This window comes from Streptomyces sp. NPDC051452 (genome assembly GCF_044454765.1).
Taxonomy (GTDB): Bacteria; Actinomycetota; Actinomycetes; order Streptomycetales; family Streptomycetaceae; genus Streptomyces.
The window spans coordinates 1-57,671 of the sequence record NZ_JBITEB010000027.1; the positions used below are offsets into that span (position 1 = coordinate 1).

The window sequence follows — 57,671 nt, forward strand, 5'->3', positions numbered from 1 at the left end:
GACTCTATCAGATCTTTTCTCGATCCGATTTCCTCGGTGCTTTCCAGGTTCCCGCTTTCGCGTTTCCCTTTCCGGCGGTTCCGACTTTATCAGAAGTTCTGAGTCGGATTTCCCGCCCCCTCCAGGAACCATGTCCAGCGCGTGACGCGCTCGGGTTCCCGGTTGGGCGGAGCCGTAAACGTACTGGAGCGGGGCGCCCCGATGCAAATCGAGGGGCCCCGCTCCGGGTTCACGCGAGCGAGCGGCCGTCGGACCGTCAGACCTCGACGACCACCGGCAGGATCATCGGTCTGCGGCGGTAGGTGTCCGAGACCCACTTGCCGAGGGTGCGGCGGATGAGCTGCTGGAGCTGGTGAGGCTCCACGACGCCGTCCTGGGCAGACCGCTCCAGGACTTCCGTGACCTTGGGGAGGACCGCGGCGAAGGCCGAGTCCTCGATGCCGGAGCCACGGGCCTGGACGTGCGGACCACCGGTGATCTTGCCCGTCGAGGAGTCCACGACCACGAAGACCGAGATGATGCCCTCGTCGCCGAGGATCTTGCGGTCCTTCAGGGCCGGCTCGCCGACGTCGCCGACGGAGAGGCCGTCGACGTAGACGTAACCGGCCTGGACCTTGCCGGAGATCTTGGCCTTGCCCCCGATCAGGTCCACCGCCACGCCGTCCTCGGCGATGACGATCCGGTCGTGCGGCACGCCCGTCAGTGCGCCGAGTTCGGCGTTGGCACGCAGGTGGCGCCATTCGCCGTGCACCGGCATCAGGTTTCTGGGGCGGCAGATGTTGTAGAAGTACAGCAGCTCGCCCGCGGACGCGTGGCCGGAGACGTGCACCTTGGCGTTGCCCTTGTGGACGACGTTGGCGCCCCAGCGGGTCAGGCCGTTGATCACTCGGTAGACCGCGTTCTCGTTACCGGGGATCAGCGAGGACGCCAGGATGACCGTGTCGCCGTCGACGATGCGGATCTGGTGGTCGCGGTTGGCCATGCGGGACAGGGCGGCCATCGGCTCGCCCTGGCTGCCCGTGCAGACCAGGACCACCTCGTGGTCGGGCAGGTCGTCGAGCGTCTTGACGTCGACCACCAGGCCCGGCGGCACCTTCAGATAGCCGAGGTCCCGCGCGATGCCCATGTTGCGGACCATGGAGCGGCCGACGAACGCGACCCGGCGGCGGTACTCGTGCGCGGCGTCCAGGATCTGCTGGATGCGGTGGACGTGGCTGGCGAAGCTGGCCACGATGATCCGCTTGTTGGCGTTGGCGAAGACCGTGCGGAGCACGTTGGAGATGTCGCGCTCGGGCGGGACGAAGCCCGGAACCTCCGCGTTTGTGGAGTCGGCGAGGAGGAGGTCGATGCCCTCCTCGCTCAGCCGCGCGAACGCGTGTAGGTCGGTGAGCCGGTTGTCCAGCGGCAGCTGGTCCATCTTGAAGTCGCCGGTGTGCACGACCATGCCGGCGGGGGTGCGGATCGCGACCGCGAGGGCGTCCGGGATGGAGTGGTTGACCGCGATGAACTCGCAGTCGAAGGGGCCGACGCGCTCCCGGTTCCCTTCCGCCACCTCCAGGGTGTACGGGCGGATCCGGTGTTCCTGGAGCTTGGCCTCGATCAGGGCGAGGGTCAGCTTGGAGCCGATCAGCGGGATGTCCGGCTTCTCGCGGAGGAGGAAGGGAACACCACCGATGTGGTCCTCGTGGCCGTGTGTGAGGACGATGCCCTCGATGTCGTCGAGGCGGTCCCTGATGGACGAGAAGTCCGGCAGGATCAGATCGATTCCAGGCTGCTCCTCCTCGGGGAAGAGCACTCCGCAGTCGACGATCAGCAGACGGCCTCCGTATTCGAAGACCGTCATGTTCCGGCCGATCTCGCCGAGACCGCCGAGCGGGGTGACCCGGAGGCCGCCCTCGGGGAGCGGCGGGGGCGTACGGAGTTCAGGATGCGGATGACTCAAAAGACTCTCCTCAACCATGCGCGCCACGTACCGGTCGGGCACGTGGCGCGTATGACGTTCGTGCGTAAGCAGTTGTCGTTGTGGGATGCGGGCACCGGTGGCCCGCGTATGCGGTTGTGTGTTCAGTTGTGAAGTTCGGGTGGTGCAAAGTCTGTTGTCAGAGCTGTACCCCGCCGGCAGCAAGATCGATCTTGAGCTGGGCGATCTCCTCCGGCGAGCACTCGACCATGGGGGCGCGCAGCGGCCCGGCGGGCAGGCCCTGAAGGGCGAGCGCGGCCTTGGCGGTCATCACTCCCTGTGTCCGGAACATACCGGTGTAGACAGGGAGCAGCTTCTGGTGGATCTCGGTGGCCTTGACGACGTCGCCCGAGGCGTAGGCGTCGACGAGGGCGCGCAGGTCGGGGGTGACGAGGTGGCCGACGACGGAGACGAAGCCGACCGCGCCGACCGAGAGGAGGGGCAGGTTCAGCATGTCGTCGCCGGAGTACCAGGCGAGGCCGGACTGGGCGATGGCCCAGCTGGCGCGGCCGAGGTCGCCCTTGGCGTCCTTGTTGGCGACGATCCGGGGGTGCTCGGCGAGCCGGACGAGCGTCTCCGTGTTGATCGGGACGCCGCTGCGGCCGGGGATGTCGTAGAGCATGACCGGCAGGCCGGCGGCGTCGGCGACGGTGGTGAAGTGCCGGTACAGACCCTCCTGCGGGGGCTTGTTGTAGTACGGCGTGACGACCAGGAGGCCGTGGGCGCCGACGCGCTCCGCCTCGCGGGCCAGCTCGATGCTGTGGCGGGTGTCGTTGGTGCCGACGCCGGCCACCACATGGGCGCGGTCGCCGACCGCTTCCACCACGGCTCGTACGAGATCCGATTTCTCCGCGTCACTGGTGGTCGGGGACTCGCCGGTGGTGCCGTTGACGATCAGGCCGTCGTTGCCTGCGTCCACCAGGTGGGCGGCGAGCCGCTGCGCGCCGTCGAGGTCGAGTGCGCCGTCCGCCGCGAAGGGCGTGACCATGGCGGTGAGGACCCGCCCGAAGGGGGTCTGCGGAGTGGAGGTCGGAGCCATGGACAACACGCTACTCGGTGCTTAATGCGGGGTCTGCCCTAGGGGGCTGGGCAAGTCAGGGCAAATAAGGAGCCCGGCACTGCCTGCTCGGGGGTTCAAGCAGTGCCGGGTCCGTTTGATCAGGCTAGATGAACTTCTCTAAATGCCGCAATACGGACACTTCGCGAGGCTGACCCGTACATCCGTTCCGAGAGGGGGAACAAGGCTTCGCTACGGGGCCACACGTCCGTTCGCATTGAAGGCGGCGTAGGTCAGCGGCATGAGCTTCGCCCACTCCGCCTCCATCTTCTCGCCGACCATCTCGATCTCCCGCTGCGGGAACGACGGCACCTTGGCCAGCTCGTGCTGGGTGCGCAGGCCGAGGAAGTGCATCAGCGAGCGGGCGTTGCAGGTGGCGTACATCGAGGAGTACAGGCCGACCGGGAGGACCGAACGGGCGACCTCGCGGGCGATGCCGCGCGCGAGCAGCTCCTGGTACGTCCGGTAGGCCTGGCGGTAGGACTCCTCCATGGCGCCGCCGAGCACCTCGTGCTGCTCCTCGGTGCCCTCGACGAAGACGTACTTGCCCGGGCGGCCCTGCTGGACGAGCTTGCGAGATGTGTCCGGGACGTAGAAGACCGGCTGGAGCTCCCGGTAGCGGCCCGACTCCTCGTTGTACGACCAGCCCACCCGGTGCCGCATGAACTCGCGGAAGACGAAGATCGGGGCGCTGATGAAGAAGGTCATCGAGTTGTGCTCGAACGGGCTTCCGTGCCGGTCGCGCATCAGGTAGTTGATCAGGCCCCTGGAGCGCTCCGGGTCCTTGTCCAGCTCGTCCAGGGACTGCTCCCCGAGGGTCGAGACACGGGCCGCGAAAAGCACGTCGGAGTCGGCCGCGCTGTGCTTGACCAGTTCGACGGTGACATCACCGCGCAGATCGATCTTGAACTCGTCGTCCGGGGTGCGGGTCACGAGGGTCCTTCCATCACTTCTGGGTTCGTGCCCACTGTATCGGGGCACCCGCCGCCCACCGGACCAGTGACCTCACCGTGCGACGGGACGAGTTTTCCCGACATGGGCACCTTTTGTGCCACTGGAGCGTCTGTATCGGTGAGGACCACACATTCGATCCACACGTCCGATCCCGAGAGGAGAGGTGCTCCCCCCATGTTCCGTCGCCGCGAGCCCGTGCCCTTCGCCTTCCTGGCCGAGGCCGACCGGTTCCGCAGCAATGTCACTCCCCCGCCCCCCGCGCGGGCGTCCTTCGGCGAGATGGCCGGGCGCTGGCTGCTGGGCCTGACCCTCGTGGCCGGGCTGACCGGCGCGCTGGTCGTCGGTACACCGGCGCTGTCCACACCGTCCAGTACACCGGCGCAGCAGTCGCAGGCGTCCCAGTCCCAGGGGCACTGACCCTTCGGCGCTGCCCCTTCCGGACTGACCCTTCCGGACGCTCACGGCTGGTGGGCGTCGATCCGGCCGGATAATCTCACCGCACAGCCCACGCGTGGAGCGAGTGAGGACCAGCCGTGCCCCTGCCCTTTCTGACGGCCGACCGTACCTTCGAAGCGGCATCCGAGAGCGCGCTGCCCTATGACGACCGGGAGCGCTGGCGCCGCCCCTACCGCCCGGGACCCTGGCGGGTGGGCGCGGCGGCCCTCGGGCTGCTGCTCGCCTCGTTCGTACTGTTCGCCTCGGTGCTCATCGCCCTGACCGGCTCGGTGTTCTACTCCGAGGGCTCCTCCCCCGCGTGGTCGGTGATCCTCGGCGTGGGCCTGCTCCTCATCGCCGGCGCGCTGCGTCTGCTGCGCTCGGGGGTGTGGGTGAGCCGGCACGGCCTGCGCCGGGTCGGTCTTCTCACGACGCGGACGGTGCCGTGGGCTCGGGTCGTCTCCGTGCGGACGGTGCAGCAGCCGGTGCGCTGGCTGGGACTGCCGCGGACGGTGCAGGGACAGGCGCTGGCGCTCGTGCGCGAGGACCGGCGCCCCGAGGACACGGCTCCGCTGCTGACCACGCACGGCCTGGACTTCCTGGGCCGCCCGGTGGGCTTCGACCGGGCGGCGGACACGGTGGAGGCGTGGGCCGCGGAGTACCGACGCGCCTGACCGCGCCGCCCGCGCCTCTCCCCCACGACCGCGAGCCGGATGCCGTGACGGATCCGCGCCGGCCGCGTGTGGCGGGTCCGCGTCGGCCGCGTGTGGCGGTCCCGTGGGCCGGGTCGCCCGGCCGTGCGCCATGGCCTGTCGTCACCTTCACGTCGTCGCCCGAAGGGCAGACGGGAACGTGACGACAGGTTCTAAGCCTCGATACCTTCACGTCGTCGCCCGAAGGCAGACGGGAACCTGACGGCAGGCCCTAGGCCTCGATCGTTGTGCCGTCGTGCAGGGCGATGGCGCGCTGCATCGCCTTGCGGGCACGCGGGGTGTCGCGGGCGTCGTGGTAGGCCACGGCGAGCCGGAACCAGCAGCGCCAGTCGTCGGGGGACTCCTCGGTCTCGGCCTTGCGCCTGGCGAAGACCTCGTCGGCCGAGTCACGGTCGACGCGGCCGCCCGCGGTGCGCTTCAGCTCGTCGACGGGCAGCCCGCCCTCGGCGTCGAGTGCGGCGGCGAGCTGGTTGGCCCGGCGGACGAACTGGGTGTTCTTCCACAGGAACCACACGCCGATGACCGGCAGGATGAGCACCGCGATCCCGAAGGTGACGGTGAGGACCGTGCCGGACTGGATGAGCATGACGCCCCGGCTGCCGACCAGGACGAAGTAGAAGACCAGGACGGCGGCCGTGACGAGATAGGTGATCTTGGCGCGCATGACTCTTCGGCTCAGCTCAGGTCCAGGAAGTGCTCCAGGCCGAATGTCAGGCCCGGAGTGGTCACCACGCGGCGGACACCGAGCAGGATGCCCGGCATGAAGCTGCTGTGGTGCAGGGAGTCGTGGCGGATGGTGAGGGTCTCGCCCTCGCCGCCGAGCAGTACCTCCTGGTGGGCCAGGAGACCGCGCAGCCGGACCGCGTGCACCGGGACCCCGTCGACGCTGGCGCCCCGGGCGCCGTCCAGGGCCGTGACCGTGGCGTCCGGCGCGGGAGCAGTACCGGCCGCCCGGCGCGCGTCGGCGATGAGCTGGGCGGTGCGGGTGGCGGTACCGCTCGGGGCGTCCACCTTGTTCGGGTGGTGCAGTTCGACCACCTCGACCGACTCGAAGTAGGGCGCCGCGATCTGCGCGAACCTCATCGTCAGGACGGCGCCGATGGAGAAGTTCGGCGCGATGAGCACACCGGTGTCCGGGGACTGCTCCAGCAGTCCGGTCAGCTGCGCGAGGCGTTCCTCGGTCCAGCCCGTCGTGCCGACGACCGCGTGGATGCCGTGGCGTACGCAGAAGTCGAGGTTGCCCATGACGGAGGCGGGGGTGGTCAGTTCGACGGCGACCTGGGCGCCGGTCTCCGCCAGCGTCTCCAGTTTGTCGCCCCGGCCGAGGGCGGCGACCAGCTCCATGTCCTCGGCGGCCTCGACCGCCTTGACCGCCTCGGAGCCGATCCGGCCCTTGGCGCCGAGGACCGCCACGCGCAGCTTGCTCATCTTTGCTTCCTTACCGACTTGGCGAATTGCGACGACGGAGGGGTTCAGGCGACGGCGTCGTGCAGCCGCGCGGCCTGTTTGTCCTTCAGCGGGCCGATGACCGACAGCGAGGGGCGCTGCCCCAGGACGTCCCGGGCGACCGCGCGGACCTCGTCCGGGGTGACCGCCGCGATCCGGGCCAGCATGTCGTCCACGGACATCTGCTCGCCCCAGCACAGCTCACTCTTGCCGATACGGTTCATCAGCGCGCCGGTGTCCTCCAGACCGAGGACGGTGGAGCCCCGGAGCTGGCCGACGGCTCGGCTTATCTCGTCGTCGGAGAGACCGTTGGCGGCGACCTGGTCGAGTTCGTCCCGGCAGATCCGCAGCACGTCGTGCACCTGGGCCGGGCGGCAGCCGGCGTACACGCCGAACAGGCCGCAGTCGGCGAAGCCGGAGGAGTACGAGTACACGCTGTACGCCAGGCCGCGCTTCTCCCGGACCTCCTGGAAGAGGCGCGAGGACATGCCTCCGCCGAGGGCCGTGTTGAGCACGCCCATGGCCCAGCGCCGGTCGTCCGTGCGGGCGAGGCCGGGCATGCCGAGGACGATGTGCGCCTGCTCGGTCTTGCGGCCGAGCAGCTCGACCTGGCCGGCCGTGCGGATCGTACGGCGTCCGTCGCGCGGGGCGACGGGCTGGGCGTCCGGGCTGTCGAGGGCGCCGGCCTTCTCGAAGGCGGCGCGGACCTGTCGTACGACCTTGTTGTGGTCGATGTTGCCGGCGCAGGCCACCACGAGGTGCGTGGGGTCGTAGTGCTTCTTGTAGAAGCGGCGGATCCGGTCGGCGGTCAGGGCGTTGACCGTGTCGACCGTGCCGAGGACCGGGCGTCCGAGGGCGTTGTTCTTGAACATGGTGTGCGCGAACAGGTCGTGCACACAGTCGCCCGGGTCGTCCTCGGTCATGGCGATCTCTTCGAGGATCGCGCCGCGCTCGACGTTGACGTCCTCTTCGAGGATGAGCGAGTCGGTCAGCATGTCGCAGACGACGTCGATGGCGAGCGGCAGGTCGGTGTCGAGCACGCGCGCGTAGTAGCACGTGTACTCCTTCGCCGTGAACGCGTTCATCTCGCCGCCGACCGCGTCGATGGCCGCGGAGATGTCCAGGGCGCTGCGCTGGGAGGTGCCCTTGAAGAGCAGGTGCTCCAGATAGTGGGTGGCGCCGTTCAGGGCGGGCGTCTCGTCGCGTGAACCGACGTGCGCCCAGATGCCGAAGGTCGCCGAGCGGACCGAGGGCAGGGTTTCGGTGACGATACGCAGGCCGCCGGGGAGGGTGGTCTTGCGAACCGTGCCGATGCCGGCTGTGCCCTTGATGAGGGTTTGGGTACGGGCGACGGCCCGCGCCTCCGAAGAGGTGCGGGCCGTCGCCTTGGAGCTACGGGACGTCACTGGTCGGCGTCGTCCTTCTTGGTCTCGTCGGCGGAGTCTTCCTCGCCCTCGATCACGGGGATCAGGGAGAGCTTGCCGCGGGAGTCGATCTCGGCGATCTCGACCTGGACCTTGTGGCCCACACCGAGAACGTCCTCGACGTTCTCCACGCGCTTGCCGCCGGCCAGCTTGCGGATCTGCGAGATGTGCAGCAGACCGTCCTTGCCGGGCAGCAGCGAGACGAACGCGCCGAAGGTGGTCGTCTTCACGACCGTGCCCAGGTAGCGCTCGCCGACCTCGGGCATCGTCGGGTTGGCGATGCCGTTGATCGTGGCACGGGCGGCCTCGGCGGCCGGGCCGTCGGCGGCACCGATGTAGATGGTGCCGTCGTCCTCGATCGTGATCTCGGCGCCGGTGTCCTCCTGGATCTGGTTGATCATCTTGCCCTTCGGGCCGATGACCTCACCGATCTTGTCGACCGGGATCTTGACGGTGATGATCCGCGGAGCGTTCGGGGACATCTCGTCGGGCCGGTCGATGGCCTCCATCATCACGTCGAGGATGTGGAGACGGGCGTCGCGGGCCTGCTTGAGGGCCGCGGCCAGGACTGAGGCCGGGATGCCGTCCAGCTTGGTGTCGAGCTGGAGGGCGGTCACGAACTCCTTGGTGCCGGCGACCTTGAAGTCCATGTCGCCGAAGGCGTCCTCCGCACCGAGGATGTCGGTGAGGGCGACGTAGTGCGTCTCGCCGTTGATCTCCTGGGAGATCAGGCCCATGGCGATACCGGCGACCGGGGCCTTCAGGGGCACACCGGCGTTCAGCAGCGACATGGTGGAGGCGCAGACGGAGCCCATGGACGTCGAGCCGTTGGAGCCGAGGGCCTCGGACACCTGGCGGATCGCGTAGGGGAACTCCTCGCGCGTCGGCAGCACCGGCACCAAGGCGCGCTCGGCGAGGGCGCCGTGGCCGATCTCGCGGCGCTTGGGGGAGCCGACGCGGCCGGTCTCGCCGACGGAGTACGGCGGGAAGTTGTAGTTGTGCATGTAGCGCTTGCGGGTCACCGGGGAGAGGGTGTCCAGCTGCTGCTCCATGCGGAGCATGTTGAGGGTGGTGACGCCCAGGATCTGGGTCTCGCCACGCTCGAACAGCGCGGAACCGTGGACCCGCGGGATGGCCTCGACCTCGGCGGCCAGCGTGCGGATGTCGGTGACACCGCGGCCGTCGATGCGCTTCTTCTCCTTGATCACGCGCTCGCGGACCAGCTGCTTGGTGAGCGAGCGGTACGCGGCGGAGATCTCCTTCTCACGGCCTTCGAACTCCGGCAGGAGCTTCTCGGCGGCGAGCGCCTTGACGCGGTCCAGCTCGGCCTCGCGCTCCTGCTTGCCGGCGATGGTGAGCGCCTGGGCCAGCTCGGGGCGGACGGCGGCCGTCAGGGCCTCGAAGACGTCGTCCTGGTAGTCCAGGAAGACCGGGAACTCACCGGTCGGCTTGGCGGCCTTCGCGGCGAGGTCGGCCTGCGCGCGGCACAGGACCTTGATGAAGGGCTTCGCGGCGTCCAGACCGGCGGCGACGACCTCCTCGGTGGGCGCCTCGGCGCCACCCTCGACCAGCTTGATGGTCTTGTCGGTGGCCTCGGCCTCGACCATCATGATCGCGACGTCACCGTCCTCCAGGACGCGGCCGGCGACCACCATGTCGAAGACGGCGTCCTCGAGCTCGGTGTGCGTCGGGAAGGCGACCCACTGGCCGCGGATCAGCGCGACGCGGACGCCGCCGATCGGGCCGGAGAAGGGCAGGCCGGCCAGCTGCGTGGACGCGGAGGCGGCGTTGATCGCCACGACGTCGTACAGATGGTCGGGGTTGAGCGCCATGATCGTGGCGACGACCTGGATCTCGTTGCGCAGGCCCTTCTTGAAGGACGGGCGCAGCGGGCGGTCGATGAGGCGACAGGTGAGGATCGCGTCCTCGCTCGGCCGGCCCTCACGGCGGAAGAAGCTGCCGGGGATCTTGCCGGCCGCGTACATCCGCTCCTCGACGTCCACCGTGAGGGGGAAGAAGTCGAGCTGGTCCTTGGGGTTCTTGGAGGCGGTGGTGGCCGACAGCACCATGGTGTCGTCGTCCAGGTACGCCACGGCGGAGCCGGCGGCCTGCTTGGCCAGGCGGCCCGTCTCGAAGCGGATGGTGCGGGTGCCGAAGGCGCCGTTGTCGATGACGGCCTCGGCGTAGTGGGTCTCGTTCTCCACTAGTTCTTTCTCCTCGTCTTCGTCCCTCGGCTGCCCGTGTGGCAGGGGGACGGTTGCGGAGAGGCGCGCCGTGCTGTGCGGGCCGGTCTTCGATCGAAGCACCCGGGGCTCGCTTTCCCCCGGGGGCCACTACCGAGGACCGGCGGCGGCTACGTGCGCTTCTCCTCGTTCTGGGGCGTACGTGCGGTACGTGGTCCGTGTCGTACGCGTTCTGTTCCGTGCGGTGTTCTGTGCCGCACGTTGTCCTGCGTCCTGCGTGGTGCTTGTCGTGCGTGGTGCTTGTCGTGCGTCTTGCCGTGTCGTGCGTATTTCGTTCTGCTACCACACTACAAAGCGTGTATGACACTTCGCACGTTTCCGCACGTACGGCAAAGGGAGCGGTCCCCGATCTGCTCGGGACCGCTCCCTTCACGCGTCTTACTTGGCGCCCGCCGCACCGCGGCGGATGCCGAGGCGCTCGACCAGGGCACGGAAGCGCTGGATGTCCTTCTTCGCCAGGTACTGCAGCAGGCGACGGCGCTGACCGACCAGGATCAGCAGGCCACGGCGGGAGTGGTGGTCGTGCTTGTGGGTCTTGAGGTGCTCCGTCAGGTCGGAGATCCGACGGGAGAGCAGAGCGACCTGGACCTCGGGGGAGCCGGTGTCACCATCCTTGGTACCGAACTCGCCGATGATCTGCTTCTTCGTAGCGGCGTCGAGCGACACGCGTACTCCTCATAGTCTGTGACTGGCCGACCGAGCGCCCCCGGTCTTCATCTCGGGGAAGCTTCCATGACTCGGAAGGCGGCATCCGCTGGGCGCGGCCTCAGGGACCTCGACGGTCCCGGGGGTGCGTACACAAGCGGCCGTCACTCAGGGTACCAGGGCCGCCGGACGCCCCTGCCCGGGCCCCTCCCGACCCCGCCGCGCGGCCACCGCCCGCCCATGTCGGCAAACCGCTGACCAGGGGGAACCGGGGCCAGTAGGGTGACCGCACAGCCCGCCCGTACTCAGGGGAAGGACCACAGCCGCGATGGCCGACGTCGACGACAGGGAACTCAAGGCACGCAAGGAGCGGGAGAGGGACGAACTGTACGCACTCGACATCTCCGGCGTCGAGTGGCACAGCGCGCCGGGCACCGAGGAGCACGAGGAGCGGGTCGAGATCGCCTACCTGCCCGACGGCGCCGTGGCGATGCGTTCCTCCCTCGACCACGGCACGGTCCTGCGCTACACGGAGGCGGAGTGGCGCGCGTTCGTCCTGGGCGCCCGGGACGGGGAGTTCGATCTGGAACCGATGCCCGAGGGTGGGGCGGGCGGGCGGCGAGCGCCGCGTGAGACGTGAGATGAGGGCGGCACGCCTGCGTGCCGCCCTCTTTGCGCACCCGTTGTGCGTACGGACGCCCCTCTGACCCGTGTGGTGCTTCTAGCTGGTCATCGCCCGCGCCTGCGCGTACACGTCGAACACCGCCAGTGCCAGTGGGATCAGCGTGAGCAGGACGAAGCTCTCGGCGATCTCCAGGAAGCGCCCCCAGAACGGGGTGACGCCGCGTCGCGGAGTGATCAGACCGATCGCGGTGACCAGGACAGTGGCCGCGCCGACGGCCGCAGCGAGCCAGACGCTGCGGATGTCGAGGGCGGTGGTGTCGCCCCGCAGGGCGTCGATCAGATAGCCCTGGGGCGGGTTCAGGGCGAGCCCGAGGCCGAGGAAGACGATCGCGGCGAGGCCCGCGGCCAAGGTGGCTCCGACCTGGGCGGTGTAGCGGAAGAGGTGTGCCCGCATGAGCATGGCCACGCCCGTGGCCAGGGCGAGGAGCTGGGCCCAGGTGTTGCTGGAGAAACCGAGGACGATCGACGCGCCGACGGCGACGAGCGCGCAGCCGCCGACCAGGCCGACGAGGAGTTCGTGGCCTCGCCGGGCCTGGGCCGCCACGCGCTCGGCGTCCACGGGCTCCTGCGGGGCGGGCTCGCCCGTCTCGTAGCCGGCGCGAGAGGGGTTGGGCGGTTCGAAGCCGATGGGCAGTCGAGCGAACCGCATGGACAAGCCCGGCAGGAAGGCCAGCGCCACGACGGACAGGGGGGCGCAGACGGCGGCTGTCTCGATGGGCCTCAGCTCGGTGAGGATCGCCACGAAGGTGGTGACCAGACCGATGGCGGACGCGAACACGAACGCCACGAAGGGTCCGTCACCGCCCGGCGAGACCAGGGTGAGCACCAGGGAGGCGATGAGAAGCGCCGTGCAGGCGAGCAGGAACTGGAGCCGCCCGATGCCCTGGCCGTCCGCGAGGGAGAGCAGCCCCGAACCGGCCACGCCGACGTTCGGCAGGGCGCCGAGTCCGAGCGCGACCGCGGAGCCCCGATCGTCGTACACACGCGCGCGTACGCATGCGATGGTGATCAGGAGGACGCCGGCGACTGCCGCGATGATGCCCTGCAGGCTGTGCATGTCGTGGCGGACCTGGGAACTCCAGGCGACGAAGGCGAGCAGCGCGGGCAGGATGCCGCCCGCGACGAGACCCGCGGCACGCGTGAGGTCGCCGCTCCACAGGGCGCGGTCGCGGGTGACGGCGGCGGCCACCGCCTCGGAGACGTCGTCGAGGACGGCGGGCGGCAGCGACTCGGCGAACGGGCGCAGGGTGAGCAACTCGCCGTCGAGGATGCGCTGCGCCGTGAAGGACCGGGCGCCGTCGAGGACGGTGCCGTCCCGCCGGACGAGGTGGTAGCCCACCGGTGCGCCCTCGGCGGGGCTCTGCTGCGACAGGCGCAGGATCTCCGGATACAGGTCGGCGACCGGCACGTCGTCGGGCAACGCGACGTCGATCCGACTGTCGGGCGCCACGATGGTGACCCGGCAGAAGCCGAATCCCATGCCCGCCCCGGAAGGGGCTCCGGTGCCCGGTCCGCCGGTCGCGCCGGCCGGCGCGGAGGCCGTCATGCTCACCTGCTGTTCCCCCTCGTCGATGGCGGGGCGGCCCACGGTGCCGCCGCGCACCCTTTCGCCCGTAAAGATCCTGTGTAGGTTGTGCGGCGCCGCACGCTCCGCCGGTCGACCGAGCGGCCGCGTCCGGGAACTGCGGGGCGGCGCCTGCTTCGAACCGTTGCGGATTGCCCGGGTTTTCCCAGAACGATTCGCAACTGCTCACGCGTATCACCGGCACCCTACCGCCCGTCGTTGCCGGTAAGTGTCAGTAGGATCGCGCTGCGCGGTCGACGTCCGCCTGACACGGGGCGGCGGACGAAACATCTCGGTCCGGCAAGGGAATTGGTGCGTAGTGAGCCACATCGTCGTCAAGCGCCCGCCGCGGGCACTGCCGAAGGAAGTGCCCACGGACGAGGTCGTACTGCAAGCTCCGCCGGAACTCCCGCGCGGACAGCAGGAAGGCGCCCTGATGCAGCTCCTGCCCATGCTCGGCATGGGCGGTTCCGTGGTGTTCCTCTTCAACCCGCAGGCCCAGCCCTTCATGAAGATCATGGGCATGGTGATGGTGGCGTCGACGATCGGCATGGGCATCTCGATGCTCATCCGCTACCGCCGTGGCAACCAGGGGCAGATGGCCGACCTGCGCCGTGACTACCTCCGTTATCTGTCGCAGACGCGGCGTTCCGCCCTGAACGTCGCGAGGGCCCAACGCGACGCCCAGTACTACCTGCACCCTTCACCGGAGCAACTGTGGGCGCTGGTCGCCGAGGGCAGCCGGGTGTGGGAACGACGCCCCGGCGACGAGGACTTCGGGCAGGTGCGGGTGGGTCTCGGCCCGCAGGCGCTGGCGACTCCCCTGATCCCACCGCAGACCGCCCCGGTCGATGAGCTGGAGCCGTTGACCGCGGGAGCCATGCAGCGGTTCATGGCGACGCACAGCACTCTCGACGACCTGCCGATGGCCGTCTCGTTGCGCGCCTTCTACCACGTCACCGTCAGCGGCGAGCCGACCACCGTGCGCGGTGCCGCCCGTGCCGTCACCGCCTCCCTCGCTTCCCTGCACTCCCCCGAGGACCTGGTCATCGCGGTCGTCACCGGTCGCGAGTCGGCGCCCGCCTGGGAGTGGGCCAAGTGGCTGCCGCACGTACAGGCTTCGGGCCTCGCGGACGGCGCCGGCAGCGTTCGTCTGATCACCACCGACCCGGTGGAGTTGGAGGACCGCCTCTCCTCCCTCCTTCAGGGCCGCCCGCGCTTCCACCCCGACGCGTCGCCGGTCGCCGAGCAGCCGCACCTGGTGGTCGTGCTCGAGGGCATCTCCCTGCCGTCCACATCACTGCTGGCCAACCCCGAGGGCCTGCAGGGCGTGACGGTCCTGGAAGTCGTGCCCGGCGACCTCACGATCGGCCGCGGTGATCTCTCCGTCGTCGTGCAGCCCACGGAGCTGCGCCTGGAGTCGGCGCACGGCATGGTCTACGAGGGGACGCCGGACGTCCTGTCGTACGAGGCTGCGGAAGCCCTTGCCCGGCAACTGGCTCCGCTTCGGGTGGTGTCGGGCGGTGACGATGACGAACCGCTGCTGGCCAACCTGGAGTTCACGGATCTGCTGAACCTGGGGGACGCGGCGTCGGTCGACCCCAAGCGGACCTGGCGACCGCGCTCGCAGTCGGAACGCCTGCGCGTGCCCATCGGTCTGGGCGAGGACGGCCGCCCGGTCATGCTCGACCTGAAGGAGGCGGCCCAGGAGGGTATGGGCCCGCACGGCCTGTGCGTCGGCGCGACCGGTTCCGGCAAGTCGGAGCTGCTGCGCACCCTGGTGCTGGGTCTGGCCGTCACACACTCCTCGGAAACGCTGAACTTCGTCCTCGCGGACTTCAAGGGCGGCGCGACCTTCGCCGGGATGGCGCAGATGCCACACGTGGCGGCCGTCATCACCAACCTCGCCGACGACCTCACCCTGGTCGACCGCATGGGCGACTCGATCCGCGGTGAGCTCAACCGCCGCCAGGAGATGCTCCGGGACGCGGGCAACTACGCCAACATCCACGACTACGAGAAGGCGCGGGCGGCCGGCGCCCCGCTCCAGCCGATCCCGTCCCTGGTCCTGGTGATCGACGAGTTCAGCGAGCTGCTGACCGCGAAGCCGGATTTCATCGAGATGTTCGTGCAGATCGGCCGCATCGGCCGCTCGCTGGGCGTCCACCTGCTGCTGGCCTCCCAGCGCCTGGAGGAAGGCCGGCTGCGGGGCCTGGAGACCTATCTGTCGTATCGCATCGGTCTGCGGACGTTCTCGGCGGCGGAGTCGCGCGCCGCGCTCGGCGTCCCGGACGCCTACGAGCTGCCGAACGTCCCCGGCTCCGGCTTCCTGAAGTTCGGCACGGACGAGATGGTCCGGTTCAAGGCGGCGTACGTCTCGGGGGTGTACCGCACGGGCTCGCAGCAGGCGGCGGCGTTGGGTGGCCCACTGCCCGTCGACCGCCGGCCGGTCATCTTCACGGCGGCCGACGTCCCCCTGCAGTACGTGCCGATTCCGCGGCAGCGCCGGGAGGCGCCCGAAGAGCGGCAGGACGACGCGCTGGCCGACACCGTGCTCGATGTGATCGTGCGACGCCTCGAGGCACAGGGTCCGGCGGCCCACCAGGTGTGGCTGCCCCCGTTGGACAGTCCGCCCTCGCTCGACGCACTGCTGCCCGGGCTCGCGCCGGTGCCGGGCCGCGGCATGACCCAGCCCGGCTACGAGGGCGCGGGCCGGCTCGTCATTCCGGTCGGCCTCGTCGACAAGCCGTACGAGCAGCGGCGCGACCCGCTGTGGGCCGACTTCGGCGGCGCGGCCGGTCACATGCAGATCATCGGTGGTCCGCAGTCCGGCAAGTCCACCCTGGTGCGTTCGCTCATCGCGTCCTTCGCGCTCACCCACACCCCCCACGAGGTGCAGTTCTACGGACTGGACTTCGGTGGTGGCGGCATGGCCGCGGTGGCCGGCCTGCCGCACGTCGGCGGCGTCGCCTCCCGCCTGGACCCGGAGAAGGTGCGGCGCACGGCGGCCGAGGTGTACGGCGTCATGACCCGTCGCGAGGAGTACTTCCGGTCCGCGCGCATCTCCTCCATCGCGGAGTTCCGCTCCCGCCGTGCCCGCGGCGACATCTCGCTGACCGACCAGCCCTGGGGTGACGTCTTCCTGGTCATCGACGGCTGGGGCAACTTCCGCACGGACTACGAGGCCTTGGAGCCGCTGGTCCTGGACATCGCCGCGCGCGGTCTGGGCTACGGCATCCACCTGGTCCTCACCGCCTCGCGTTCCATGGAGGTCCGGGCGAACCTCAAGGACCACCTGATGAACCGCCTCGAGCTGCGGCTGGGCGATCCCATGGACTCCGAGATCGACCGGAAGGTCGCGGCCAACGTTCCCACCGGCGTGCCGGGACGCGGCCAGACCCCACAGAAGCAGCACTTCATGGCAGCGGTTCCGCGCATCGACGGCCTCTCCTCGGACACGGACCTCGCGGAGGCTACGACCGCCCTCGCCGCCGAGGTGACCCGCCACTGGCAGGAGCCGGGCGCGCCGGAGGTGCGTCTGCTGCCGCGCGAGTTCCCGGCGACCCAGCTTCCTCCGGGTGACCGTTTCCCGAACCGGGGTATCTCCTTCGCCCTGGACGAGGACAACCTCGAGCCGGTGTACGTCGACTTCGAACAGGACCCCTTCTTCCTGGTGTTCGGTGAGAGCGAGTCCGGCAAGTCGAATCTGCTCAAGCTGATCATCAAGCGGCTCACCGAGCGCTATGACGGCAACGCCTGCAAGTTGTTCGTCGTGGACAACCGCCGCTCCCTGCTGGGCGTGACCCCGCCGTCCCACCTGGCGGAGTACATCCCGATGTCGAACCAGATGCAGCACCACATGGACGCGCTGGCGGACCTGATGCAGCGGCGCACCCCGACGGCGGACGTGACCCCGGAACAACTGCGCAACCGCAGCTGGTGGCGGGGCCCGTCGGTGTTCGTCGTCATCGACGACTACGACCTCGTGTCCACGTCGAGCGGCAACCCGCTGGCCGGCCTGACGGAACTTCTGCCGTTCGCGCGGGACGTCGGTGTCCGCTTCGTCATCGCGCGCTCCACGGCGGGCGCGAGCCGGGCCGGTTACGAGGCCTTCATGCAGCGCATCAAGGAACTCGGCGCCCAAGGCGTGGTCCTTGCCGGAGATCCGGCCGAGGGCGAGGTGCTCGGTGGGGTGCGTCCGCGGCCGATGCCGGCGGGGCGGGGTGTGTTCGTGTCACGGAAGCGGGGGAAGCCGATGGTCCAGATCGGCATGGTCCCGGAGGAGACGGGCTGACGACCGTCCGAGCCGGGCGCCCGACCGCGCCCACCGTTCCGGCCGGCGGGGTGGCCAGCTCGGACCGCGTCGGCCTGTTGCCGTCGTCAGCCGCTTCAGAAGGTCGTCAGGGCGTCCACCGCGTCGTCGTGCATCAGGAACAAGCGGTTGCCCGCCGTGGCAAAACGGCCGGTGGTGAACTTGGGGATCTCGTATAGCCATGCCTGATCCCCGTCGGCCGCCCGAGCGGTCTTGAGCACCATCCCTGCCGTCTCCGTCAGGCCGTAGTCGATCGCCCACACACCCTGGTGAGCCAGCACGATGCGGCTCTTGTCGGCGGCGGTCATCGGCCGGACGGCGACACCCGTGCGTTCGGGCGTCCACATGCGACTACCGTCGCGCTTGTCCACGCGCTGGGGGTAGCTGCCCTCGGTCGCGTACACCGCGTCGCTGTACACCACGGGTGAGCCCCAGCCGTCGCGGTCGTCGCCGCCGCCCGACCTCGCGCTCCAGATCGTCTGTCCGTCGCTGAGCCGACGGGCCTCCAGCGACTTGCCGTTGAAGTACACGGTGTCACCGTAGGCCGCCGCGCGGACCACAATGCCGTCGTCCGTGAAGTGCGCGGTCCGCGTCCACACCGTGCGGCCGTCGCTCGTCCGGACGGCGAGAACACTGCCGTCGGCAGCCGCTACGACCAGCCTGCCGTGTCCGACGGCGCCGGGAGTGATCAGATCCTTGCGGAAGTCCGCGGGGACGGTCGCGGTCCAGCGGACTCTCGCGTCCGCGCGGCCGACACTGCTCAGCCTGCCCCGCTTCGTGAGGACGTAGACCGCCTCGGCGTCGGCACCGAGCAGGGTCGCGGCCTCGGCCGCCGGGCAGGTCCACTTGGGTTCTCCGGTGGAGGGCACGAAAGTGCGCAGCGTGCCCTCGCCGTCCGTGCCGACGACCAGCCGGTCCGACAGGGAGAGGTAGCCGCCCTTCGCCACGATGCTGGATGCGGTCCAGCGCTTCCTGCCGTCCCTGACGTCGTGCGCCGTGATGCCACCGCCCGCCGCTCCGAAGACCAGGACGTCTCGCACGGGCAGCAGCACCGGTGAGTAGACGTCTGCCACCTCCGCCATCGACCAGATGCCGGACGGTTGGCCGTACTGGAGCGCGCTCTTGCCGGGCGGATGGTCCAGTTTTCCCAAGGGGGTGCGCGCGGCCGGCGGGATGTCGAAGGGATCGCTCTTCCTGGGCGGGGGTGCCGTGCCGCCCCGCCGGTCGAGCCACCAGGCCGTCGTACCGCCTCCGGCCGCGAGGACCACGCCGGCCGTGGAGAGGCCGGTGAGGAGCCGGCGGCGGGTCACCGTGGTGGGTGCCTGCGCCGGCTGTGCGGTGATCAGCGTGGTCAGCCGGTGGGCGTCACTCTCTCGCTCCCTGATGGCGTCCGCGATCCGCCCCCGCCGCCAGACCCGATCGGCGCCCTTCGGCACCGCCATGGCCTGAGCGATCCGCGGGGGCAGCGGGCGGGCGCAGGGGTCCTTCGCGAGACAGGGCACGACCAGCTCCCGCAACTGCGGTGACATGCCCTCCAGTCGGGGCTCGCCGTGCACGACCTCGTACTGCAGCGCCGCCACGTGGGCGCCGTCGAAGGCCCGGCGGCCGGTGGCGGCGAACACGAGCACGGCACCGAGCGAGAACACGTCGGCCGAGGGCGCGACCCGTCGCCCGAGCACCTGCTCGGGCGCTCCGTAGCCCGGGGTGACGGGGATCTGCCCGGTGGTCGTGAGGGTGAGCCCGTGTTCCGGCCGCGCGATCCCGAAGTCGATGACGCGTGGCCCGGCCGAGGTCAGCACGATGTTCGGGGGCTTGAGATCCCGGTGGATGAAACCGGCCGTGTGGATGTCTGCGAGGGTTCGCGCCAGCGAGGCGGCCAAGGCGCGGACGGCGGGCTCGGCGAGCGGACCGTGCGTCTCGACCACCTGCTCCAGGGTGAGCCCCGCGAGGTACTCGGTGGCGATCCACGGCCGCGTTCCCTCGGTGTGCGCGCCGAGGACGGCGGCCACTCCCCCGCTGCGCACGGCCTGCGCCGCCTGCGCCTCACGTACGAAGCGCTGGGCGAGGTCGCAGTCGTGGGCGAGCTCCGGGCGCAGCACCTTGACGGCGGCGAGGCTGCCGGCGCCGTCCTGGCCGAGGTAGACCTTGCCCATACCGCCCTCGCCCAAGACCCCCAGCAGGCGGTAGGGGCCTAGACGGAGCGGGTCGCCGGTGCCGAGGGGGTCCATGGTGGGGTCTTTCTCAGAGAGGGTGAGGTGGATGTGGTGCGCGGTCCGAGGTGCGCACCACGCGGTCCGCTGGGAGCGGTCCATGGCGGTTTCGGCGATCAGATTCCCGCGGCTATTCGAGCGGGTACGCCGTGAGCCACTGGGGGTCCACACCGATGACGAGGTTCGCCTGGGCGTCCACGTGGAGCCGCTCGGCGGCCGACTTGTACGTCAGGGCCAGGCCGTGGGACGCCAGGGAGATCGCCCGCAACTGCAGTCCGTTCCTGTAGTAGGCATACCGGGTGCCGACGACGGGCTGCCAGCCCGTGTACGCCTGGTCCGCCTCGAGGGTGTCCTCGGTCCACAGGGTCCTGCCCCGCCCCCGGTCCACCGCCCGGAGCCCGAGGCCTTCCCCGACGGCGTAGAGCACACCGTTCTTCAGCGTCGGCGGGCTGTATCTCTGCCCGTCCCCGGTGGCCCACACCTGTGCCCCGTCGCTCAGGCGAAGAGCCCGGAGCCCGGCACCACCGAGATAGAGCCGCGTGCCGTCCGCGGCGATGTCGCTTCCGAGGGCATCGGGTTCGTCGGCATCGCACGGCCTGTCCCAGACGACGGCTCCGCTGCCGGTGTCCCGCACGACGACGTGTACCTTCTCGCCCGCCGTCTCCTGGAAGGTGACCAGCCGGTCACCGACGACCTTCGCGGCGAGAAAGTGCCGCCGACGGCTCTTACTCGACCGTTTCGGCAACGGCTTCGTCCAGAGCGTCTTGCCCGTCTTCAGGTCTGCGGCGCGCAGGGTCCACGTCTGTGCCTCGTGGAAACCATGGTCCGCGGGCGCCTTCCCGTGGCCCACCGCCACATAGGCGACGCCGCCGGAGACGCAGAGCATCTGGTTCGGCATGATGTCGTACGTGGTGTCCGCGAAGCGGGTCGAGGTCGGCGCCTCGTACTCCTGCTTCTCGTCCCAGGTGGCGATCGCCGTCGACAGACCGTTGCCGTCGTAATCCCGGTTCAGCATGTAGAGCCGCCCGTTCTCCACGGCCGACTGCCACCAGTTGAAGGCGATCAGGACCCTGTGCGCCTGGCCGGTGGCCGGGTCGATTCGTGCGGCGGTCGCGTTCAGGGCCAGCCAGACGGACCCATTGGCGTGGTGGGGTGTGACCAGGCCCCATCCGAGTACGTCGAGGCCGCCGCCGTACTGCCACATCGCATCGAGGTTGCGCGTCTGCCGGGGGGCCTTCCGGGCCGGCGACGAGGAGGCGCGTCCTCGGTACCACCATGCGCCGCCACCCCCGGCCGCGGCTGCCGCGAAGGCACCGCCCGCGGCCAGGAACCCGCGGCGTGAGAACCTCCGCCGGCCGGCCGTCGCCGTGCTCGCGGAGGGCTCGGCCTGCGCCACGGGTGCGGGCAGTCGCTGTGGCGTCAACCCCCAGACGTCGGCCGCCCGCCGTCCGAGGTCAGCGAGCAGCCCGTCAGGCAGGTGGTCGGCGAACTCACCTCCACCGTCGTGGAGTTGTGCCGCGAGCTGGGCCACCGTGGGACGCTCCGCCGGTTCCTTCGCCAGGCAGCGGGCGAGGAGTGGAACCAGTGCTGCCGGACAGCCGCTGAGGTCCGCTTCGGCATACCGCACGCGGTACAGCAGGTCCGCCGCCTGCCCGTGCCCGAACGGGGCATGTCCGGTGGCCGCGTACACCAGCACGCCGGCGAGCGCGAACACATCACCGGCCGCATCGTGGTCCTGGCCGGTCGCCTGCTCCGGTGACATGAAGGCGGGTGTACCGACGGCCGCACCGGCGCGTGTCAGCCGGTCGTCGCCGATCGCCCGTGCGATGCCGAAGTCGATGACCTTCGGGCCGTAGGCGGTGAGGAGGATATTGGACGGCTTGAGGTCGCGATGTACGACGTCCGACCGATGCAGTTGGCCGAGCGCCGCGCACAGGGCGGCGCCCAGGGCCCGCACGGACTGCTCGGGCAACGGCCCATGGGCCTCGACGGCCTCGTCCAGCGGGGGCCCGAGCACATACTCCGTGGCCAGCCAGGGCGTCTCCGCGAGCGGATCCGCGTCCACCACCTGGGCCCCGAAACGGCCGCCGATGACCCGGGCCGCGTCCGTCTCCAGTCGGAAACGGGTACGCGCGGCCGGATCGGTGGCTGTCGCGGCATGCATGGTCTTGAGGGCGACGGTACGTCCACCGGCGGAACGCGCCACATAGACGGTGCCCATGCCTCCACTGCCGAGCCGGGCGACGAGCCGGTACGGACCGAGGGTTACGGGGTCGTCGTGGGTGAGGGGAGTCGGCATGGGGGTTCTTGTCGTCTGTGCGGGAGTCGGGCGGGGGCGGGGATCAGAAGTGGTCGAGGAGGAGGCGTCGGTGGCTCGCGGCCGGCCGGGGGTCCGGGGTCAACGGCTCGGGTGGAGTGCCGGGGACGGTCCGCTTCCGGGGGGCGGCCACGATGGTGCCGGCGATGCCGCCCGCGCCGGCAGTCGTACCTCCGCGGCGAGCACGGACGCTGACTGGTGGACGATTGCGGCAACGAGTCGTGCGGGCAGCCACCCGGGTCCGAGCAGCGCGTCCGCCCGGGTGGGCGCCGCGAATCCGGTAGGGGCGCCCACCCGGGCATCGCCCAGCAACTCACCGACGATTTCGGACAATTGAGGCCGGTGAACCGGGTCGCGAGACAGGCAGCGAGCGACCAGGGTGCGCAGCGCCGAAGGCAGCTCCTCACGTTCCGGCATGGTGTGTCCCGTGGCCGCGTACGCCAGCGTCGCGCCGAGCGCGTACACGTCGCCCAGGGGACGGGGCTGACCGCCCGCGGCTTGCTCGGGTGGCAGACTGCCGGGATCGAGGCCGGGCAGGTCCTTCCGTGCGGCACCGTCCGGCGCGGCGGCCCGTACGGCACCGAAACAGGTGAGTCTGGGGCCGTCCGTGGCGATCAGCACGGAGGACGGGCAGAGCCCGGCGTGGGACAGATTCTGTCCGTGCATCAGGGAGAGGTTCTCGGCCAGCGCGACCGCCAGAGCGCGCACCGTCCGCTCGGGCAGCGGGCCGCCGTGCACGGCGAGAGCGAGAGGCAGCGGCAGCGCGGGGAGGTACGGACGCGCGTGCCAGGCCGGTTCGCCCGGGGCGGACAGCTCGTTGGCCGGGAGGACCCAGGGCCCCAACAGATAGCGGGAGACGTCGGCCTCGGTCATGAAGCGCTGCGGGTCGACCGTCTCCAGAGGCTTGCTGAGCAGCACGGTCCGGTCGCCGTCCGGGCTACGGGCGATGTAACGGTGCTCGGAGACGGGCGTGTGTGCCGTCACACCGGTGTCCACCCGGGTGACGACGGTGTAGGGACCGATCCGGCGCGGGTTGCCGCGCGAGTCCGGGCCGGTACCGGTTGCGCTCGAAGACGTCACCTGGCGTCCAGGGATCGTACGACGGCGAGGGCCGCACCGCCGATCACGACCTTTGCGGGGACGGCGTCGAGGGGGATCCTGGTTGTGCCGGTGTAGTTCGACTTCGACGCGGCGGTACTCGGAACGAAGCCCATTGTCACGGCTGTCAGGGCACCGACGACCGCATCCGCCCCACACACCCGTCTGCCGATCATGCCCTTCGGAAGCATGACGTCTCTCCCCGTTTCCTCACCGCGCCCGACCATCACCTTTTCCGCTCGGCACAGCGGAAGGGTGGGCGCCTCCCGCGCGCGCCCACCCTGCCAAATGCTGCTGCGAGCCGCGGCCTACCGGAAGTAGCCGGCCGCCTTCTTGTCGCCTTCCATGTACGTACCGCCGGACTGGGCGACGACATGGCCGATACCGGTCAGGGCCTGGTGGATGTCGTTCGCCTCCTTGTCCCAGCGGTGCAGCTTCTCGTTGAAGGTGTCCTGGGCCTGACCCTCCCAGTACTGCAGGCTGCTCACCACCAGCCTGCGCAGCTCCTGCAGATCCTGCTCGAGCTGGCTCGCCTCATTACCGATCTTGGTCGCCGCGACGTCGAGACCGTCATAAGTGACGGACAGTCCCTCACCGTTGTTGGCCATGCCTGTTCCTCGTCTCGCTGGTGTGTGCCTGGTGGATGCGCCGGCTGCCCGGCAGCCGTCCGGTGTCTCGCTCGACTCAGTAGGAGTTCAGGGCAGAGGTAGGAACCGTGGAAGCGCCGTCCTGGAGGTCGATCTTGTTGACGGCCGCGCGCACCTCGTCTTCCTTGCTGTCCTTGATGTTGCGCGTCGAGGTCATCGCCTCGACGACGTCACCGAGGATGTTGCCGATGTTCCGCAGAGACTCGTTGATCTCGTACTGCTTCCGGTCGAACGCGGCACGGCCGATACCGTGCCACTGACCCTCCAGTCCGTCGATCACGCCCTGCAGTCCGTGCACGCGCTTCTGGATGCCCTCGTACTTCTCGACCATCTGCTTCTGCAGATGGACTACTGCTGCATCTTCAAGCTTCTGCTTGCCGCCGGCCATGTCAGCCCGCCCTTTCTGTCTCTGTCTCTTCGGTCAAACTGTCTCGTCCCACACCGCTCAGTGCCGCACGGCGCGGGGGACGTACTGCCTGCCCTGCTCGAACAACGCGGGGCTAAGGCCGGCTCACGGCGTCACCTGGCACGCCGCGCCCGCATGACGGCCACACCCACACCGCCGATCACGATGACCGCGGCGGCGGCGCCGAGGGCGACCCAGAGCGTGTTGCTGTCGTTCGACGAGTCCGTGCTTGATCCTGCCGCCGAGGTATTGCCGGAAGAACCCTCTCCCGGGGCTTGTGACGGGGTTGATGCAGAAGCAGAAGGCGAGGGTGACGTGGCGGTTCCGGACTTCGCCAGCAGATCGCCGTCGTTGTACTTCGCCAGCGGGTCGACATGCGCGGGGCCCGCGCCGTACTTCGGGTTCTCCAGGACCAGACGCGGACGGATGAACCCGTAACCGGCATACCTGCTGGGGTCGTTCTTCGCCCACGTACGACCCGCCGTGTCGATCAGGGAACGGGTCACCTGATTCACCGTCCAGTCCGGGTGGGCGGACCAGATCAGGGCGGCGGCCCCCGAGGTGATCGCGGCCGCCGAACTCGTGCCGTTCACGTTGTCGCAGTACGAGCGGAAGGTCGCGTCACACCATCCGGGGAATCCCTGGCCCGGGGCCGAGAGATCCACGTAATTTCCGGAGGAGGAGAATTTGGAGACCGTGAGGGATTTGTTGGCTGAGGCGATGCCCAGCACGTACGAGTACGCGGCCGGGTAGCCGATGTCGTCCCCGTTTCCTTCCTTGCGGCCGTCATTGCCGACAGCCGCGATCAGCAGCTTGCCCTTCGAAGCGGCGTACTGAATCGCAGCCTTCTCTTCGGAACTCGGCCCTTCTGCGCCGAACGACATGTTGATGATCTTCGCATCAGTATCGGCTGCCGCGCGGATCTCTTCCGTGGTGCCGGGCGTCTTCCTCTTCTCCTCAGCCCCACCCTTGAATCCGTCGAACACGGACCGATACGGGATGATCTTCGCCCCCGGGGCCAAACCCTTGAGGCCACCCCCCGCTCCCGTACCGGCGATCAGCTCCGCCATGGTCGTTCCGTGACCGAGGTAATCGTCCGTCGCTCGGTACGCGACCGACTTGGGGACTTCCTCGGTCAGGACCTGCCCCTTAAGTGATGGGGTATTCGCGTTCACTCCACTGTCGATGACAGCGACCTTCACGCCCTTCCCCGTACTGACCTTCCACATCTGTTCGGCCTGCATCGGCTCCAGATACCACTGCTTCGGCTGAACGTCAGAAGCGGCGGCGCTCGGAGCGAGGCCAAGGGCGACGGTCGCCAGGACGCCGACGGCCGCGCCCACGGCGCGCACTCGCCTGGCGTTGCGCACTGTGTCGGACGTAGCCCGCTCGGCTCGTCGACGGATCCCTGACTTCATCGTCTTCTGTGTCCTCGCTCGTGCTCAATCGACCACCGGCGGCACATCGCGCCGGGGCTTGTCGGGCAGGTGTGTCTCTTCGTCTTCGACCAGGTAGTCAGGCCGTTGCGATCCCTGCTGTTCTTCTTCGTCCTTGCGTCGACCGTTACGGCCCTGCACCAGACCGGCACCGCCGCGTGTCAAGCCATTGCGTTCGGCCCCCGCTGCGGAGTTACGCGCGGTCGGCCTGCCCGTGACGGCTTCGGAGGTACCTGCTCCAGTTCGGGAGCCGGCTCCCTTCGAGACAGTCCGTGCCGTGGGCTCGGAAGCTCCGAAAACGCCTCGCTGGCCTGAACGCCCGACCCCGCCGCGGGAATTCGAGGATTCTTCACCACCGATGACCGTGCCACGAGGGATCCGAGCTCCACCCTTCGCCGAGCCACCGCTGGTGGTCGTGGGGCGCCCACCGACAACTCCGTTGGAGCGACCGGCCCCGGTGGCCGGCCTACCGTTCATCCCCGGTGCCCCGGCACCGCCGGCCCGAGGCGTACCACCCGTGACCCCTCGGCCCGTGGACATCGATTTCGCTCCGGAAGCCGCACCCTTGGCCCCGGACTCGGCAGTCGACGCGGCGCGACCCATCTGGCTTGTGGACCCTTGTCCCACGGCCCGTCCAGAGCCTTGACTCTTCAGGCTGGACGCACCGGAGCGGCCCTGGCCGGACGGAGAGGTGCGGAATCCACCACCCCCGCCTGGTCCGCGTCCCGGCGCGCGATTGGAAATCGGAGTCGCATAGGGGCCGTCGAATACGGTGGACTGGCCTCCGCTTGTGGGCGGCGTGCCCGTGACCGGCAGAGTGTGACCAGTCGCAGGAGTAGCCGTAGGGGGCGGCGCAGTGCTGTCGATGTGGGTACCGACAGTCTGATCAGGGTGCAGCGTCTTTTCGGGGATGTGCCTGGTGGGCGGCGCGTTCTCGCTTGTCGTGTGCCGTGTGACGTCATGGGCCGGCAGTACGGAGTGATGGCCCGAGGAAATCGGCGTGCCGCTGCTCCCACTCCCGTGCGGGCCCGCCACCGACACGGGACGGTCATCGTGAACCTGCTGAGGCCGAGGCACCCCCACGTCCGGCATGCTCGTGAACTCCGGGGCCTTACCCTCGGCGGGCAGGGCCGACAGCACCTCTTCGGACACCGCGTAGTACGACGCCAGCCGGTTCATCTGGTTGATCGCCTCTTGGCGGTCCTTCTCCACCTTCACGGCAGCGGCGTACTCCGCTTTGTCCGCCGTCTTCTCGGCCGCCGTGAACTTCTCGGGGCGCTTCCGGCCGGACTTCGCGTCTCGCTCGGGCATGGCGCCGCGTACCGACGCCAGACCCACGGCGGCGGCGGTGATCTGGTCGCCCGCCGCTCCCGCGAAGTCACTCAGATGGTGCGTGTTCTTGACGAGGTTGCCGCCCCAGGTACGGAACGCCTCTCCGGACTGACCGACCCAGTGCACCTTGTCGATGTGGCCGCTGAGCTCATCCGCCGCCTTCTTGATGGCGTCACGCGCGTCCCACAACGCCTTGCCCGAGGATTCCAGGTCTTCCGGATCGGTCTGCTCGACCATGTCGATCATCTCGTTGAGATCAAGGTCGCGCTTCTCGAAGTCCGTCCTCGCGGCGAGTGCTTGGCCGAAGGGCGTGACGCCGACCGCCGAGCGGACGATGCCGTCGAGGAAGCCTACTTGCGGACCCTCCTCGACACCGCGGACGAAGTCGGTGACGTGATTCTGCGAGTCGACCCGCTTGAGATCTGCCGCGTGCTTGTCGGCCATCGTCACGCCTCCAACTTGGTGCCGGTACCCGTGCGCTGCTTGTCGCCCTCGGCGCCCTGGGCCTTGTCGATCTGGTGCTGGATCGCCCAGAACCGCTGACGCTGATGCTCTTCCAGGCTGTCGAAGCCGGACTGGGCTCCCTGCACGGCGATGGAGATCGCCTCGATCTGCAGGTGCAGCGTCTTGGACAAGGTCGTGAGCTCGGTGTGAACCCGGTTGTACTGCTTGTACAACCCGTGCGCCTCGGGGAAGACGCTCTCCGCGCCCGCGGTCAGAGACGTGGCCTTGATCGTCTGGGCACCGACCTTCGCCGGATTACCGGCTCCCGACTCAAGCGTCTTGAGGACATGGTCCACTTTGCGTACGAATTCCTGCAGCGCCTCACCGCTGGCTTCCAGGTCCGCCGCCCTGGCCGCCGACACGCCCCCCACCATGTCTTCCGGACGCACGACGCTCCTCCCCGTTTCCCCGTTAGTCCATCGCCCGACCGGGTCGAGGACTGTCCACTGGCCCACCGTACGATCGCAAAGCGAGCCGCGTCTCACAACGCCTTTTACCACTCTAGTCAACCGGCTCAACCGGTCCAACCGAGCTTGTGTGTTAAGTCGGTTACGACCGGCCTCGGGTGCCATGATTTGCCCGACTTGCCGGTTCGCAGTAAACGAGGACACGCGTCGACTCTCGCCATGCGAAACCGCACTGCACACCCGGAAGACCGCCGTGGCGCACCCGGAGTCGACAAAGCGCCGTCCGCTCGGCACCTTCACCAAACCTCCACCGCCCATCGGCCACATGCACAGGCCGGCAACCGCCGTCGCCAAGGCGTTAATTGAAGGCCGAATCGGTTCCTCGCGCGCTGACTGGCGGCCGAGTCCGGCGGCCTGACCGACAGCATCCGCTGCACGCGGGTGACGCTTGCGACGGAGAAGCCGCAACGGCTAGGTTCCCTTGCTGTTTGGCCGGTTCTGTTGTTCATGCACGGGGGAGGTCCACAGTGGCATGGGAAGAGTGGGAACAGCTCAAGACCCAGGCAGCCGAGCGTAGATCAACCAGCATGCAACTGAACCACGTACCGGATGCCGGCGGCGGTTCACCCGAATTGGTTGTGCAGCAGGACGACCTTGGAGCTGTCGGGCATGAGGCCTACTCACTACACAGGGACCTGCACAGTCAGGCCGATGTGGCGGGCATGGGCGTGGACTCGCATGGGTCCGGCCACACGGCACAGGCGGCTGCAGAGCTCTCGCACTCCAACTTCGCCCTGGGCGGCAGCCTTTCGCTGACCGCCGAGACCTGGACGAGTCAGGTGAACGCGCTGCTGGATGCCTGCGCCCTCATTTCCAACCACCTCGACTTCTCGAAGAAGTCGCACGCGAATGACGACGCGGAGGTCGCGGCAGCGGTCAGAGGCAGGTCGGTCTCGGAACTCGGCAAGTACTTCAAGTAAAACGGGGGCGGCTTTGTCCGGCATCACCATGACGAACTTGTCCGAGGTCGACCTCGGAAAGCTGAAGGCCTCCGTCGCCGACTGGAAGAAGATCGTCGACAGTCTCGAGAAGCTCGCGGAAAGGGCTAGGAAAGGCCTGCTTGCGAAGTCGGAAGGCGCCCAGTGGGCCGGCGTGAACGCCGACGTGACACGGCAGTTCGTCAAGAAGACGGCCAAGGAGTTCTCCGACGCGCACGCCGAGGCCGCGAGTATCTACCACGTCCTGGACGATGCCTGCGGCGAGCTCGTCGCCCTGCAGAAGAAGCTGAACACCGCTCTGCACACCGAAGCCCCGGAACTAGGGCTCAAGGTCACCGACTCCGGCGACGGTACGGTGCACGTCTTCTACCCGCATGATCGCACCACCGACGACACTCACACGCAGAGCGAACTCAACACGGCCCATGAGCTTGCGGATCGCCTCGCCGAGATCGTCTCGCAGGCTCGAGAGATCGATGACTCGGTGAGCCGGGCCCTTCGCAAGAGCCACGGCAGCGACAAGTTCAACTTCGGCCACGAGAACTACGCGTCCCTCGACGACGCTCAGGAACAACGCGCCGAGGAACTGGCCAAGAAGAGTCTGCGGCTCTACAAGGAAGGCAAGCAACTCTCCACCGACGAGCTTCGGGAACTCCAGACACTGGTCAAATACAACGCCCACGACGAGGAGTTCGCGACGGACCTGTACCGCGGACTGGGCCCGGAGGGGGCCCTGCGGTTCCAGGCGCAGCTCTCGCTCGACGGCACCGCGGAAGGCGGGGAACAACTGCGGCTCGCCAGGAGCATCCAGGACAGCATGGGTACGGCGCTCGCCACCGCTACGCCCGGCCTGGGCGACAAATGGACCGACGAACTCATGCGCGTGGGGCGCAGCGACCTGGACCTCCAGATGCGGGGCAACCAGATGGTCCCCAAGGGGTACCAGGTACTCGGCACGCTTCTGCGGCACGGGGCGTATCCCAAGAGCTTCCTCGACAAGGTCGGCAACGACATGCTCGCGTACGAACGGGAAGGGGGTGCTTGGGGCCGTCCCGACGGAAGTTATGCCGGCATGAAGGATTTCGGTCTCAATGCCGACACGGGAGGCGGCCGCGGCTGGGATCCGATCACGGGTCTGCTGGAGGCCTACGGCCGCAATCCGGATGCCGCCACCGGCTTCTTCCACTCCAATGTCGCCGGACCGGGCAAGCAGATGTCCAATCTGGACTACCTGATGGGCATGGGGACCGACGGCAAGGGCGACGGGGCGCGCGAGTGGATCCCCGACATGACCGCTCCCTTCGCGGCCAAGAACCCGGAGATCTTTGGCAAGGACGCCTTGGGGCACGCCCTCGAAGCGGCCGTGTCCGGGCTTCCGTACGACCACGGTGACGTCGGTCCTCACCCCGAACACACGCAGCAGCGGCGGGACATCATGGACCAGGTCGTCAACGCCGTCGCGGGCAACCCCAAGCTGGCCGACGACACGATGGCCGACAGTCTCGGGCGGATGGCCGGCGAGTACATGCCTGAAGTCAACTCGACACTGAGCCAGTCCGACGACTTCGACGACCTGTACGGCAGCCCCACCAAGTTCACGAGCGCACTCGCCACCGCGGAGTTCCTCGACACCGTCGGCCGGAGCCCGGATGGGTACGCGGAGGCGACTCTGGGCGCCGAAAACCACTCGGCCGCAGTGATGCACGATGTCGTTGCCCATCCCGAGAAGTTCGCGGGAACCCCTTCGGAGAACCTGAAGCACACCGCTTACAACACGGGGACGGTGGAGGGCATCCTCTCCGGGGCACGGCACGACCAGATCGTCACCGGAGGTCAGCAGAGCGACCAGGACTACAACGACGCCTTGCAGAAGCGGGCGGACCTGTTCAACACCGCTTTCGGTTCAACGGTCGGTCTCGCCACCGAGCGCGTTCCCATCGCCGGTGAGGTCATCAACGGCGTCACGGAAGTGGTCGTGGGCGAGATGGTCGAAGGCGCGGAACGGAACACCGCCGCCGAGACGGCGCACACCGCGGGAGAGTCCTCCTTCAACGCCCGGCAGAACGCTCTTGACCAGGCGACGAACGGACTTGGAGTCGCCGGCACTCCAGACGGTGTGGATCCGACGGACATGCGCCGCTCCGTCACCCAGGAGACGGGCGAGGGCTTCGATCACGGCAAGGAGCTCCAGCGAGAAGCCAAGGACTACTACAAGCGGAACCCCCCGAAGTGAGCCGAGTCCACCCGTCGTCGGCGAAGTCTCATCGGGCGAGCGATCAAGCAGGGAAGACATGAGCGTCGGAAAAATGTCCGGCAGAGCCGCAGCGCTCTGTGTCGTAGTGATCCTGGCGGTTCTCGGAGCGAGCGTCTACGTCTGGACGGCCCGTTCGGACGACGACGGGGCCAAAGCGCTCCAGGCCCCGGCTAAACCATGCTGGAACGGCACGCCCCGTCAAGCCACCCTGCAGAAACTCCTTGGTCCGGGCAAGAAACTCCTGCACCAGCAGGATGATTTCCGGACGGTCCGCGACCACTATCCGAGTCACTGCCAGTACGAGGCCCAGGACGCGGGCGGGTTGGACACTGTTCTCGACGTCGACATCACCTGGAACAGTGACGCTCTTCCCCTCAAAGACCTCCCCACGTCCGACGCTCACGGCGACGAGCCGCGAAGCCGGCTGGACGTGGGCGTTCTCGCGTACTACCTCAGGGCTTCGCAGGTGGTGTTCTTCGAGTGCTCCCCGGATCTCCCCGCTGACGCGCCCGCATATATGAAGCGGGACAGGTACATCAAGGTGGATGTCCTGGCCCGACCCATGCACGGCAGCGGCCTGTCCGCGGCCGACGCCCGCAAGGTGGGTGTGGACGCCATGCTCCAGCTGGCCCGCGATGTCGCAGAGCAGGCCGCCTGCAAGAACAACACCAATCTTCCGAGCGCCCTCCCATCCATCAGCAAGGTCAACTGGCCCGGCTTCGAGGAATGAGCTCGGTTTCCCGCACCGTCCGGGTCCGCATGATTTTTCCCGGCATGGGAAGGACCTCCCTCGCCCGGCCGCACTCTGGGGACCACCGTTTGCCGGAACCTGTCTCGATGCCCCTGACCTCGTCTGGCTCAGGAGGTCCGTGGCCCCCGTCGGGGTCCGCGCCTGCGCCGTGCGTCCCTGACCGCCACCGCCGTACCGCTCAGCCCCGCCACCAGGACCAGGCCGCCCACCGCGACGTACGTCGCCAGGCGGGTGTTCCGTTCCTCCGCCGTCTCGCCGAAGTGCAGGGGTCTGACAGACGGGGCCTCACCCTTGGACATGCCGTTCACGGCTTGGGGTGACTGGACGGGGTGCGCGGCATCGACATCCGTCAACGCCTTCACCGGGTCCACCACCCCCCAGCCCACCAGCCGGTCATGTCCCGGGATCGAGCGCTCGGCGGTCTGTTCGATCTGGGCGACGATCTCCTGGGCCGACCACTTGGAGTACTTGGCCTTCAGCAGGGCCGCCACGCCCGCCACGTACGGCGCGGAGAAGCTGGTGCCGTTGTCCGAACAGTGGCCGTTGCCCGGCACTGTGGAGATCATGTCGACGCCCGGCGCGGCGACGCCCACGAAGTCTCCCGACTGCGAGAAGGGCGCCCGTTCGTTGTTGCGGTCGGAGGCGGCCACCGCCAGGACACCTGGGTACGACGCCGGATACGTCACCTTGACGTTGCCACCCAGTCCGTCGTTGCCGGCCGAGGCCACGACCACGACATTCCGGAGAAGGGCGTTGTCGATGGCGCTTTTGAGAGCCGAGTCCTTCGGGTCGAGCGCCCTGGCCGTGTCCTGGGAGATGTTGATGACTCCGGCACCCGCCTGGACCGCGTAGGTGATCGCCGCGGCCAGCGTTCCCGCGGTGCCGTCGCCTTCGGCGTCGTTCTGCTTGACCGGGATGATCGTCGCGCCCGGGGCCAGGCCCACGAAACCCGTGCCCTTCATCGGACGAGCCGCGATGATGCCCGCCACGCGCGTGCCATGGCCGACCGTGTCCGTGGTGCCCGAGTTGTTGCCGCGTTCTATCTTCTCGCCCTTGCCGTTCTTGGCGGGCAGCAGGTTCTTCCCCTTCGACGCCTCCACCGCCTTGGCGAGCTGCGGGTTCTTGACGTCAACACCGGTGTCGATCACCGCGACCCGAACGCCCTTGCCCGTGGACTGCGCCCACAACTCGTCCAGGTTCACGCGCTGCAGCGCCCACGGCCGGCCCGGGTACGGCTTCGAGGGGAATGTGCACTGGCCGTCGTCCGCCCGGGCCGGGGAAGCGGGCAGAGCGACCACCGTGGTGGCGGCGGTGAGGACCACCGCGGCGGCCACGACCACTGCCCGGGTCGTGACGCCCGGGACCCCTGCCCTCGGCGTCCTTGGCTTCAGCATGAGCTCGTTCTCCTCCCCCGCCGCTACGAACCCTGCGGCTGCCGCGCCGCCGCCTCCGACAGGCGAGGGCCCGTCGGCAGGAAACTCGACCACTCCAACGGGATCGGTGTGGGCGTCACCTTCTCGTAGCCGAGGTGGGTCTGGGCGATCTTCGCCTCGCTCAGCTCCTCTTTGCGCTTCTTGGCCGAGGTGCCGATGCCCTTGTCGTCGGTGGCACTGTCGCTGTTGGACTGCAGGGCGTAACGCAGCCCGGTGTCGGTGACGAGGAAGACCCCTCCGACGGAGGTCTCCGTGCCCTGGAACTGACGGTAGAGCTGACCGGAACCGGGGGTGACGTACCCGCTGGAGGAGCCGGTGGGCAGCTGGGTGGGGAAGTCCTTGCCCGCCCACGTCGAGAGAGTGGTCGTGCCCTTCGCGGCCACCGAGCGCAGGACGTTGCAGACCGTGTTGCGGCCGCTGGTGGTGCTGGAGCCGTCGTTCACGGTCCTCGGCTTGTACGTCGGCCAGTTCCGGCTCCCGTCGAACGGCGTGCTGTCGGCGACCGCGGCGGGACTGACCTGCTGTGCCTCACCCGCCTGTCCCACGCCGACGAGCGCGCCACTGTTGAGCAGGAGGGTGGCCGTGAACTCGGAGATGCCGGCCACCTTCCCCCGCAGCACGACGAAATACCGCATCGCCTGGCCGTCCAGGGCCTTGACGACCTCACCGACCTTGTCGTACTGCCGCAGCAGGGGGGATGCGCCGGCCTTGGCGCCGGGCCTGCCCTCGATCGGCGGGATGGCGATCGGGTCACCCTTGTGGAGGGTGTCCAGCCACTGCTGGGTGACGCGCTGAGGAGCGCGCCCCTGGGTATCGAGGGCCGTGAGCAGTTCCTTGTCACCCGGATCAGCGATCTTGTACACCGTGCCCCGCGCGTCGACGACGTACTGGGTCTTGCCGTCCGGGCCGACGACGTACATCAGGTCGCCACGGGTGAGCCGTGCGGCCCCTTCCGTCTTGGACCATTCCTTCTTCGCGAGGACGAACGCCGCCTTCTGGATGGCCCGCCCGCCGTCGCCGGGACGCTCGCACACCGCCCAGCGCTTGGCGGTCCCGGCTTCGTCCGGTGAGGGCAGGCGGTCGGGGGCGTAGGGGATCCCGATGGTGGCGCCGTGCGGGGGCTTGCCGCTGTCGAGGATCTTCTCGTCGACGGTGATGACATCGGCTTTGCTCGGGTCCAGGAGCAGTTTCGCCGAGGCCATGTTGAGGACCGGGTGAAGCTGCTTCTGCTTGCCCGTCTTCAGAACGACGTACCGAGTGGTGGACTTGCTCGCGACGATGACGTGTTCTTCCGGATCGTCCCAGCCCTTGGGGGCCGTCGGGCTGAACATGCCGATGGCACCGAACACCGCGAGGACCACGGCGCCGACGACCAGACCGGGCACCAATGCGCTCAGCGGCTTGGGTGCACCCTCCTCCGAGCCGGAGGCGGAGGGGCGCAGAAATGCTGCGAGCGTACGGCGCTTCGCGAAGGTGTAGGCGTTGAGTTCGTCCCGCCGTGATGCCATCTGTGTCCGCTCTCTCCCCGTTGCGGAGCCGTGGGGGACCTGTGAAGATCCGTCCCCCGTCCTCGGTTGCCTCTGGTGCCTCGACTGTCAGACCCGGCCCCTACTATGCCTGTTGCGGGGTCGTGCTGGTGGCACGGGTAGGGTGCTCAGGGCTTGAAGGGACCGGAGCACAAGGGTTTTCGGGAGAGTTCGGGGGTTTTGAAGTGATGGCTTCCGCAACGCGGACCCGGTCGCGATCGCAATCGGGGTCACGATCAGGTGGCGCGCGTCGACCGAGTGCCCGTCGCTCCTCAACCCCCCCGGACGCACAGCCGGCACCCACGCCGCACCACGGCGGATTCACACCGCATCAGCAGTCCCGTTCGGGGCGCGGCGGTTCGTTCGCCCTGCAGCGGCTCGTGCTGCTGGAGGCGGCGGCCGCACTCGTGGTGTGCGGGTGGCTCGTGGGCATGATGGCCTTCGTCCCCGCATGCGTGATCGCCGCGGTGCTCGTGGTGCTCGCCGTCGTACGACGCCGGGGGCACTCCCTGCCGGAATGGCTCGGCACCATGCTCGCGTTGCGGGCACGTAGGCGGTTGGCCGCGAGCACCCCTCTGCCGCCTGGAACGGACTCGGCCCTCGCACCTGCCGTGGAATGCGACCCGACCTTGCGCACATACAGCTACAGCCGCGGTGAGGACCGCGATCAGCGACCGATCGGGATGGTGGGCGACGGCGGTTTCCTGACCGCCGTACTCCAGGTCGAGTCGGACGCCGACGCGCTGCGCGCGGAGCGTGGCCGCAGACCGCTGCCGGTGGCCCTCGTACGGGACGTCCTCGAAGTCGACGGAATTCGGCTGGAATCCGCGCAGATCGTCGTGCACACACAGCCCGCTCCCGCGCTCCACCTGCCCCAGCAGTCCGTCGTGGTCAGCAACTACACGCCGCTACAGGCCCAGACCGGCTCCCCCGCTGTCCGCATCACCTGGATAGCGCTGAAGCTCGATCCCGAATTGTGCCCGGAGGCCGTGGCCGCGCGAGGCGGCGGACTGCCGGGAGCGCAGAAGTGCCTTACCCGTGCGGCTGAACACCTGTCGAGCCGGCTGACCGGCGCCGGGTTCCGGGCGAGCGTGCTCACCGAGGAGGAACTGACCGCCGCCATCGCCACCTCCGCCTGTGCGAACCCGATGGTGACGGCCCAGGCGGCTCAAGCCGGCCGGGGCGAGGCGCCGCAGCGGCGTACTGAGGAGTCCAGCCGCAGCTGGCGCTGCGACAACCGCCGGCACACCACCTACTGGGTGCGCCGCTGGCCACAACTCGGTTCGCCCGGCCAGTCGTTGGCGCAACTGGTGGCACAGCTGACCTCGGTTCCCGCTCTCGCGACGACCTTCAGCCTCACCCTGGCCAAGGGGGCGCAGCAGGAGGTGGCCATCACCGGTCATCTTCGGATCACCGGCCGCAGCAACCAGGAACTGACGGACGCGCGGCGCGATCTCGAGCGTGCCGCACAGCAGGCGCGGACCGGGCTCGCGCGGCTGGACCGTGAACAACTCCCCGGCGTTCTGGCCACACTGCCGCTCGGAGGTGCCCGCTGATGCCCACGACCACATCGCCCGCCCCCTCGGGTACGGCACCAGCGGTACCGAGCCTCGGAGAGCGGCTGCGCACCGGCTTCGGCCTTCTGGGCCCCAGACATCCACGCCACGCGCTACCCGTGGATCACGCCGACGTGCTGACCCTGCCCATCGGCGACGACGGTGTCGTGGTCGGCGTCAACAGCGAGGGTCACCCCGCCGTCCTAGGGGTGAACCGTCCGACGCCGTACGACATGGTGCTCATCGGTGGCCTCTGGACCGCGCAGGTGCTCGCCTTGCGGTCCGCTGCCACGGGGGCCCGGGTGGCTGTGGAGACCGGGCGGCCGCAGGCCTGGATGCAGATGGTGCATGCCATGGGTGGCGGGCAGAACGGGCTGTCCGTGTACGAGGTCGGGCGGGTGCCTCCGCAGGGTGCCTCCGCCGGTACGCCCGTGCTGGTGGTCCGGGACTGCGGTATGCGGCCTCCGCGGGGCAGGGTGGTGTCCGGGCCCTGGCAGTCGGTGCTGACCCTGCTGCCCTACCTCAGCCCCGTCGCGCCCCGGCTGCTGCGGCAGGCCCGGCTCGCCGGTATCCAGCGGGTCTCGCCGGACGAGGCCGCCGAACTGGGGCGCACGATGGGGCTGTCGCGGACCGAGGTGGAGTCGCTGCCCGCGCTGCCCGACGGGGTCACCTTGTGGTGCACCGATCGTGACCGGCAGTACGTGCTGACCCAACCCACCGACGCCGAGATCGGATTGTTGGGCACGCCTCGCCGAATGGACTGAACTGCCCCTTCTTGTCCGCTTTGTTGCCCGCTTTATTGGTGGCCAATCCGTTCCCGGGCCGGGTGGTTCTGGGCATGCTGTGCTGCGAAGGTGTCCGCCGAGGGTGGGCGGGCCTGCCACGGTGTGGCTCGCGGTGATTAGGCTGGGAGCGGGCGCGATGGCAGGACCCGTGGACCGGGTGTCGGTGTCCCGGGGGGATCCGCTGGAGTGGACTGCCCCGAACGGCAACGGACGACTCGGAACGACACGACATGGTCGCCCCGGCACGGCATGAGGGTGCTCGACCACATCAGGAGGAACTGTGAGCAGCGATCGGGACGGGATGCGCGGGGGCTGGGCGACACCCGGCGATGACCAGCCCGACGCGGAGGCCGTGGAGACGACGGGCGAGTTCACCATCGACTACGCTCCTCCGGCCTGGTACACGCAGAACGGTGGGCAGGGCAGCGCCTTCGGCGCTCCGGGTGATTCGGGTACCGGATCCGGTTTCGGCGCGGCCGCTCCGCCGCCGCCCGCGGCCCAGCCGTTCACTCCCCCGCAGGGCACTCCCTTCGCCCCGCCGCCTCCGCCCGCGCCGGATCTGCCCCAGGGCTTCGAGCCGCAGTCGCCGCCGCAGGCCGCGCCCACGGCCACGGCCACGACCGCTGCCACGACCGCTGCCGCCGCCGTCGAGCCCGAGGCGGGCAACGGGGATCTGGAGAGCGGGGCGACGATGCGGTTCTCCGCCGTTGCCCTGAAGCGCGAGATGGCCGAGATCGCCGAGCGGACCGCTGCCGCTGACGAGCCGGGTGGGGCCGGTACGCCCGATGACTCCGGTGCGTCCAACGAGTCCGGCGCGTCCGGCTCCTCCGGTGCGTCCGACGAATCCGGTGCGTCCGGCTCCTCCGGGCCTTCCGGCTCGCCTGATGGTGACGGTTCCCGTGAGGGGGCGGGGGCCGAGACCAAGGGGGGCCCCGGGGGCGAGGCCGAGGTGTCGGGTTCCGGCGCCGCGCCTGAGGCCGCCGTGGTACCGGGTGACTTGGGCGAGGGCACCTCCAAGGGCACCTCCGAGGGCGCCCCGGAGAGCGGCGAGCCGTCCGCCACGGCCGTTTCCGAGGGCGACGACTCCTCGGGCGACGACTCCTCGGGCGACGGCTCCTTGGGTGACGGCCCGGCGGCCGTTGCCGTGGACCCTGCCGAGCAGGACCCCGACCTGGTTCACGGTTCGGAATCGGCCGTCGCGCCGGAGGGGCCACGCCAGGACACCGGCGACGGCACGCCCGAATCCGCAGACGCCTCGGCGCCGGAGCCGGACGCGAACACGGACGCGGGCCCGGTCGCTGTGGACGCTGCCGCACCCGAGCACGGCACCCCTGACACCGGTGCCCGGCAGGCGGCCGTTCCGCCCGTTCCTCCGGGTGCCCAGCCCGGCTGGGGACCGCCGCCGGCACCGCAGCACGGTGTGCCGCCGCTGCCGCCGTCGTACCAGCCCGCCGCCCCGGTCCCCGCGGCCCAGTGGCCGGCGCAGCCCGCACCACAGGCGCCCCTGCCTCAGCAGCCCGGTCCGATGCCCGGACCGCCGCAGCCCGCGCCGGCGCAGGGTTCCGTCGGGGTACCCGGTCAGCAACCGCCGTTCCAGCCGCAGGCTCCCCAGCCCGCGCCCGCATCCTGGCAACAGGCCGGCGCGCCCACCCCGCAGGGCCACGTCCCCCCGAGCGGATACGGCTTCCCGCCACCCGGGGCTCCCAGCACCCAGCCGCAGCCGGGCGGTTACGGGTTCCCACAGCCCCCGGCGCCGCAGGCTCAGCCGAGTGCGCAGGGACTCCCGCAGCCGTCGGCGCCCCAGCCCAACCCGGCGGCACCTCACGGCCCCACACCGCCCGCCGGCTACGGCTTCCCGCCACCCGGAGTCCCCAACTCCCAGCCACCCCAGAGCGGTTACGGGTTCCCGCAAGCCCAGCCCCAAGCCCAGCCCCAGGCCCAGACGGCACAGGCCCAGGGACCGGCCCAGGCACCGGCGTCGATGCCGCAGCCGTCTCCCGGCCCCGACCCACAGGCCGGCGGTTACGGCTTCCCGCCGCACCCGCACAACCCCGAGTTCGCGCAGCCTGCCGCCCAGCCACAGCCACAGCCCCAACACCAGCCCCCGCACGCGCCGATCGACCCCCGCTCCGGTACCGCTTGGCCGCAGCCCATCCAGCACGACCAGCGGCAGCCGATCAACCCCGGCGCCGCGCCGCTCGGTTACACCGCTGCCGTCGAGCTGTCCTCGGACCGGTTGCTGAACAACAAGCGGCAGAAGGCGAAGAGCGGGCGGCCCACGGCGGCGGCGTCCCGGTTCAAGCTGGGTGGCAAGAAGGAGGAGGCCGAGCGGCAGCGCAAGCTGGAGCTGATCCGCACGCCGGTGCTCTCCTGCTACCGGATCGCGGTCATCAGCCTCAAGGGCGGCGTCGGCAAGACGACCACCACCACCGCGCTCGGTTCCACCCTCGCCACCGAGCGGCAGGACAAGATCCTCGCCATCGACGCCAACCCGGACGCCGGCACGCTCGGGCGGCGGGTGCGCCGGGAGACCGGGGCCACCATCCGTGACCTCGTCCAGGCGATCCCGTACCTGAACTCCTACATGGACATTCGCCGGTTCACCTCACAGGCGTCCTCCGGTCTGGAGATCATCGCCAACGACGTGGACCCGGCCGTCTCGACGACGTTCAACGACGAGGACTACCGGCGCGCGCTCGATGTGCTCGGGCGGCAGTACCCGGTCATCCTGACCGACTCCGGCACCGGTCTGCTGTACAGCGCCATGCGCGGGGTGCTCGACCTCGCGGACCAGCTGATCATCATCTCCACACCGTCCGTCGACGGGGCGAGCAGCGCCAGTACGACGCTGGACTGGCTGTCCGCGCACGGGTACGCGGACCTGGTCTCCCGGTCCCTCACCGTGATCTCCGGGGTCCGCGAGACCGGAAAGATGATCAAGGTCGAGGACATCGTGTCCCACTTCGAGACGCGGACCCGCGGAGTCGTCGTCGTGCCGTTCGACGAACATCTGGCCGCCGGTGCCGAGGTGGACCTCGACATGATGCGGCCGAGGACGCGCGAGGCGTACTTCCATCTCGCCGCGCTGGTCGCCGAGGACTTCGTGCGGCACCAGCAGGCGCACGGGCTGTGGACCAGCGACGGCAACCCGCCGCCGGTCGCCGCGCCGCCGATGCCGGGCCATCAGATGCCGGCCCAGCCGATGTCGGGTCAGCCGATGCCGGGTCAGCAGATCCCAGGTCAGCCGATGCCGATGCCGGGTCAGCAGCCGCCTCCTCAGGGCCAGCCGGTGCCGGGCCAGCCCTACGCCCCGGCGCAGCCGCCGTACCCGCAGGCACACCAGCCCTATCCGCCCCAGCAGGGACAGCAGGGACAGCAGCCGTACCCGTCGGCCCAACAGCCGTACCCGCAACCCGCCCCCGGCCAGCCGGGTCAGCCATACCCGCCCCAGCAGGCGCAGCAACCGCAGCCCCAGCCGCAGCCCCAGCACGGGCAGCCGTACCCGCCGCCCGGCTATCCGCAGCAGCCGGAGCAGGCCCAGGCCCAGCCCCAGCCTCCCCAGGGGCCGCCGCCGCAGTAACCAGAGCGACGGCCAGAGGGACGGCCAGAGGGACGGTACGACGAAGGGCGGCCGGTGCTGGAACGCACCGGCCGCCCTTCGTTTCGTACCGCCGTGGAGTCGCCGGACCGTAGGCCGGTCAGGCCTCCGCCGCCACGATCTCCCGGCACCGCTTCACATCCGCGGCCATCTGCTCCAGCAGGGCCTCCAGGGACTCGAACTTCGCCTGACCGCGCACGTACACGAGGAAGTCGACGGCGACGTGCAGGCCGTACAGGTCGAGACCGACGCGGTCGATCGCGTACGCCTCCACCGTGCGCTCGGTGCCGTCGAACTGCGGGTTCGTGCCGACGGAGATCGCGGCCGGCATCGCCTCGCCCTGGACGTGCAGATAGCCGGCGTAGACGCCGTCGGCGGGGATCGCGGTGTGCGGGAGCGTCTCGACGTTGGCGGTCGGGAAGCCCAGCTCGCGGCCGCGCTGGGCGCCGCGCACGACGACGCCCTCGACCCGGTGCGGGCGGCCCAGGATCTCGCGGGCGCCCCCGACATCGCCCTCGGCGACCAGGCGGCGGGTCAGGGTGGAGGAGAACGGCTCGCCGCCGCCCGCCTCACCGGTGACGTACAGGTCGACTACCTCGACGTCGAAGTCGTAGCTCTTGCCCTGTTCGATGAGGAACTCGACGTCACCGGCCGCCTTGTGGCCGAAGCGGAAGTTCGGGCCTTCGACGACCGACTTGGCGTGCAACTTGTCCACCAGGACCTTCACCACGAAGTCGGCGGGCGAGAGCTTCGAGAACTCGGTGGTGAAGGGGAGGATGAGGACCGCGTCGACGCCCAGCTCGCTCATCAGCTCGGCACGGCGGTGGTGCGGGGCGAGCAGCGGCGGGTGGCTGCCGGGCCGGACGACCTCGCTGGGGTGCGGGTCGAAGGTGACGACGACCGCCGGAACCCCCAGTTCCCGGGCGCGGTCGACGGCATGCTTGATGATCAGCTGGTGACCGCGGTGGACGCCGTCGTAGGAACCGATGGTGACGACGCTGCGCCCCCAGTCCTCGGGGATGTCCTCCAAGCCACGCCAGCGCTGCACTGTGACCGCTCCTCGAACCCGTGTCCGTATGTCTACCTTGACCCTTGTGCAGGTCTAAGGGTGCCATGCCGGGCGCCCTGGCCCGGCATCGGCATCGGCATGGGGGGTGTGACGGGGCGCACGTCGGGCAGGCCCGCGCGGCTGTCGCGTACGCCCGCGAGGTTCTCGAGCATGCGGCGGGTGCCCGGGCCCACCACGGCGGTCCAGTCGGCAGGGGTGTCCGTCAGCCAGCGGGCCATGAGGGCGGCGAAGCCGGGTACGTGCCGGCCCAGGTCGACCAGGCCCCGGTCGAACCGGATGGCACCCTCGGGGGTGTGGACGAGGAGCAGGCCGGTGCGGTGCACGAGCCCACGGATCTCGTCCTCGTCGCGGCCGCAGCCGGGTCCGGCCGCGGCGTGCAGTACGGCGTCCAGGACCGACGGCTCCTGCTCCCGGGTGAGCAGGAACTCCAGCAGTTCCCGGCGCAGCGGCCGGGAGGCGGGGGTCCCGGCGGCGGCGAGGACCACGGCGAGGGCCGCCCGTACCTGTTCGGGGCCGCCCTCCAGCAGTTCGGTGACGAGGGGCAGCAGGACCGGACGGGCGGTGGGGCCCTGTTCCAGTCGGCGGTCGACGTAGGCGGCCACGTGCCCGGCGGTCTCCGGGCGCAGCCGTACCGTCTCCCCGACGAGGGCGGCGACACGGCGGGCCGGCGCCGGCGTGGTGATCTCGGCGAGGACGCTCAGGGTGTTCCCGGCGTCCGGGCCGAGCAGACGGGCGCGGAAGGCTTCCAGCACCGGTTCGGGGTGGGTGGTCAGGGCGGGGGTCAGGGCACTCGCCGGAATGCGCGGGTCGCCGTCGGCGAAGTGGCGCAGGGCCGCGGCGAGGTGCCGGTCACGGGCGTGCGGGTCACGGATCAGGAGGGCGAGCGCGCCGCCGTGCAGGGTGCGGTCGGCGGGGCGGGCGAGCAGGGCGAGGGCGGCGTAGCGCAGCAGTGCGCGGTCGGCTTCCGAGCGGACGTGCGGGGCCGCGCTCAGCCCGTAGGTCACGGCCGCGGCCCGGCGGGCGGGGCGCTCGTCGTGCGCCCAGCGGTCCACGGCCCGGGAGACGGCCGACGGCTCGTCCTCGGCGAGGGTGGTGAGCAGTTCGTCGGCCCGCCGGTGGGTGCTCGCCACCAGGACCTCGGTGAGTTCGTCCAGGGCGCCGCGCCGGTGGGTGTGCAGCAGGGCCTGGGCGGCGGTGGCCACGGTGGCGTGCGGGGCCGCGGGCAGCGGCCGCTCGTCGTCGAACCAGTGCGCCAACTGTCGCTGTACGGCGGCGGGGTGGGCGGCCAGCAGCCGGGCGACGGCGTCGAGGTAGCGCTCACCGGGCGAGCCCGGCGCCGGGTCCGCGAGCACGAGCCGGCGCAGCAGGTCGAGCCGCTCGGCGTCGCAGACGGGCACGGCGGTCCAGAAGGCGGGACCGAACTCGCCCGGTACGGGGCGCTGTTCACGTCGCCAGGCCACGATGCGGTCGGCCAGCGGGCGCAGCACCTCGGCGTACGGCGTCGCGTCCGGCACCTGGAGCAGGGTTCCGGCAAGCAGCCGGGCGGCCCACCAGGACCCGGGGTCGCGATCCACGGCCTCGGCCAATTCACGAAGGCGCAGGGAGAGTTGCCGAGGCCCGTGCTGGCGGCCGAGGAGGAGCAGGGCCTGGACGACCGGTCCGACGCGGTGGTGCGGCACGGGGACGGACCCGGGCCCGCCGGTGCCGCGCGGGCGGTGGACCAGGGCGTGCAGGGCCTCGTCAAGGTCGAGGTGCGTGCCCTGGATCCAGTCGGCCAGCTCCTCGTGGGCGAAGCGGTAGCCGCCGCCGGCCGGGACGAGGAGACCCTCGGTGAGGACGGCGGAGGCCCAGCCGGTGCCGCCGCCGAGCCGGGCCGGGGCGGGCCCCCAGGGGAACACCGCCTCGAAGGAGCTCCGGTCCAGTTCGCCCTGCCCGGGTCCGAGGCTGCGCCGGGCAGCCTCGTGCACCTGGCCTGCCACTCGCGCGGCGAGCCGGCGTACGGCGGTGCCGCGCAGGCCGTTCTCGGCGGCGAGACGGACGGCGATGCGCAGGCACATCAGGTCGAGGTGGGCGGCGAACACCTCGTGCCGGTCGACAGGGCCCTCGGTGGCCGGGGGGTCCGGGACCGCGGCGCGGACCTCGGACAGCAGACGCAAGGTGAGCGGGTGCCGGGCGTCGCGGTCGGTGAGCGTGCCGTCGGGGATGCCGTAGCGGGCGGCGGCCCGGCGCGCCTCGTCGGCGGTCAGCTCGCAGAGCCGCACACACGGCGGAACCGATCCGGCACGACCGGACGCGGCGGAGGGCCGGCTGTCACCGGCCGCGCGGGCGACCGGGGCGAGTGGTGGTTCGGCGGGGTCGGGTGAGGCGCCGAGCGGGGCCGCCTCTGCGGCGAAGGGGTGAGGCGCGCCCGCGGGTGCCGCCGACGCGTGTTCGGCGAGTGCCGCCTCGCCGGCGGCGTCACCGCCAGCGCCACCGGTACGTTCCCGGTCCGCCGTTCCGGCCGGCATACACAGGAAACGCGCGCCTCCCGTCGACGGCGGCCGTGGCTCATCGGCGCCGACCGCCACGGGCCCCGGACCACCGGCCCCCCACCCCTCGGCCCCCACCTCCATCGGACCGCCGGAACCCACTCCTTCGGCCTCCGCCCCCGCCGGACCCCCGGAACACACCCCCTCGGCCTCCACCCCCACCGGAACACCGGAACACACTCCCTCGGCCCCCACCCCCACCGGACCACCGGAACCCGATCCCTCGGCCCCCACCCCCGCCAGACCACCGGAACACACTCCCCCAGCCTCCGCTCCGGCAGGTGTCCACCCCTCGCTCCCGGGCGCCGGGCTGTGCAGCAGCGTGCGCGGGAAGTGCGCGCCGGCCCGTTCCCAGTGCTCCTCCCGGCAGGCCACCACCAGCCGCGCCCCGGTCGCCCGAAGCCATTCCGCGGTACCCGTGGTCCACTCGGGCAGCCGGTGGGCGAGGAGCGGGGGCATCTCCTCGGGGCCGTCGAGGAGGAGCAGCAGCGGGCGGCCGGCGCGGGCGGCGAGGCGGGCCAGGTGCTCGGGGGTGAGGTCGCCGAGGTCGTCGGCGTGGACGGAGCGGGACGCGGCGACGATCCGGGCCGCCCGCTCCAGCGCGCGCCGGGCGGCGTCGGCCACGGAGTCGTCGGCGTCGTCGAGGTCGGCTCCGCGCAGCCACAGGGCGGGCGTGGCCCGCTCGCCCCGGGCCCGGCGCGCGGCGAGGGCCGCGAGTTCCGTCGTACGGCCGCTGCCGGGAGCGCCGACGAGGCCGAGCACGGCCCGGTCGCCGTCGACGAAGGCATCCAACTCCGCCGCCGCGTAGGCCCGTTCGACGGGTTCCACCGGGCCGGTGTGCGGGCCGTACGGGCCGTCCTGGGCCATCGAGGTGGCCGTCAGCTCCAGGATGCCCGCCAGGTTCAGATCGGCGCCGTACGCCGGGACGGTCGCGGCGTTGCGGGCCAGCAGGTCGGCGAGGGCGTCCTCGGTGGGGCGCAGGGGCACCGCGAAGCCCGCGTCCCGCTGGGCGGTGTGCAGGGCGGTGCCGAGGACGCCGATCACGGCGCCGGTACGGGCGTCGAGCACCGGTCCCCCGGCCGCGCCGCCGCCGAGCCGCAGCGCGTCCCGGCCGGCGGTGCCGATCGCCAGCTCCAGGGCGTCGTCGAGGAGGTGGAAGCGGTCGGTGGCGGTGTACGTCACCTGGGGGGCGGCCAGCACCCTGGCCTCGCGCCAGCAACCGGCGGCGATCCGCGCGTAGGTCCCGGCGTCGATCCGCTCACGCACGGTCAGTGGCAGCGGCTCCACGCCCAGGCCCTCGGTGCGCACCAGGGCCAGGTCGAGCCGGGGCAGCGGGGTGACGGCGTCGGCGTCGACCACACAGGTGCGGTCGCCTGCCGCGTGCAGCACCAGTCGGGGCAGGCCGTCGATCGCCTCGTGGCTGGTGATCAGGGTGCCTTCGTGGTCGGCGAGGAAGCCGACGCCGCGCGGGCGACCGGCGAGGTCGCGGATCCGGACGAGGACGGTGTCGTCCGGGCGGAGCGCGCCGCCCTCGTGCGGCGGCCCACTCGCCCCTGTCCCGTCCCGCTCGTCCTCCCCGTCCGCGCTCCCACCACTGAGCCTGTCCCGGTCCCTGAGCCTGTCCCGCTCGGCGACGTCGGGTGTCCTCCCCGGGCCGGTGGGTGCCTCGCGCCTTCCGCCGGGAGCCATGCGGACGCCCTCGGCCCCTGTGCCGTTCGGGCGTCGTTCGTTCGCTCGGCTGTCGTCCGCCGCCGGCATCCGGTGCTCGTCTTCGGTGCGCGGGGCCCGTCCCGTCATGGCCGTACCTCCCCGCCGTACCGCGTGCCCTGTCCGTCGACGGTAGGTGCGCGGTGATCGGCGGGACAGCTCGCGCGGTGAACGCGCCCCCTTCCGCTCCCCTGGTTCACTCCGAGCGCCTGCCCGGACGGGTGAATAGGGGCTCTCGGCTGGATAACCCTAGAGGTGGGGGAACCGAGGGGGGACCGTGGAGCGGCGGCAGGGGCTCACCCCCGTGGCCCGGCCGCCGCTCCACGGGCACTGTTCGAACAGGTGCCGGAGCGCGCTGTCTCAGCCGAAGACGGCCAGGCTCTTCGCCTTGCCCTTGTGCTCCTCGACAAGGGCGAGGAAGCGGCCCTCGGCGTCGAAGACGGCGACCGCGCCGACTCCCGTGTACTCGTCGGGCATCTCCAGCCGCACGCCGTTCTGCAGCAGCCGGGCCCGCTTGGCGTCGACCTCCCAGCGGGGGAAGGCGGCCGAGGCGGCCTCGGCGACCGGCATCACGGTCAGCTCCTGCTGGAGCTGGTCCAACGTCTTCGCCCCGTCGAGCTTGTACGGCCCGACGCGCGTCCGGCGCAGCGCCGTGAGATGGCCGCCGACGCCCAGGTCGGCGCCCAGGTCGCGGGCGAGTGCGCGGATGTAGGTGCCGGAGGAGCAGACCACGGACACGACCAGGTCGAGGACCCGGGTGCCGTCCTCGGCGACGGCGTCCCGGACGTCGTACACAGCGAAGGAGGAGATGGTCACCGGCCGGGCGGGAATCTCGAAGTCCTCGCCCTCCCGGGCCCGCTTGTACGACCGGACTCCGTCGATCTTGATGGCGCTGACCTTGGACGGCACCTGCATGATGGCGCCGGTCAGCTTGGCGATCCCGGTGTCGATGGCGTCCCGGGTCACCTCGGAGGCGTCGGCGGAGGAGGTGATCTCCCCCTCGGCGTCGTCGGTGAGGGTGTTCTGGCCCAGGCGGATGGTGCCCAGGTACTCCTTCTCGGTGAGCGCCAGGTGTCCGAGGAGCTTGGTGGCGCGCTCGACGCCGAGGACCAGGACGCCCGTGGCCATCGGGTCGAGGGTGCCGGCGTGGCCGATCCGGCGGGTCCTGGCGATCCCGCGCATCTTGGCGACCACGTCGTGCGAGGTGAAGCCCGACGGCTTGTCGACGATGACGAGGCCGTCGGGCGGGGTGGGCTTGCTGGTCATTCGGCGGCGTCGTCCGTCTCGTCGTCTTCCTCGTCCGGCTTGCGGTAGGGGTCCGCCTCACCGGCGTACTTGGCGCCCGCGGACACCTCGCGCACCTTCTCGTCGGACTGCCGCGCCCGGTCGAGGAGGTCCTCGATGGTGCGTGCGGTGTCCGGGAGGGCGTCGGCCACGAAGGTCAGGGTCGGCGTGAACTTCACTCCGGCGGCCGCTCCGACGGCCGAGCGGAGGACGCCCTTGGCGCTCTCCAGGCCAGCGGCCGCGGCCTGCCGCTCCTCGTCGTCCCCGTAGACCGTGTAGAAGACGGTCGCCTCCCGCAGGTCACCCGTGACGCGGGTGTCCGTGATGGTGACGTGTGAGCCGAGCCGCGGGTCCTTGATCCCGCGCTGCAGCTTCTGGGCCACCACCTCTCGGATGAGGTCCGCCAGCCTTTTCGCCCGCGCGTTGTCGGCCACTGGTCCAGCTCCCGTTCTTTCTTCCTGCTTGCATTCGGTGTGTTCGCCGGCTGTCGTCGGCTGTCGTGGACCGGTCCGGACCGTCGTCGTCAGTCGTCCTCGCCGTGGAAGCGGCGCCGGACCGACAGCAGCTCCACCTCGGGGCGGCCGGCGACCAGCCGTTCGCACCGGTCCAGTACGTCGGTGACGTGCGCCGCGTCGCCGGAGACCACGGCGAGGCCGATGGTCGCCCGCCGGTGGAGGTCCATATGGTCCACCTCCGCCGCGCTCACGGCGTACTTCCGCTGGAGTTCGGCGACGATCGGGCGGACGACGGATCGCTTCTCCTTCAGCGAGTGGACGTCGCCGAGGAGGAGGTCGAAGGACAGAGTCCCCACGTACATGTGTGTTCCGGTTCACCCGCCGGTACGGGATCGATGGCCCCGGGTCCGTGTGGGCCGGGGACATCAAAAACGGTACCGCGTACCCGCCGGTGACTCGACAGGGTTTCCCCCGTCACCACCGGGTGCGCAACCGCCTGGGGGCCCCGCTCCAGGCCTCCGTCCTTTGCTCTCACCCACCAACCCGTGGCGAGTGGGAGAACGGGGGTCTGGGGCGGGGCCCCCAGGTCCGGCGCACCGGCCGACGGGACCGAGGTCCCGTCGGCCGGCCCGACCGTAGGTTACGCCCGCGGCTTCTCGCGCATCTCGTACGTCGCGATGACGTCGTCGACCTTGATGTCGTTGAAGTTGCCGAGGTTGATACCGCCCTCGAACCCTTCGCGGATCTCGGTGACGTCGTCCTTGAAGCGACGCAGACCGGAGATGGTGAGGCTCTCCGCGACCACCTTGCCGTCGCGGATGAGGCGCGCCTTGGTGTTGCGCTTGACCTCGCCCGACCGGACCAGGACACCGGCGATGTTGCCCAGCTTGGACGACTTGAAGACCTCGCGGATCTCCGCCGTACCCAGCTCGACCTCTTCGTACTCCGGCTTGAGCATGCCCTTGAGGGCCGCCTCGATCTCCTCGATCGCCTGGTAGATGACCGAGTAGTACCGGACGTCCACACCCTCGCGCTCGGCCATCTGCGCCGCGCGGCCGGCCGCGCGGACGTTGAAGCCGATCACGATGGCGTCGGAACCCATCGCCAGGTCGATGTCGGACTCCGTGACCGCACCGACACCGCGGTGCAGGACGCGGATGTCGACCTCTTCGCCGACGTCCAGCTGGAGCAGGGAGGACTCGAGGGCCTCGACGGAACCGGAAGCGTCACCCTTGATGATCAGGTTCAGCTGCTGGACCTCGCCGGCCTTGAGCACCTTGTCCAGGTCCTCCAGCGACACGCGGCGCGTGCGCTTGGCGAACGCGGCGTTGCGCTCACGGGCGGCACGCTTCTCGGCGATCTGACGGGCCGTACGGTCCTCGTCGACCACCAGGAAGTTGTCACCCGCGCCCGGGACGTTGGTCAGGCCCAGGACCTGGACCGGCGTCGACGGACCGGCCTCGGCGACGTTGTTGCCGTTGTCGTCGAGCATGGCGCGCACTCGGCCGTAGGCGTCGCCCACGACCATCGTGTCGCCGACCCGCAGCGTGCCTCGCTGGACGAGGACCGTCGCCACGGCACCACGGCCGCGGTCGAGACGGGACTCGATCGAGATGCCCTGCGCGTCCTGGTGCGGGTTGGCCCGCAGGTCGAGCGAGGCGTCGGCCGTGAGGACCACGGCCTCCAGCAGCGAGTCGATGTGCAGACCCTGCTTGGCGGAGATGTCGACGAACATCGTGTCGCCGCCGTACTCCTCGGCCACCAGGCCGTACTCGGTCAGCTGACCGCGCACCTTGGTCGGGTCGGCACCCTCGACGTCGATCTTGTTGACCGCGACCACGATCGGCACGTCGGCCGCCTTGGCGTGGTTGAGCGCCTCGACCGTCTGCGGCATGACGCCGTCGTTGGCCGCGACGACCAGGATCGCGATGTCGGTCGACTTCGCACCACGGGCACGCATGGCGGTGAACGCCTCGTGACCCGGGGTGTCGATGAAGGTGATCTTGCGCTCTTCGTCGTTGACCTCGGTCGCGACCTGGTAGGCACCGATGTGCTGGGTGATGCCGCCGGCCTCGCCCGCGATGACGTTCGTCTTGCGGATGGCGTCGAGCAGTCGGGTCTTACCGTGGTCGACGTGACCCATGACGGTGACGACCGGCGGGCGGACCACCAGGTCCTCCTCGTCGCCCTCGTCCTCGCCGAACTCGATGTCGAAGGACTCGAGCAGCTCGCGGTCCTCCTCCTCGGGGCTGACGATCTGAACCGTGTAGTTCATCTCGCCCGCGAGGAGCTGCAGCGTCTCGTCGGAGACGGACTGCGTGGCCGTGACCATCTCGCCGAGGTTCATCATGACCGCGACGAGCGACGCCGGGTTGGCGTTGATCTTCTCCGCGAAGTCCGTGAGCGACGCGCCGCGGGAGAGGCGGATGGCCTCGCCGTTGCCGCGCGGCAGCATCACGCCGCCGACGCTCGGGGCCTGCATGGCCTCGTACTCCTGGCGCCTCTGCCGCTTCGACTTGCGGCCACGACGCGCGGGACCGCCGGGACGGCCGAAGGCGCCCTGCGTGCCACCACGGCCACCGGGACCACCGGGACGGCCACCGAAGCCGGGACGGCCACCGCCGCCACCGGGACCACCGGGACGACCGGCGAAGCCGCCGCCACCGCCACCGCCACCGGGACCACCGGGACGACCGGCGAAGCCGCCACCGCCGCCACCGGGACGGCCGGCGAAGCCGCCGCCGCCACCCGGACGACCGCCGCCACCACCGGGACGACCGCCGGCACCGGGACCGCGGCCACCGGGGCCACCGCCACCGGGACGCGGGCCGGCAGCGGGACGCTGCGGCATCATGCCGGGGTTGGGACGCGGACCGGCCGGGCCGGGACGCGGGCCGCCCTGCGGGCGGGGCATGCCGGACGGCGACGGACGGGGGCCGCCGGCGGCCTGGGGACGGGGACCGCCGCCCTGGGCGCCGGGCGCCTGGGGACGGGGACCGCCACCGGGGGCACCGGGACCGCCGGGACGCGGACCGCCCTGCGGGCGCGGGGCCTGCGGACGGGCCATGCCGGTGGAGCCACCGGAGGTGAAGGGGTTGTTGCCCGGACGGGGACCGGCCGGACGGGCGCCCGGACGCTGGCCCTGACCACCGGGGCGCGCGGCGCCGCGTTCCGGACGGGACGCCTGGCCCTGACCGGGACCGGACGGACGGGCACCACCGGGCTTGGGAGCACCCGGACGGGCGCCCGGACGCTGGCCCTGACCCTGGGCGGCCGGAGCCTGCGGGGTCTGCGGGGTCTGCGCGGCGGGGGCGGCCGGCGGAGCGGTGAACTCCGGGGCGGCCGGAGCCGGACGCGGCGCGGGCTTGGGGCCCGGAACCGGGCGCGGACCCGGGGCCGACGCGGACGCCGGGGGACCGGAGGGGGCCGCCGGCTGCTGGGCGGCGGGAGCCGCCGGAGCCGTCGGGGGCTTGGGCGCCGGCGGCCGCGGGGCAGCCGGACGTGCCGACTGCGCCGGGGAGGGCGCGCCGGGCTTGGGGGCGGCCTTGCGCGGGGCGGGCTTGCCGGCGGACTTGCCGTTGCCACCCTGGAAGGCGTCGGTCAGCTTGCGTACAACCGGCGCTTCGATGGTCGAAGACGCCGAACGGACGAATTCACCGAGTTCCTGGAGCTTGGCCATGACGGCCTTGCTCTCCACACCGAACTCCTTGGCGAGTTCGTATACCCGGACCTTAGCCACTTCGCTCCTTTGAGGTCCGGGTTGAAGCCGGACCGTCGCTAGTTCATGGGCGTACTCATCGCGTACTCATCGAGTGCTCATCGCAATCTCGACCTGCTTTCGACTCGCGAGGTACCAAGCCGCACGGGGTTCCGTGCGACACGTCTTACGGTGTTGCCTGCTCGGCAACTCTTGTCTGCTCGACGTATCGGCGCAACGCCTTTGTGTCGAGCGCTCCCGGGACGCGCAGTGCCCGCGGGAACGCCCGGCGGCGAACCGCCAGGTCGAGACAGACCAGGGCGGGGTGCACATAGGCACCCCGGCCGGGCAGCGTACCGCGAGGATCAGGGACGCACGCGTCCTCGATTCTCACGATCCGCAGGAGATCGTTCTTGGCCGCCCGCTCCCGGCACCCCACACAGGTACGTTCAGGGCATGCTCGGTCGTGCGTCCGGCCAGACACGGCTAAGTCTACCTCCCCGCATCGACCCCACCCCTTCGGGGGTAAGGATCGAACGGTTGTTGTCGTAAAGGGAGCGGCTCGCGGCCGGGATCTATTCCCCCGCCTGCTCCGTGTCCGGCCGGATGTCGATCCGCCAGCCGGTGAGGCGGGCGGCGAGCCGGGCGTTCTGCCCTTCCTTGCCGATCGCGAGCGAGAGCTGGTAGTCCGGCACGGTCACCCGGGCGGAGCGGGCGGACAGGTCGACGACCTCCACCTTGTTCACCCGAGCGGGTGACAGCGCGTTCGCCACCATCTCGGCCGGATCATCCGACCAGTCGACGATGTCGATCTTCTCGCCGTTCAGTTCGCCCATCACATTGCGCACCCGGCCGCCCATGGGACCGATGCAGGCTCCCTTGGCGTTCAGACCCGAACGGGTGGACCGGACGGCGATCTTCGTACGGTGACCGGCCTCGCGGGCGATCGCGGCGATCTCGACCGAGCCGTCGGCGATCTCCGGCACCTCCAGGGCGAAGAGCTTCCTCACCAGGTTGGGGTGCGTACGCGAGAGGGTCACCGAGGGACCGCGCACGCCCTTGGCGACGCGGACGACGTAACTGCGCAGCCGCATGCCGTGCTGGTAGGCCTCGCCGGGCACCTGCTCCTGGACGGGCAGGATGGCCTCGAGCTTGCCGATGTCCACGAGCACGTTCTTCGGGTCGCGGCCCTGCTGGACCACGCCGGTGACGATGTCGCCCTCGCGGCCGGCGTACTCGCCGAGCGTCGCGTCGTCCTCGGCGTCGCGCAGCCGCTGCAGGATCACCTGCTTGGCGGTGGTGGCGGCGATACGGCCGAACCCGGAGGGGGTGTCGTCGAACTCGCGGGCCTCCTGGCCCTCCTCGAGGTCCTCGGGGTCCTCCTTCGCCCACACGGTCACGTGCCCGGTCTGCCGGTTGAGCTCCACGCGCGCGTGCCGACGGCTTCCCTCGGTGCGGTGGTAGGCGATGAGGAGGGCCGACTCGATCGCTTCGACCAGCAGGTCGAAGGAGATCTCCTTCTCCCGGACCAAGCCCCGCAGGGCGCTCATGTCGATATCCACGGCTATGCCTCCTCCTCTTCCTTCATGTCCTTCTCGTCCTTCTTGTCCTTGCGGTTGAACTCGACCTGCACGCGCGCCCGGTCGATCTCCGGGAAGCCGAGCCTGCGGGTGGTGGCCTTGCGGCCCTTCACCCCGGGCACCTCGACGTCGAGGCCCTCGTCGTCGACGGTGAGGATGCGCGCGACCAGTTCGCCGCCCTCGGTCAGCTGGAACCGTACGAGGCGGTCGGTGGCGCGCACGAAGTGCCGGTGCTCGGTGAGGAGGCGCTCGGCGCCGGGGGTGCCGACCTCCAGGTCGTAGGCGTCGTCGCCCATCGCGTTGGTCTCGTCCAGAGTCGCCGAGAGCGCGCGGCTCACATCGGCGATCGCGTCCAGATCGGCTCCGGTGTCGGAGTCGACCACCACACGCAGCACCCGCTTGCGTCCGACCGAGTCCACGGCGATCTCTTCGAGATCCAGCCCCTGGGAGGTGACGAGCGGTTCCAGCAGCTCTCGCAGCCTCTCGCTCTGGGTGGTGCTCATCCGGGTGACTCCTCGGCCGCGTGTGCTGTTGTGGGATGGGTCGCGTGTCTGGTCAAAGGGTATCCGGTCGCAGGGTGTGTTGCCGTCCACCTGTGTACGAGCGGTGCCGGTGAGTGGCGTGCGAGGAGTGCGCGGGTACGGTGATCACGAGCGTGCCGCCCGAAGCCGTTCTTCCCCTGCCGCCTTCCCTGGCCACGAGTCCCCGAGGACGTCCGCAGTGCCGTACCCCTCACCTGAGCGCGCCCCCTCGGGGCCGCGCAGACGATCCCTGCTCGCCTCGGCCGCCGGTGCCGCCCTGCTGGTGGGCTGCTCGGCCGGTCCGGACTCCGGCGGCGACGGTCCCTCGGCCACCGCCGAGGCACGCGCGCGTGCGGCCCGGGACAGCCGGGGCCTGCTGGAGCACTACGACGCGGCGCTCACGGCACACCCCGACCTGGCCGGTCGGCTCCGCCCGCTGCGCGACCAGGTCGCGGCACACGTCAAGGCGTTCGGGGACGGTACGACGCCCACGCCGGCCCGGTCCTCGACCTCCCCGAGCCCGGCCCCGGCCACCGCGAAGGACGCCGTCGCCGGGCTGGCCGGCGCCGAGCGCGCCCTCGCCGACCGGCGCGCCAAGGACCTGCTGACGGCTCCGGGCGAGGTGGCCCGGCTGCTGGCGTCGGTCGCGGCGGCCGGGGCGGCGCACGCGTATCTGCTGACGGAGGCGGCGAAGTGAGCGAGCAGGCGAGCCCGGACGAGCTGACCGCGCTGCAGGCGGCGCTGGCGGCCGAGCACGCGGCGGTGTACGGGTACGGCGTCGTCGGCGGCCGGATCGGCGAGCGCGACCGCGGCCAGGCGAAGGCGGCGTACGACGCGCACCGGGCACGGCGGGACGCGCTGGTGCGCGAGGTGCGCTCGCTGGGCGGCGAGCCGGTCGCCTCGAGCGCCGGCTACGCGCTGCCGTTCCCGGTGGCCGACAGGGCCTCGGCGGTGCGGTTGGCCGCCGGCCTCGAGGAGCGGGTGGCCGGGGTGTACGCGGACCTGGTGCGGGCCGCCAGGGGCGCGCGACGCGCCTCGGCGGCGGCGGCACTGCGGGAGGCAGCGGTGCGCGCGGTGCGCTGGAGCGGGGAGAGCGTAGCCTTCCCTGGGCTTGCCGAGCGGATCCCCGGCGGGGGATCCGGTGCCGCCGGCGCACCCCCTACGGCCTCCGCCTCGGCGTCGCGCCAGGCGACCCGGTGACCCCGAGGCCCCTCAGGGGCCCCGGGGCCCCCGGGGCCCCCGGGGCGCGATGACGGGGCTCGCGGCCGGAGCCGTACGACAGGGCCCGTGACGGCGGGGCCGGGACAGGAAGGGAACGACTCGCGCATGGTTTTCGAACCGCCGCGGCGCCTGGTACGGGCGCTCGGAGAGACCGCACCGGCCGGGGACGACTGGCTGGCGCGGTTGCCCGAGGCGGCCGAGCGGGCCGTCGCCCGGCGCGGGTCGACCGTCGAGCGGGTCCAGGAGCCCGGTGGCCGCAGCAGCCTGGTGGTGCTGGTCCGGCAGGCGGACGACACCTCGGCGGTGCTGAAGCTGGCTCCGCCGCGGGCTCGGCCGGAGAGCGAGCGGGCGGCGCTGGCGCACTGGGCGGGCCGGGGCGCCGTACAGCTGCTGGAGACGGAGCCGGAGGACGCCGCGGAGGGCGTGCTGCTGCTGGAGCGGCTGCATCCGGACGTGTCGGTGCGCACGCTGCCGGAGGCGAAGGCGCTGCTGGAGGCGGCGGGGACGCTGCGCAGGCTGTGGGTGGCGCCGCCGGCCGGTCACGCCTTCGAGACCGTCGCACAGCGCACCGGCCGGCAGGCGGCGGCCATGCGGGCGGGCGCCGAGGCGGAGCCGGAGTCGGCACCGCTGGTCGACGCGGCGCTGGCGGCCCGCGAGGAGCTGCTGTCCACCCCGGTCGAGGACCGGCTGCTGCACGGCACGTTCCGGCAGAGCAAGGTGCTCGCGGGCAAGCGGCTGCCGTGGCTCGCGGTGGGCCCTGACCCGGTGGTGGGCGATCCGTCCTTCGACCTGGCGCGGCTGGTACGGGACCGGGTGGAGGACATGATCGCCACCTCGTCCGGCCCGTCGACCACACGGCGCCGCGTCAAGCGGCTCGCGGAGTCACTGGAAGTGGACCAGGAGCGGCTGCGCGGCTGGACACTGTTCCGCGCGGTGGAGTCCGGCGTACGAGCCCTGCGCGTCGGCCGCCCCAAGGACGCCGAGCTGCTCCTGGAGTTCGCGGGCTGGCTGTGACGGCCCCCGCCGGTCCGCCCGGGGCCCCTCTGAGGGGTCCGGGCGGTTGTAGCGGAGGGCGGGGTCGGGCCGCCCGGCCCTTCGGGGTCGGTTGGCCGAAGGGGCGGGCGTGGGCCCCGGCGGCCTCGGCGTCGTACGAGGGGGCCTCGGAGGACGGCTGCCGGGGCTCGGGTGGGGCGGGGCCTACTCGGCCGTCAGGCGGGTGATCGCTTCCTCGACGGTCAGTTCCTCGCGCTCACCGGTCTTGCGGTCCTTCAGCTCCAGCACGCCCTCGGCGGAGCGGCGGCCGGCCACCAGGATCTGCGGCACGCCGATCAGCTCGGCGTCGGTGAACTTGACGCCCGGGGAGACCCCGGCCCGGTCGTCCACCAGGACGCGGACGCCCGCGGCGGCCAGCTTCCCGGCGACGTCGAGCGCCAGCTCGGTCTGCAGGGCCTTGCCGGCGGCGACGACGTGCACATCGGCCGGGGCGACCTCCTTGGACCACACCAGGCCTTTGTCGTCGGCGGTCTGCTCGGCGAGCGCGGCGACGGCACGGGAGACGCCGATGCCGTAGGAGCCCATGGTGACTCGGACCGGCTTGCCGTTCTGGCCGAGGACGTCGAGCTTGAGGGCGTCGGTGTACTTGCGGCCGAGCTGGAAGATGTGGCCGATCTCGATGGCGCGGTCCAGCTTCAGGCCGGTGCCGCACCGGGGGCAGGGGTCGCCGTCCCGCACCACGACGACGTCCACGTACGCGTCGACCTCGAAGTCACGGCCGGCCACCACGTTCCTGGCGTGCGTGTGCTCCTTGTTGGCACCGGTGATCCAGGAGGTGCCGGGGGCCACGCGCGGGTCGGCGATGTAGGTGACCTTCTCCCCCAGGCCCTGCGGGCCGACGTAGCCGCGGACCAGGTCGGGGCGGCCGACGAAGTCCTCGGCGGTGACCAGCTCCACGGGGGCCGGGGCGAAGTGCGCCTCCACCTTGTCCAGGTCGACCTCACGGTCACCGGGCACACCCACGGCGACGATCTCGCCGTCCACCTTCACCAGCAGGTTCTTCAGCGTGGCGGAGGCCGGGACGCCGAGGGAGGCGGCGAGGGTCTCGATGGTCGGGGTGTCGGGGGTGGGGATCTCCTCGAGCGCGGGCAGCGCGGAGCCGTCGACCGGCTTCAGCTCGTAGGTGATCGCCTCGGTGTTGGCGGCGAAGTCGCAGTTCGGGCAGTCCGCGAAGGTGTCCTCGCCGGCCTCGGCGGGGGCGAGGAACTCCTCGGACTTCGAGCCGCCCATCGCGCCGGCGGTGGCGGCGCAGATGCGGTAGTCCAGGCCGAGGCGCTCGAAGACCCGCTGGTAGGCCTGGCGGTGCAGCGCGTAGGAGTGGGCGAGGCCCTCGTCCTCCACGTCGAAGGAGTACGAGTCCTTCATCAGGAACTCGCGGCCGCGCAGGATGCCGGCGCGGGGGCGGGCCTCGTCGCGGAACTTGGTCTGGATCTGGTACAGGATCACCGGCAGGTCCTTGTAGGACGAGCACTGGTCCTTGACCAGCAGGGTGAAGATCTCCTCGTGGGTGGGGCCGAGGAGGTAGTCGCCGCCCTTGCGGTCCTTGAGCCGGAACAGCTCCTGGCCGTACTCGTCCCAGCGGCCGGTGGCCTCGTAGGGCTCGCGGGGCAGCAGCGCGGGCAGCGACACCTCCTGGGCACCGATGGCGTCCATCTCCTCGCGGACGATCCGCTCCACGTTGGCCAGGACCTTCTTGCCGAGGGGCAGCCAGGACCAGATGCCGGCGGCGGTGCGGCGGACGTAACCGGCGCGGACGAGCAGCTTGTGGCTGAGGACCTCGGCGTCGGCCGGGTCGTCGCGCAGCGTCTTCGCCATCAACTGGGACATGCGCTGGACCTGTGCGTTCGCCATGGTTCTCGTA

General features: G+C 70.7%; 43 protein-coding genes. 13 read left to right on the top strand and 30 right to left on the bottom strand.

The annotated features are described in order from the left end of the window. Positions 1–256 precede the first annotated feature (256 nt). From ACIBA9_RS36830 to thyX, 3 genes are all read right to left on the bottom strand, one after another. Positions 257–1,942, bottom strand: coding sequence for a ribonuclease J (locus ACIBA9_RS36830; protein ID WP_399369945.1), 1,686 nt, complete (start codon positions 1,940–1,942; stop codon positions 257–259). 157 nt (positions 1,943–2,099) lie between these two features. After that, positions 2,100–2,999 (bottom strand): 4-hydroxy-tetrahydrodipicolinate synthase, encoded by a 900-nt coding sequence (gene dapA, locus ACIBA9_RS36835; protein WP_362164469.1) that lies wholly within the window; start codon positions 2,997–2,999, stop codon positions 2,100–2,102. A gap of 210 nt (positions 3,000–3,209) precedes the next feature. Beyond that, positions 3,210–3,950 (bottom strand): FAD-dependent thymidylate synthase, encoded by a 741-nt coding sequence (gene thyX, locus ACIBA9_RS36840; RefSeq protein WP_399369948.1) that lies wholly within the window; start codon positions 3,948–3,950, stop codon positions 3,210–3,212. A gap of 195 nt (positions 3,951–4,145) precedes the next feature. Between thyX and ACIBA9_RS36845 the strand changes: the two genes are divergently transcribed. Together ACIBA9_RS36845 and ACIBA9_RS36850 are read left to right on the top strand one after the other, a co-directional pair. Next, positions 4,146–4,388: a hypothetical protein gene (locus ACIBA9_RS36845; RefSeq protein WP_399369950.1), complete on the top strand. Its 243-nt coding sequence runs from the start codon at positions 4,146–4,148 to the stop codon at positions 4,386–4,388. 116 nt (positions 4,389–4,504) lie between these two features. Continuing rightward, the gene (locus ACIBA9_RS36850; RefSeq protein WP_399369952.1) at positions 4,505–5,080 is read left to right on the top strand and encodes a hypothetical protein; all 576 of its coding nucleotides are present in this window, start codon (positions 4,505–4,507) and stop codon (positions 5,078–5,080) included. Positions 5,081–5,330: 250 nt separating this feature from the next. Here the strand turns inward: ACIBA9_RS36850 and ACIBA9_RS36855 are convergent, their stop codons facing one another. The 5 genes from ACIBA9_RS36855 to rpsO form a co-directional block, all read right to left on the bottom strand. Then, a complete protein-coding gene (locus ACIBA9_RS36855) occupies positions 5,331–5,783 on the bottom strand; it encodes a hypothetical protein (RefSeq protein WP_399369954.1) in 453 nt (150 codons plus the stop codon). Positions 5,784–5,794: 11 nt separating this feature from the next. Further along, positions 5,795–6,547, bottom strand: coding sequence for a 4-hydroxy-tetrahydrodipicolinate reductase (dapB, locus tag ACIBA9_RS36860; RefSeq protein WP_399369956.1), 753 nt, complete (start codon positions 6,545–6,547; stop codon positions 5,795–5,797). Positions 6,548–6,591: 44 nt separating this feature from the next. Continuing rightward, a complete protein-coding gene (locus tag ACIBA9_RS36865) occupies positions 6,592–7,971 on the bottom strand; it encodes a M16 family metallopeptidase (RefSeq protein WP_399369958.1) in 1,380 nt (459 codons plus the stop codon). After that, complete coding sequence (locus ACIBA9_RS36870) at positions 7,968–10,193, bottom strand: polyribonucleotide nucleotidyltransferase (protein ID WP_362164483.1); 2,226 nt, start codon at positions 10,191–10,193, stop codon at positions 7,968–7,970. Before ACIBA9_RS36870 ends, ACIBA9_RS36865 begins: the two co-directional genes overlap by 4 nt. A gap of 417 nt (positions 10,194–10,610) precedes the next feature. Next, on the bottom strand, positions 10,611–10,898 hold the full coding sequence (gene rpsO, locus ACIBA9_RS36875) for a 30S ribosomal protein S15 (RefSeq protein ID WP_362164485.1): 288 nt from the start codon (positions 10,896–10,898) through the stop codon (positions 10,611–10,613). 307 nt (positions 10,899–11,205) lie between these two features. On the opposite strand from rpsO, the gene ACIBA9_RS36880 reads away from it, so the two are divergent. Beyond that, complete coding sequence (locus ACIBA9_RS36880; protein WP_399369961.1) at positions 11,206–11,517, top strand: DUF397 domain-containing protein; 312 nt, start codon at positions 11,206–11,208, stop codon at positions 11,515–11,517. A gap of 81 nt (positions 11,518–11,598) precedes the next feature. On the opposite strand, the gene eccD is transcribed toward ACIBA9_RS36880, so the two are convergent. Further along, on the bottom strand, positions 11,599–13,107 hold the full coding sequence (gene eccD, locus ACIBA9_RS36885) for a type VII secretion integral membrane protein EccD (RefSeq protein WP_399370015.1): 1,509 nt from the start codon (positions 13,105–13,107) through the stop codon (positions 11,599–11,601). A gap of 337 nt (positions 13,108–13,444) precedes the next feature. Between eccD and eccCa the strand changes: the two genes are divergently transcribed. Then, a complete protein-coding gene (gene eccCa / locus ACIBA9_RS36890) occupies positions 13,445–17,419 on the top strand; it encodes a type VII secretion protein EccCa (protein ID WP_399369963.1) in 3,975 nt (1,324 codons plus the stop codon). A 95-nt stretch (positions 17,420–17,514) separates the two neighbouring features. Here eccCa and ACIBA9_RS36895 read toward each other — a convergent pair whose 3' ends face one another. The 9 genes from ACIBA9_RS36895 to ACIBA9_RS36935 form a co-directional block, all read right to left on the bottom strand. Then, positions 17,515–19,665 (bottom strand): protein kinase, encoded by a 2,151-nt coding sequence (locus ACIBA9_RS36895; RefSeq protein WP_399369965.1) that lies wholly within the window; start codon positions 19,663–19,665, stop codon positions 17,515–17,517. A 112-nt stretch (positions 19,666–19,777) separates the two neighbouring features. After that, a complete protein-coding gene (locus ACIBA9_RS36900; protein WP_399369967.1) occupies positions 19,778–21,946 on the bottom strand; it encodes a protein kinase in 2,169 nt (722 codons plus the stop codon). 99 nt (positions 21,947–22,045) lie between these two features. Beyond that, positions 22,046–23,044, bottom strand: a complete 999-nt coding sequence (locus ACIBA9_RS36905) for a serine/threonine protein kinase (protein WP_399369969.1) — start codon at positions 23,042–23,044, stop codon at positions 22,046–22,048. Further along, the gene (locus ACIBA9_RS36910) at positions 23,041–23,178 is read right to left on the bottom strand and encodes a hypothetical protein (protein WP_399369971.1); all 138 of its coding nucleotides are present in this window, start codon (positions 23,176–23,178) and stop codon (positions 23,041–23,043) included. Before ACIBA9_RS36910 ends, ACIBA9_RS36905 begins: the two co-directional genes overlap by 4 nt. Before the next feature lie 192 nt (positions 23,179–23,370). Beyond that, on the bottom strand, positions 23,371–23,670 hold the full coding sequence (locus ACIBA9_RS36915; RefSeq protein WP_399369973.1) for a WXG100 family type VII secretion target: 300 nt from the start codon (positions 23,668–23,670) through the stop codon (positions 23,371–23,373). A gap of 76 nt (positions 23,671–23,746) precedes the next feature. Then, entirely contained in the window at positions 23,747–24,097 is a 351-nt protein-coding gene (locus ACIBA9_RS36920) for a WXG100 family type VII secretion target (RefSeq protein WP_399369975.1), read from the bottom strand. Between the two features lie 131 nt (positions 24,098–24,228). Further along, a complete protein-coding gene (locus tag ACIBA9_RS36925; protein ID WP_399370017.1) occupies positions 24,229–25,467 on the bottom strand; it encodes a S8 family serine peptidase in 1,239 nt (412 codons plus the stop codon). A 90-nt stretch (positions 25,468–25,557) separates the two neighbouring features. Continuing rightward, positions 25,558–27,327 (bottom strand): hypothetical protein, encoded by a 1,770-nt coding sequence (locus ACIBA9_RS36930; RefSeq protein WP_399369977.1) that lies wholly within the window; start codon positions 27,325–27,327, stop codon positions 25,558–25,560. 2 nt (positions 27,328–27,329) lie between these two features. Next, on the bottom strand, positions 27,330–27,776 hold the full coding sequence (locus ACIBA9_RS36935; RefSeq protein ID WP_399369979.1) for a hypothetical protein: 447 nt from the start codon (positions 27,774–27,776) through the stop codon (positions 27,330–27,332). Between the two features lie 545 nt (positions 27,777–28,321). On the opposite strand from ACIBA9_RS36935, the gene ACIBA9_RS36940 reads away from it, so the two are divergent. The 3 genes from ACIBA9_RS36940 to ACIBA9_RS36950 are packed head-to-tail and all read left to right on the top strand — an operon-like array spanning position 28,322 to position 31,776. After that, positions 28,322–28,774: a hypothetical protein gene (locus ACIBA9_RS36940; protein ID WP_399369981.1), complete on the top strand. Its 453-nt coding sequence runs from the start codon at positions 28,322–28,324 to the stop codon at positions 28,772–28,774. A 37-nt stretch (positions 28,775–28,811) separates the two neighbouring features. Further along, on the top strand, positions 28,812–31,025 hold the full coding sequence (locus ACIBA9_RS36945; RefSeq protein ID WP_399369983.1) for a hypothetical protein: 2,214 nt from the start codon (positions 28,812–28,814) through the stop codon (positions 31,023–31,025). A 58-nt stretch (positions 31,026–31,083) separates the two neighbouring features. Continuing rightward, positions 31,084–31,776, top strand: coding sequence for a hypothetical protein (locus tag ACIBA9_RS36950; RefSeq protein WP_399369985.1), 693 nt, complete (start codon positions 31,084–31,086; stop codon positions 31,774–31,776). Between the two features lie 128 nt (positions 31,777–31,904). Here the strand turns inward: ACIBA9_RS36950 and mycP are convergent, their stop codons facing one another. Beyond that, positions 31,905–33,191, bottom strand: a complete 1,287-nt coding sequence (gene mycP, locus ACIBA9_RS36955) for a type VII secretion-associated serine protease mycosin (RefSeq protein ID WP_399369987.1) — start codon at positions 33,189–33,191, stop codon at positions 31,905–31,907. A 23-nt stretch (positions 33,192–33,214) separates the two neighbouring features. Beyond that, positions 33,215–34,738 (bottom strand): type VII secretion protein EccB, encoded by a 1,524-nt coding sequence (gene eccB, locus ACIBA9_RS36960; RefSeq protein WP_399369989.1) that lies wholly within the window; start codon positions 34,736–34,738, stop codon positions 33,215–33,217. Positions 34,739–34,944: 206 nt separating this feature from the next. Between eccB and eccE the strand changes: the two genes are divergently transcribed. The 3 genes from eccE (at position 34,945) to ACIBA9_RS36975 (ending at position 40,677) form a co-directional block, all read left to right on the top strand. Next, on the top strand, positions 34,945–36,312 hold the full coding sequence (eccE, locus tag ACIBA9_RS36965) for a type VII secretion protein EccE (RefSeq protein WP_399369991.1): 1,368 nt from the start codon (positions 34,945–34,947) through the stop codon (positions 36,310–36,312). Beyond that, positions 36,312–37,076 carry a hypothetical protein gene (locus ACIBA9_RS36970; RefSeq protein WP_399369993.1) on the top strand — a complete coding sequence of 255 codons (765 nt, stop codon included), beginning with the start codon at positions 36,312–36,314 and terminating at the stop codon, positions 37,074–37,076. Before eccE ends, ACIBA9_RS36970 begins: the two co-directional genes overlap by 1 nt. A 301-nt stretch (positions 37,077–37,377) precedes the next feature. Further along, complete coding sequence (locus ACIBA9_RS36975) at positions 37,378–40,677, top strand: SCO5717 family growth-regulating ATPase (protein WP_399369995.1); 3,300 nt, start codon at positions 37,378–37,380, stop codon at positions 40,675–40,677. Positions 40,678–40,795: 118 nt separating this feature from the next. Here ACIBA9_RS36975 and ACIBA9_RS36980 read toward each other — a convergent pair whose 3' ends face one another. From ACIBA9_RS36980 to rimP, 9 genes are all read right to left on the bottom strand, one after another. Further along, positions 40,796–41,743: a bifunctional riboflavin kinase/FAD synthetase gene (locus ACIBA9_RS36980; RefSeq protein ID WP_362164520.1), complete on the bottom strand. Its 948-nt coding sequence runs from the start codon at positions 41,741–41,743 to the stop codon at positions 40,796–40,798. 32 nt (positions 41,744–41,775) lie between these two features. Further along, entirely contained in the window at positions 41,776–46,089 is a 4,314-nt protein-coding gene (locus ACIBA9_RS36985) for a hypothetical protein (RefSeq protein WP_399369998.1), read from the bottom strand. 270 nt (positions 46,090–46,359) lie between these two features. Then, a complete protein-coding gene (truB, locus tag ACIBA9_RS36990; RefSeq protein ID WP_362164524.1) occupies positions 46,360–47,265 on the bottom strand; it encodes a tRNA pseudouridine(55) synthase TruB in 906 nt (301 codons plus the stop codon). Beyond that, positions 47,262–47,717, bottom strand: coding sequence for a 30S ribosome-binding factor RbfA (rbfA, locus tag ACIBA9_RS36995; RefSeq protein WP_362164526.1), 456 nt, complete (start codon positions 47,715–47,717; stop codon positions 47,262–47,264). The genes truB and rbfA overlap by 4 nt, the downstream gene beginning before the upstream one ends. A gap of 89 nt (positions 47,718–47,806) precedes the next feature. After that, entirely contained in the window at positions 47,807–48,100 is a 294-nt protein-coding gene (locus ACIBA9_RS37000; RefSeq protein WP_362164528.1) for a DUF503 domain-containing protein, read from the bottom strand. A 278-nt stretch (positions 48,101–48,378) separates the two neighbouring features. Then, entirely contained in the window at positions 48,379–51,477 is a 3,099-nt protein-coding gene (infB, locus tag ACIBA9_RS37005; RefSeq protein WP_399370001.1) for a translation initiation factor IF-2, read from the bottom strand. Between the two features lie 145 nt (positions 51,478–51,622). Beyond that, positions 51,623–51,919 carry a YlxR family protein gene (locus ACIBA9_RS37010; RefSeq protein ID WP_399370003.1) on the bottom strand — a complete coding sequence of 99 codons (297 nt, stop codon included), beginning with the start codon at positions 51,917–51,919 and terminating at the stop codon, positions 51,623–51,625. A 91-nt stretch (positions 51,920–52,010) separates the two neighbouring features. Continuing rightward, positions 52,011–52,997: a transcription termination factor NusA gene (gene nusA / locus ACIBA9_RS37015; protein WP_399370005.1), complete on the bottom strand. Its 987-nt coding sequence runs from the start codon at positions 52,995–52,997 to the stop codon at positions 52,011–52,013. A gap of 2 nt (positions 52,998–52,999) precedes the next feature. Next, entirely contained in the window at positions 53,000–53,518 is a 519-nt protein-coding gene (gene rimP / locus ACIBA9_RS37020; protein WP_362164536.1) for a ribosome maturation factor RimP, read from the bottom strand. Between the two features lie 217 nt (positions 53,519–53,735). Here rimP and ACIBA9_RS37025 point away from each other — a divergent pair, with 217 nt between their 5' ends. From ACIBA9_RS37025 to ACIBA9_RS37035, 3 genes are all read left to right on the top strand, one after another. Continuing rightward, positions 53,736–54,233 carry a hypothetical protein gene (locus tag ACIBA9_RS37025; RefSeq protein WP_393901491.1) on the top strand — a complete coding sequence of 166 codons (498 nt, stop codon included), beginning with the start codon at positions 53,736–53,738 and terminating at the stop codon, positions 54,231–54,233. After that, positions 54,230–54,736 carry a ferritin-like domain-containing protein gene (locus ACIBA9_RS37030; protein WP_399370007.1) on the top strand — a complete coding sequence of 169 codons (507 nt, stop codon included), beginning with the start codon at positions 54,230–54,232 and terminating at the stop codon, positions 54,734–54,736. Before ACIBA9_RS37025 ends, ACIBA9_RS37030 begins: the two co-directional genes overlap by 4 nt. A gap of 126 nt (positions 54,737–54,862) precedes the next feature. Next, entirely contained in the window at positions 54,863–55,771 is a 909-nt protein-coding gene (locus tag ACIBA9_RS37035) for an aminoglycoside phosphotransferase family protein (RefSeq protein ID WP_399370009.1), read from the top strand. 183 nt (positions 55,772–55,954) lie between these two features. Here ACIBA9_RS37035 and ACIBA9_RS37040 read toward each other — a convergent pair whose 3' ends face one another. Then, positions 55,955–57,661, bottom strand: a complete 1,707-nt coding sequence (locus ACIBA9_RS37040; RefSeq protein ID WP_399370011.1) for a proline--tRNA ligase — start codon at positions 57,659–57,661, stop codon at positions 55,955–55,957. Between the last annotated feature and the right edge of the window lie 10 nt (positions 57,662–57,671).

Bases quoted from the DNA above. Each gene is read 5' to 3' on its own strand.
- dapA (WP_362164469.1), bottom strand. From the start codon at position 2,999: ATGGCTCCGACCTCCACTCCGCAGACCCCCTTCGGGCGGGTCCTCACC.
- ACIBA9_RS36845 (WP_399369950.1), top strand. From the start codon at position 4,146: ATGTTCCGTCGCCGCGAGCCCGTGCCCTTCGCCTTCCTGGCCGAGGCC.
- ACIBA9_RS36855 (WP_399369954.1), bottom strand. From the start codon at position 5,783: ATGCGCGCCAAGATCACCTATCTCGTCACGGCCGCCGTCCTGGTCTTC.
- dapB (WP_399369956.1), bottom strand. From the start codon at position 6,547: ATGAGCAAGCTGCGCGTGGCGGTCCTCGGCGCCAAGGGCCGGATCGGC.
- ACIBA9_RS36880 (WP_399369961.1), top strand. From the start codon at position 11,206: ATGGCCGACGTCGACGACAGGGAACTCAAGGCACGCAAGGAGCGGGAG.
- eccD (WP_399370015.1), bottom strand. From the start codon at position 13,107: ATGACGGCCTCCGCGCCGGCCGGCGCGACCGGCGGACCGGGCACCGGA.
- ACIBA9_RS36895 (WP_399369965.1), bottom strand. From the start codon at position 19,665: ATGGACCCCCTCGGCACCGGCGACCCGCTCCGTCTAGGCCCCTACCGC.
- ACIBA9_RS36900 (WP_399369967.1), bottom strand. From the start codon at position 21,946: ATGCCGACTCCCCTCACCCACGACGACCCCGTAACCCTCGGTCCGTAC.
- ACIBA9_RS36910 (WP_399369971.1), bottom strand. From the start codon at position 23,178: ATGGGCTTCGTTCCGAGTACCGCCGCGTCGAAGTCGAACTACACCGGC.
- ACIBA9_RS36915 (WP_399369973.1), bottom strand. From the start codon at position 23,670: ATGGCCAACAACGGTGAGGGACTGTCCGTCACTTATGACGGTCTCGAC.
- ACIBA9_RS36920 (WP_399369975.1), bottom strand. From the start codon at position 24,097: ATGGCCGGCGGCAAGCAGAAGCTTGAAGATGCAGCAGTAGTCCATCTG.
- ACIBA9_RS36930 (WP_399369977.1), bottom strand. From the start codon at position 27,327: ATGGCCGACAAGCACGCGGCAGATCTCAAGCGGGTCGACTCGCAGAAT.
- ACIBA9_RS36950 (WP_399369985.1), top strand. From the start codon at position 31,084: ATGAGCGTCGGAAAAATGTCCGGCAGAGCCGCAGCGCTCTGTGTCGTA.
- mycP (WP_399369987.1), bottom strand. From the start codon at position 33,191: ATGCTGAAGCCAAGGACGCCGAGGGCAGGGGTCCCGGGCGTCACGACC.
- eccB (WP_399369989.1), bottom strand. From the start codon at position 34,738: ATGGCATCACGGCGGGACGAACTCAACGCCTACACCTTCGCGAAGCGC.
- eccE (WP_399369991.1), top strand. From the start codon at position 34,945: ATGGCTTCCGCAACGCGGACCCGGTCGCGATCGCAATCGGGGTCACGA.
- ACIBA9_RS36970 (WP_399369993.1), top strand. From the start codon at position 36,312: ATGCCCACGACCACATCGCCCGCCCCCTCGGGTACGGCACCAGCGGTA.
- ACIBA9_RS36985 (WP_399369998.1), bottom strand. From the start codon at position 46,089: ATGACGGGACGGGCCCCGCGCACCGAAGACGAGCACCGGATGCCGGCG.
- truB (WP_362164524.1), bottom strand. From the start codon at position 47,265: ATGACCAGCAAGCCCACCCCGCCCGACGGCCTCGTCATCGTCGACAAG.
- ACIBA9_RS37000 (WP_362164528.1), bottom strand. From the start codon at position 48,100: ATGTACGTGGGGACTCTGTCCTTCGACCTCCTCCTCGGCGACGTCCAC.
- rimP (WP_362164536.1), bottom strand. From the start codon at position 53,518: ATGAGCACCACCCAGAGCGAGAGGCTGCGAGAGCTGCTGGAACCGCTC.
- ACIBA9_RS37035 (WP_399370009.1), top strand. From the start codon at position 54,863: ATGGTTTTCGAACCGCCGCGGCGCCTGGTACGGGCGCTCGGAGAGACC.
- ACIBA9_RS37040 (WP_399370011.1), bottom strand. From the start codon at position 57,661: ATGGCGAACGCACAGGTCCAGCGCATGTCCCAGTTGATGGCGAAGACG.